The organism is Ruminococcus flavefaciens 007c, assembly GCF_000571935.1.
Taxonomy (GTDB): Bacteria; Bacillota; Clostridia; order Oscillospirales; family Ruminococcaceae; genus Ruminococcus; species Ruminococcus flavefaciens_F.
Genome location: NZ_ATAX01000035.1, coordinates 56,924 through 114,594, shown reverse-complemented (window position 1 = coordinate 114,594; position 57,671 = coordinate 56,924). Strand labels below are relative to the sequence as shown.

The window sequence follows — 57,671 nt, the reverse complement described above, 5'->3', positions numbered from 1 at the left end:
GGCATGATGGATCTCACCGAGAATATGTACCGCCACGTTGCTCAGGAAGTATGCGGTACTACCTGCGTTCCCTACGGCGAGCATATGATCGACCTCGGCAAGCCCTTCGAGCGTCTCACTATGATAGACGCTGTAAAGAAGTACTCTGGCGTTGACTTCAATGAGATCAATACTCTCGAAGAAGCACGTAAAATAGCTGATGAAAAGGGTGTGGAGTACGAGGATCGCCACAAGCGCGGCGATATTCTCAACCTCTTCTTCGAAGCCTTCGTTGAAGAGCACCTCATTCAGCCTACCTTCATCATGGATCACCCCATCGAGATCTCACCTCTCACCAAGAAAAAGCCCGACGCTCCCGACTATGTTGAGCGTTTCGAGCTCTTCATCACAGGCCGTGAGATGTGTAACGCTTATTCAGAGCTCAATGATCCTATCGACCAGCGTGAGCGCTTCAAGGCTCAGGAAGAGGCTCTCAGCCAGGGTGACGAGGAAGCTAACCGCACAGACGAGGACTTCCTCAATGCTCTTGAGATCGGTATGCCTCCTACGGGCGGTATCGGCTACGGCATCGACCGTCTGGTAATGCTGCTGACAAACAGCGCTTCTATCAGGGATGTACTGCTCTTTCCGACACTTAAGAGTCTCGATAAATAAGCCTTCCCATTCCGCAAAAGGGAAATAATATAAAAAAAGATCACCTATTAAAACAGCGTGGGTGTCAGTCCTTATTATGCTTGTGGGAGTGATCATCGGAATGAGCGCATTGTTCTTTCTTGACAACACAGCAATGCTTATTCTGCTTGGCGTTCCGGCAGCAGCTGTTTTCGCAGCAGGTCTTATCTATAATTTACTTTTTGTACGCTGCCCACACTGCGGTTATCACCCCGGCAAAATAATGGGGGTAAAGTGTCCTCACTGCGGAAAGAATTTAGAAGAATAAACCACATTCGGGCGGCATTTCAGCCGCCCGTTATCGTAAGGAACATACTATGAAAGAAAAAGATAAGAAAAATGCTCCCGCATCTCCCGAGGAGAACGACAAAATCGATATTAAAAAGAGCATTTTCCAGGTCAACAAGGATCTGAAAAAACAGCGTGAGGCCGAAATGCAGGCTCAGCAGCAGGAAATAGAACGCCGTTACGCCGAAAAGGAAAAGCAGAAGCGCGAGGCCTACGAAAAAAAGCTCCAGGACGAAAGGATCGAACTCATGCGCCTCAAGCAGGGGCTTGTTGACGAGAGCGAGGCTACTATCCACGAGGAAAAGGAAGAGGAAGTAAAGCTCTCCTTAGGTAAAAAGATCTTCAACTTCTTCTACCATAACAAATGGTGGCTTGGACTGGGAGTATTCTTCGTCGGTCTGGGTGTATTCCTTATAACGGATATGCTCTCAAAGCCTCATCCCGATTCGATCATACTTATGCTCTGTGAAAACGGAGACGTGGGCAATTCCACATACCTCAGCGAATTCTTTGAGGAATACGCCGATGACAGCAACGGCAACGGCAAGGTCGAGGTATCGGTGTACTACATTCCCTACGGCGACGACGAGTACCAGAACTACATCAACGGTGTATCAAACAAGCTGACGAACTTCCTCAATAACGCCGATTCAGTCATCGTCATCGGAAATAAAAAGACTACCGATGAACTGCTGATCCCCGATGAATCACTTGTGGATCTAAGCAGGCTCTATCCCGATGATCCCCATGTAAAGGACTGCTGCTACTATCTGAAAAATACTGATTTTGCCGAAAAGATAGGCATTGCTCCCAGTCTTATAAGCGACGATATGTTCCTTGCACTCAGAAAACCGAAAAAGCTCCTCCATTCCAGTGAAAAGGATATGCAGGAGACCTACGACAAGGACTTCCCGTTATTTGACAAAATGATAAAGGATCTGTCCAAAACCAAATAAAATCAAGCCATAGCACCTGTATTTACGGATGCTATGGCTTTTTTATTCCTGTTGAGTTGTTCTGACGCTATTCAAAAATAAGATATCCTATAACGGAATTTGACATGAGAAAGCCCTTAGGCGTGAGCCATACCCTCTCCCCGTCAGTCTCCGCATAGCCGCTCTTTATAAGGGGCGGCAGTTTTTTCATTATCTCCTCCCTGTGCTCGGGAACGTCACCGAGAAGAAGGCCTTCCTTCAGCCTCAGCCGGAGCATTGCATACTCCTCAAATCCGCAGGGACTTTCGTCGGTGACCGTTATCTGCTGTACCTCGCTGTTTATAAAGCCTTCCAGATCGCGCTCCACGGCAAAGCGCCTGCCCTTATAGCAGGAATGTGCCGCAGGTCCTATGCCGAGATAATCACTGCACTTCCAGTATCGGGTATTATGGCGACTCTCATAGCCTTTTTTTGCAAAATTCGACACCTCGTACTGCATAAAGCCTCTTTCTTCAAGGAGACCTGCCATTTCCAGATACAGCTCTGCGGTACTGTCCTCGTCGGGCAGCCTGCTCCGTATCTCCTCGCAGTCAAAGGGCGTACCATTCTCCGTTTTCAGTATATATGCCGATATATGCTGCACAGGCAGAGCCGTCATGCGCTCAATGGAAAAGCGCAGGCTCTCCTTGTCCTGATCGGGCAGAGCTATCATAAGATCACAGGAGATATTGTCAAAGCCTGCTTCTGCCGCTTCAAGTACAGCCTGCTCCGCACGTCCGGCGCTATGTACTCTTCCCAGCACCTTCAGCTCGGCATCAGACATGGACTGTACTCCCACGGACAGGCGGTTTATGCCTATGCCATGCAGCTCGGAAAGCTTCTGTGCAGTCAGGGTGCAGGGATTGGCTTCCATGGTGATCTCAGCGTCAGCACTTACGACAAAGCTACTCCTTATACATTCAAGTATTGCCCTCAGCTGCTCCGCGGTGAGCAGAGAGGGAGTGCCTCCCCCGAAGTATATCGTATCCACATACCTGCTTTTGTCAGAGTAATGGCGTATATTACGCAAAACTGCCGCGATGTATCCCTCCGCAGCAGCTTTTGTCCATGCCACGGAATAGAAATCACAGTATGCGCATTTCTTTCCGCAGAACGGCACGTGTATATATATCCCGAGACTGTTCATTCTTTGACGTCTATACGGATAGAAGGTGCCAGGCTGAAGAAGAAGGCGTTGACTATCCTGGGGACAATGGCCATTGAAAGTATAAGTCCTATACACATAGGCATCTCATGTGTGAACATCCACTCATTGTCAGCACCGTGTATATAGATGTATATTATCAGCGCAAAGGCTGCAAGGCAGTATATAGCCTTGAATATTGTCGCGCCCTTGCCGTTGACGCAGAGCCTACCGCACTCCATGCAGGGCTTTCCCTTTGAATTGAGCTGTCCGGCCATTGCCTTGGACCAGGGATTGAAGCTCTTTTTGCCGCAGTGGGGGCATTTGTATATATTACTCATATTTATTCTTTTCCTTCCTCGGAGCTTAACTCTGTATCTATGGGTTCAAGTTCTTTAACAAGCTTTGCCATGGGGACTTCGCCAGCAAGACGGGGAGTAAGTCCCAGACGTACTGCTTTCTTTTTCTTTCTGCGATGTCTGAAAACACTGAGAAAGTCCTCGGGGTGGAGAACTGCCAGCGTAAGCAGCATTATCAGCAGAGCTGCAAATATCAGCCTGAAGTTGTCATCACCTGCCGCAAGTCCGAATATGAGCAGGACTGCGGCAGTCACGCAGAAGCTTGTACGCGACTTCTCGCGGAGCCTTATTCTTATGGAGCGGAAAAAACGTCCCGCCGCCGAATTTTTCTTCAAGAAGTATTCTGTAATGACTGTTATGATACTGAGAACGAATACCGCCCCCAGCAGTCCGAGAATGATATAGTTTATCATGATATCCTCCTGTTATGGGGAAATGTATCGGAGCTGCTCAGCTGTCAAGCTTCAGGACGCTCATAAACGCCTCCTGTGGCACCTCTACCGTACCCAGCTGACGCATACGCTTCTTTCCTTCCTTCTGCTTTTCAAGCAGCTTCTTCTTTCTGGTTATATCACCGCCGTAACACTTGGCAAGAACGTCCTTGCGCATGGCCTTTACGGTCTCACGTGCAATTATCTTGCCGCCGATAGCAGCCTGTATCGGTACCTCAAACATCTGGCGCGGAATGTTTTCTTTAAGCTTTTCGGCTATCTTGCGTGCTCTTGGATAAGCCTTGTCAGTATGGATGATGAAGCTCAGGGCATCAACTATATCGCCGTTGAGAAGTATATCCAGCTTGACAAGCTTGCTGGGAACATAGCCCATCATCTCGTAATCAAAGGAAGCATAGCCCTTTGTGCGGGATTTCAGTACGTCGAAGAAATCATAGACTATCTCGTTCAGCGGCAGCTCGTAGTGGAGCTCGACACGGGTATCGTCAAGGTACTTCATATCCTTGAATACTCCTCGTCTGTCCTGACAGAGCTCCATGATATTGCCCACGTAGTCCGAGGGCGAAAGGATGCTTGCCTTTACCATAGGCTCCTCTGCCACCTGTATCAGCGCAGGATCGGGATAATTGGTAGGGTTGTCGATGTACTGCACCTCGCCGTTGGTAAGAGTTACCTTGTATATTACCGATGGGGCTGTGGTGATAAGGTCGAGATTGTACTCACGTTCAAGACGCTCCTGTATGATCTCCATATGGAGAAGTCCCAGGAAGCCGCAGCGGAATCCGAAGCCAAGAGCAATGGAGGTCTCGGGCTCGAAGGACAGTGAAGCGTCGTTGAGCTGGAGCTTTTCCAGAGCTTCACGGAGATCACCGTACTTTGCTCCGTCAGCAGGGTATATACCCGAGAATACCATGGGATTTACCTTTCGGTAACCGGGAAGGGGTTCGTCGCAGGGATCGTCGTCGTTGGTGACGGTATCGCCCACCTGCGTATCGCCTATGCTCTTGATGGAAGCGGCAATATAGCCTACCTCTCCTGCTTCAAGACTTCCGTTGTTAACAAGGTTGGAAGCGTCCATAAAACCTGCCTCCACTACGTTGAACACGGCTCCTGTAGCCATAAGGCGGATATTGTCACCTACCTTTACCTTGCCCTCTTTAACACGGACATATATGATAACTCCCTTGTAAGAGTCGTAATAGCTGTCAAAGATAAGCGCCTTCAGGGGCTTTTCCGTATCTCCCTTGGGAGCGGGTATATCCGTTACTATCTTCTCCAGCACCTCTTCGATGTTTATGCCCATTTTAGCGGAGATACGCGGAGCGTCCATGGCCGGTATACCTATGACGTTCTCCACCTCGCTGCATACTCTCTCGGGATCTGCCGAGGGAAGATCTATCTTGTTGACAACGGGGACCACCTCAAGGTCGTGCTCGATGGCAAGATAGGTGTTTGCAAGAGTCTGCGCCTCTATGCCCTGTGAAGCGTCAACAACAAGGACAGCTCCCTCGCAGGCTGCAAGAGAACGTGATACCTCATAGTTGAAGTCAACATGGCCGGGGGTGTCGATGAGGTTGAAGATATAGTCCTCTCCGTCCTTAGCGGTATACTTCAGACGCACTGCACGGGCTTTGATAGTTATTCCGCGCTCACGCTCGATGTCCATATTGTCCAGAAGCTGATCCTCCATGTCACGGATAGCAACTGTCTCGGTCTTTTCAAGGATACGGTCGGCAAGTGTGGATTTGCCGTGATCTATATGCGCTATAATACAGAAATTTCTGATCTTATCGTTAGCCAAAGCTTTACCTCTTTTCAATACATATTTACTCAGTATAATTATATCAGAAACTCCGCGGTTTGTAAAGAGTTTTATTGCCGAATAAAAATCAGCCGTATGCACATATCCTGATACAGGAGTCTGTACATACGGCTGAACCGTTCAGAAGTGTTTATTTTGCATTGGAATCCAGTGAAGCTACCTTCTTGAGAAGGAATTCCTGTATCTTTACTGCGTCATCGGGAGTGATTCCCTTTACAGAAGTATCTACGTCTGCCTGTGCCTTGCCCTTTTCGGTAAGAGGCTTCTCGGCAGTACCGCCTATTCCGTACTTATTGGGATTTGCAAGAGCCTGCATTATGAGAACTGCGTCTGCAAGATCCACCTTTCCGTCACAGTTTGCGTCGCCCCAGACAACATCGCCCGAGCCGCCGTTTATAGTTACTTTATAGGAGATATCCACGCCGTAGCAGTAGGTGAATTTGTAATAATCGCCTACACCGCCTTTGATCCTGACGGTATACTCGCCTGAGGGAAGAGTCTTGAACTTATCCTTGCTGTAGCTCTTTCCGCTGCTGTCTATGACAGATACAATGCCGTCGTTTACATCAGCGTCCGTATATCTTCCGCCGCCTGAGCCTGCCCCCTGCTGCGGAGTTCCGCCGAAGAGAAGACCGCTGAGGTCAAGCTCATCGCCCTGCTCATAAACTGTCTTTGTCGGGTAGGAATCAACGCCCTTGAAGTCATATCCGGGATGGATAGTAGGACCAGGCCCTGTAGTGGTCACAGATGTTGTTATAATTTCCTCGCTGACAGTGGTTGTCGTAGTGTTTGTAGTTGAAGTAGTAGTAACGCTTGTAGTCGTTGTGGTGGTAGTTGTTGCGGAAGATGTGGTAGTAGTCACAGTTCCGGGAGAAGGAGCGCCGCCGTAATACTCAGAGAGCGATATACCGTTGCCTGCGCGTCCCATAGGTATCTTATGGTCAAGGCTGATGAACTTTCCGTTCTTGTCCTGCCAGAGTGCGGGCTTGACGAACTCATACTTCACATCGTCCCACTTGCCGAAGTTATCGTAAACCAGTCCGCCTGTATCCGATGAATTCTCGTTGAAGCACCAGAATGTATGATGGATATGGTTATCTATCATATAATCTCTGATCTCCTTGAGCCAGTGTCTGTTTTCGCCGGTCTTGTCGTGTTCATCATCTACCCAGCCGCCCCATTCGCCGATGAGCAGCGGTGCGATCTTCTCTTCGCCGATGAATGCCCATGTATCTCTCCAGTAATCATCGAGGAGAGTCTCTCTGCTGAAGGTCTTTGAAGGATCTTCAAGATAGAACCAGTCCTGCTTCCAAACCTCAGGACCGTAATCGTGAGGTGAGTATACCAGCTGGCTCTGATACTTGCCGAGATCTATGGGGTAGTCCCTTACGCCGCGGAGATTAGCTCCCCACCATGCGCCGTAGTAAGGACTGTACATAGTCGTATAGTCGATACCGGGAGAATCCCAGTCCTGTCCCTCTTCAAACTTCGGATATACCTCTATACCCTCTACCATGATCAGCAGATTGGGATTTATATCAAGAACTGCCTTTGCTCCGCGCTCTGCGGCATACTTCCAGTTATTGATGTCCTTTGAGCCGTCCCACTTTGCCATGGCGCCCTCGTCGTGCTTGCCGTGAGGCTCGTTCTTGAGGTCGATGGCGATAATGGTATCGTCGTCCTTGTAATAATCAGTCACCCATTCAAGTGCCTCGATCCAGTCCTCGGTGCTGTATTTCGAGTCATACCATGTAGCAACCTGATGACCGTTTGAAGCAGTGGTAGCGCAGTGAATGTCTATCATTATCTTGAGTCCGTTCTCACGGCACCATTCTACTGCCTGATTCCAGATGTCGAAGCTGTACTTTATAGTACCGCCCTCAACTCCCTCAACGGTAAGCTCAGGATTCTCATACTGGTTTACCTTTACCAGTCCGTCGGGCTTTTTGTTCTTCCACTGGAGAAGTATCTCTGTGGACATGGGTACACGAAGCAGATTGAAGCCGTGATCTGCGATAAGATCAAGACAATGGTGCATATTCTGCGACCATACTCCATCGAATACCTGGCTGCCTACATTGTAGCCGAACCAGTTTACTCCCGTGAGCCATACCTCATTGCCGTTCATGTCAACGATCTGTGCCTTATCGTTTACATGGAGCCAGTCATCATGGTACTCGTCGGGAGCTGCCGATGCTGTTTTCTCGGGAAGCCCGGCCGATGTGGGCACAAGCAACACCGCAGCAGCCGAAACAACAGCTGCTACTCTTTTTAAAATCTTATTTGCCATATTAAAACCCCTCTCTTTAGTATTATACAGCAATGTTACGGATTTGTTAACATCACTATTATACATCTTTTCACTCCTGTTGTCAACGCCGTTTGTAGAATTCAGCAAAAAATGGGTGCTTTTTTTGTCATATCCATGAATGGCAAATTCTATTTATCCCTTGCAATATAACGTAAAATATAATATAATTATCGGTAGAGGGACTGCCGCAAGGCAGAATGAGAGAGATGGCCGAAAGGCAATAAAGCTAAAGGAGGATTTTCCATGAAGATCAAACAGACCACAGCGGCTGTAACTGCCGCAGTACTGCTTTCAGCAGCGATCCCACTGTCCAATGTGAACGCGGCTGACTCATTTCCGCAGATGTCATTCACATCATGGCAGGCAGCCTATTCCTATGTACTCAACAGCTTCTACACTAATCCCGACTACAACTTCGACGTTGAGTCACAGGAACCGTCCTGCTTTGAGATCTACGACATAGACCATGACGGCAATCCGGAGCTCTTTATATCACAGAACAATTTCCGTTCCGGCACCTGTACCGTATACTCTTATTACGAAGGAAATCTGTCGGATCCCGTAGAGCTGGGCACCTACGGCATCGCCTTCACCGATCCCAACGCACATTACCTCGTGCATAACGATGTACATATGGGAGTCCGTTCGCTTACCTATTTCAGGCTTGAAAAGGGCAGATTCATACGTGAGGAGTCCTTCACCGACAACACCATGAACAAGGACATAGAGGGCGTCGAGATAGTATACAAGATCAACGGCAAAGAGGTATCCGAGACACAGTACGTCCAGGAAAAGGAAAAGTACGACCACTTTGAGCTCACACCACACGGCAGAGCCATATGTATGAACTCACTCACTACTCTGACAGACGAGATATATTATGAATATATGTTCAACTATTACAGTGTTATCGGCAGAACACACTACAACAGTTCAAACAGCATCACCGTTGCGGATGAGATAAACGATCTCCCCGTAACGACCGTAAGCGATAATGCTTTCCTCAATGATGATGATCTGGAAGCCGTTGTTCTCGGCGCAAATGTAAGCAATATCGGTTACTGCGCATTTGCGGGCACAAAGAATCTGAACTCCTTCAAATTCGGCTGTTCTCCCGATGTGATCGGTCAAAAGGCCTTTGAAGGCTGCATATCTCTTGAAAAATTCGAAGGAATGAACAGTATAGGCAATTATCATATCGTTGACGGCGTTGTTTACCGCAGCGATATGGCAGATCTGGCAGTATATCCCGCAGGCAGAAAGGACAAGGACTTCACCGTCCCCTCCTATATCCAGACTATCGAACCCTATGCCTTTGCGGGAAATCCGTATATCGAGAACATCGTATGCGATGAGTCGGTCAATACCGTCAGCGAAGGAGCCTTCTCAAACTGCGGCAATCTCGCATCGGTGACTATTTACAACGGCGAAGCAAATATCATCAACAAGAACGAACAGTTCACCATATGCAACAGCTATGATTTCAAAACAGGCGAAAGCATATACAACGGCGTCATAAAAGGCTATGACAAGTCCACTGCCCGCAACTGGGCAACTCCCAGAAAGGTCAAATTCGAAGCCCTTGAAGGAGAATATATCAAAAACAAAGGCGATGTCAACAATGACTCCATCGTGGACTCGGTAGACGCTTCTCTCATACTTGCAGAGTACGCTCTCACCTCCACAGGTAAGACCGGCAGCTTCAACGCTTCCCAGAGCAAGTGCGCCGATGTTGACAGGAGCGGTACTGTTGATTCGGTAGACGCTTCAAAGGTCCTCGCTTACTATTCATACACCTCAACTCACTTAGGTGCGCCTTCTATCGAGATTTTCTTCAGTATGGAACAGTAAATATCAGCTTAAAAGCTCCTCTCTCATGTAGATGAGGAGCTTTTTTTCGCGCCTCGATACCTGCACCTGAGTCATACCCAGAACCGCAGCGGTCTTTGACTGAGTAAGCCCCTTGAAATAACGGAGCTCCAGCAGAGCGCGGTCAGCGGGTTCAAGCTCCGACAGTATCTGCCTGAGAGCTATATGGTCGGTTATGCTCTCGTCGGGAGCCTCGGTAGGTATATCGGTCTGTCCCTCATCGTCGTCTCCCGAGGTGAGCGACACAGGCGGCTGACTTACGCACAGCGCCTCGGATACAGCCGATGTGCTCTCTCCCGAAAGCTCCGCGAGCTCGGCTACCGTAGGTGCCCGCATCTCGCGCTGAAGGAATTCCTCTGACAGCCGTGTCAGGCGCAGAGATAGCTCCTTCAGACTGCGGCTGACACGCACAGCTCCGCCGTCACGGAAAAGCCGCTTTATCTCGCCAAGTATCACAGGTACAGCATAGGTGGAAAACTTCACTCCCCTGCCGCAGTCAAAAGCCCTTACCGCTTTGAGAAGACCTATGCAGCCTGCGGAGTACAGGTCGTCATACTCTATCCCCCGTCCGCGGAAGCGGTTGGCGCACAGGTGGACAAGTCCGAGATTTTCCTCAGCCAGAGGCTTTTTTGTTTCAGTCTCCATGAGCAGACAGCCTCTTTCTCATGGTCACGGTCGTCCCCTTCCCGGGAGCGCTCCTGACTCTGAGCTTGTCCATAAAGGACTGCATGACCGAAAAGCCCAGCCCCGACCTTTCCTCCTCGGGAGCCGTTGTGAAAAGGGGCTCCATCGCCCGCTCAACATCGGCTATGCCGCAGCCCTTGTCCCTCACCCTTATGTATATCACCCTGTTGGGCAGAAGCCTCACCGTAAGCTCTATATTCCCTTTTTCATGCCTGTAGCCGTGTACGACCGCATTTGTCACCGCCTCGGATACAGCTGTGCGTATATCGGACAGCTCCTCCACTGTGGGGTCGGCCTGTATCAGGAAGGACGATACCACTGCCCTTGCTGCGCCTTCATTCACCGACAGTGAAGGCATTGTGAATTTGATCTCATTAAGTATTTCCATGATCTTTCTCCTTTAACGTATTTTTACTATGCGCTCTATCCCCGCAAGCTTCAGCACGCGCCTTATATAGGGCTGCGGATTCAGCACCTCAAGATGTCCGCCGCACTCCTTCATCAGCTTGCTCCTGCCCATGATGAGCCCTATCCCCGAGCTGTCCATGAAGGTGATGCCGCCGAAGTCTATGGCAAGCTCACGGGGCTGTGCCGACGCTATGAAACGATCCAGCTCAGACCGCAGCTCCCTTGCATTGTGGTGGTCAATTTCACCGCTGAGCCTTGCAATTGCCGTCCCGTTTTCGTTTTTTATGTCGATCTTCATCGTTCTGCCTCCTTTATGCTGCATATTTCAGCCTTTACGTGCCTTATTATACCACCTGCTGACCGCGGAAAATGTCGGAAAGGAGAAACAGGCTAAATTTAAGAAAAATATTGCAACTGACCCGCAGAAATGTTATAATATAAGGCAGTGCAGAACTGCGCAGTCCGTAAAGCATACAGTACATACGGGGGGAAAAATATGGTATTATACTTTTCTGCCACGGGAAACACACGTTTTCTCGCCACAGAGCTGGCAAAAAAGCTTGATGACGAGTGCCTTGACCTGCTCCGCAGGATAAAGGAAAGCGACTTCTCGGAGATAAGCTCCGAAAAGCCGTTCATAATCTGTGCACCTGTTTATATATGCGAAATGCCGCGTTTTCTCAGCAAATACCTGCAAAAGGTACGGCTCACGGGAAACAGCAGCGTCTATTTCATCGCAAACAGTGCAGGATACAGCGGTATCACAGGCTATCTCGCAAAAAGGATTTTCCGCAGAAAGAAAATGAATTTCATGGGACACACCGAGCTGGTGATGCCCCGTAATTACTACATCGGACACTATCCCGTCCAGAGCGGCGACGAGATCAGGAGACGCATACTCAGCGCCTATAACAAGCTCGATGATATAGCCGCAGATATAAGAAACGGCAGGAAGCTGAAGGCACGTTATGTATTCCTTTTCGAAAAGCTCATAACCCTTCCCTTCAATCCAATATGGGCAAAGTACAAAATGCCCACCAGGGATTTCTTTGCCTCGGATAACTGCATAGGCTGCGGAAAATGCGAAAAGGTATGTCCGTTGAACAATATCTCCATAAAGGATAAAAAGCCGATATGGGGCACCAGCTGTACACACTGCATGGCCTGCATAGGCAACTGCCCCACCGACGCCATAGAATACGGCGACATAACAAAGGTTAAGGGCAAATACAACTTCAACGACCATAAGCACCTTCTCGGCGACAGGAGCCGCGGTGCTTCCCAGAAGGATACCGATATACCAAGAAAGATATACAAAAGGAGAAAAAATGGCTAAACAATTCTGGAAGGGCAGCACCCTTCTCGCTCCCGTACCCGCAGCACTGGTGACCTGCGGTACCATGGAAGCTCCCAACGTCCTCACCGTGGGCTGGACGGGCATAGTATGTACAAGGCCGCCCATGACCTATATCTCGGTGCGTCCCGAGAGGTATTCCCATGATATTATCGCCGGATCCGGCGAATTCGTCATAAACCTCACCACCTCCGCAATGTGCCGCGAGACTGACTTCTGCGGAGTAAAAAGCGGCAGGGATACGGATAAATTCGCGGTATGCGGCTTCCATGCCGCTCCTGCCCACAGTGTGTCCGCGCCTCTGATCGAGGAATGTCCGCTGAGTCTTGAATGCAGGGTGACCGAATCAAAGCTTCTGGGCTCCCATACCATGTTCCTTGCGGAGATAGTCGGCATAGATGCCGATGAGAAGTACATCGACAGCAAGGGGAAGCTCAATCTCCAGCAGTGCGGACTCATGGCCTTTGCTCACGGCGAGTACTTCTCTCTCGGAAGAAAGCTGGGAGACTTCGGCTTCTCCGTAAGAAAAAAGAAGAAGCACCGTCAGCCGCCCCGCAATTCACGATGAGACGTCTTCAATGAACTGTCTCAGCTCCTGCTCTGTTGCAAAGTACAGTCCCTGCGCAAGCAGCTCTCTGTCCTGCTCCGAAAGCAGGGAGGGCTGTACATCCAGCATCAGATAGGGCTTTTCGTCCTCTCCTCTGAATACCGCAATCCTGCCCCCCGTTTCACGGACAACGAACAGGGGGGCACTGTGCTCTACCGCGGCGGCTGCCAGTCTCGTTTCGACCCTGTGCCTGCGGACAGTCTGTCCAAGCGTACACACCGTTATAAAGCCCGAAACCGTCAGCGCTCCGAGGAGGATAAAATATGCCGTTTTTGCTCTCCTTAAAGTCATACCATCACTTCCTTGCCGAAATATCCGTAAATAGCATACCCGCTTTTTTCGATATTATACAAAATGCCGATTTTTTCGGAAAGGTCTTAACATTTTCTGCCCGACGTGATATAATGTATAATGTATATTTATATTTAAAAACATCATATATAGAAATCTTTGAAAGGAGCTGCCGCCGCTCAAGGCGGTCTATTCTGACAAAATGAAGGATAAAGACTTTATGGCTTCACATCAGCACGGATCAGCTGACAATGAAGTCCGCAGAACCCCTGCGCCAAAGAAAAAGAAGAAAAAACACAGCAAAGCATTCATCATCTTCAAAAAACTGATGACAGTCATCGCAACTACACTGCTCTCACTGCTGCTCGTTATCATAATAACGGGTACTATCGTTAGTACGGCGCTGACGGTTTACGTCCTAAACTTTATGGACGATTCCACAAACGTTACGCTCCAGCAGCTGGAATCGGGAAGCGATACCTACTTCTACGGCAATCAGACAAATGAAGCCGGTGAAAAGGAACTTGTACAGATCCACTCTATACAGAACGACTTCCAGCGTATCCCTGTGGATATAGAAAGAATACCCCAGCACGTCCGCAATGCTTTCGTCTATACCGAGGACGAGCGTTTCTACGTGCACGACGGTGTTGACTACAAGCGTACATTCTCAGCTTTCGCCAATATGTTCCTGCACTTCTATGATACCGAGCAGGGTGGTTCTACCATCACCCAGCAGCTGGTAAAGAATCTGTCAGGTGACGATGAGCATACCCCTCAGCGTAAGATCCGTGAGATCTTCTCGGCTATGCAGCTGGAAAAGACCTACTCAAAGGACGAGATCCTGGAGGAATACCTCAACTATATTGGCTTCGGCGGACCTATCAACGGCATACAGCTCGCTTCCATCCGTTACTTCGGTAAAAACGTGGAGCAGCTTACTGTTCCGGAGGCAGCAGTTCTCGCTGCTATCCCCAAGAGCCCTGAGGAATACGGTCCCTTCGTCGAGTACCACAGAGACAATGATCCTAAGGAGCCTGTGGTCATAAACGGACGAGCCAACAACAAGCCACGTCAGGAATACGTTCTCTACAAGCTTTACGAGAACGGTGCCATTACCTTCGACGAGTACCAGCAGTACCTCAAAGCTCCGCTCTTATATACTGATTCGGAGGAATTCAAAAAGCTCCATCCCGAGTACGACGCCAAGAAGCTGGAGGAAAAGGAAAAGGCCTACAGCTGGATCGTGGACGCTACTTACTATGAAGCAGTCGATATATTCATGGAAAAATACGATCTTGACTATTCTCAGGCTATGAACAAGATCCAGAAGGGCGGATATAAGGTATATACCACCTATGATGACAAGATGCAGAAATACATCGAGGATAAGATGCTTGACCTGCACAACTTCTACCCGTATTACGCACCTGAGATCAACGGTTATTCCGCTGATATCGAACCGCTCAATCATCCCGACGGAACCCCCGAGATCTATTATCCTCATGTTGCTTTCGTAGCTCTCAACTATGACGGAGAGGTGCTCTGTGCTGTAGGTAACGTAGGTCCCAAGGAGGACTCTCTCGTTTCCAACTACGCAGTAAGAGACAGACGTCAGGTAGGTTCTACCATAAAGCCTCTTACAGGTTACGGCTACGGTATCGAGACAGGCAAGCTTTGCTGGGGTACAGGCATCAAGGACGCCGGTATCATGACAGGTGAAGACGGAAATCCCTGGCCTCTCAACTACGGAAAACAAGCAGGTTACGGCGGCAATGTAATGGCTTATATGGCTCTTCAGCAGTCATACAATACCTGCTCTGCCCAGCTGGTAGACCAGTACGGACTGGAAGAAGTCTATAAATTCTCCAAGGAAAAACTCGGACTCGATCTTGCTTCGCTTGATAAGCTCTATTCGCCTCTGAGCCTTGGTGCGCTGGATTACGGTGTTACGCTCGAAAACCTTGTAAACGCTTATCTCCCCTACGGAAATAACGGTATATACAACGAAGCTCACATCATCTCCAGAATCGAAGACAGCAACCAGCAGGTAATATATCAGAACAACGGCAATCCGAGACAGGCTGTTTCGGATGAGACAGCATACGTTATGAACCGTCTCCTGAAGAACGTTGTTGACCACGGTACAGGTACTGCTGCAAGACTCAGTAATAAGGAAGTCTGCGGTAAGACAGGTACTACACAGGACTGGTACGATGAGGCCTTCGTAGGTCTTACACCTGATTTCGTCAGCGGTATAACTGTCGGATTCAAGTACAAATACGGCCAGATCCAGGTAACATCAGGTATCTCAGCTCAGGTATGGCAGAATCTAATCGGTGAGTATGCAAATACAATGTATCCCGAAACAGGTCCGTACTTTGAAAAGGTCAAGACCGTTATCGAAAGTCCTATGTGTACATCTACGGGACGTATCGCAGGTCAGTATTGTCCGAGAGGAATAATCGGATACTGGAAATCTCAGGTTACAGATACCTATTCTCCTCCGTACTGTGACGGTGCTCACGGATATACACCTTCAACACAGGCCACCACAAGTGCTTCTGACGCACAGGGCGGCGGCGCAGCAGGCGGCGGTGACGTCGGAGGCGGTGCAGCTGGCGGTGTCGATGTCGGAGGCGGTGCAGCTGGCGGCGGTGACGTCGGAGGCGGTGCAGCTGGCGGCGGTGATATCGGAGGCGGTGCAGCAGGCGGCGGTGACATCGGAGGCGGTGCAGCTGGCGGCGGTGACGTCGGAGGCGGTGCAGCTGGCGGAGATGCCGGCGGCGGAGTCTAATACTTATAACAGGTGATAACTTGAACGATAAAATAAGATTATGCTGTCCATGCCATTTTGGTCTGGAAAGCGTACTGAAATACGAAATACAAAAAATAGGCGGCACTGACCTTAAGGTCAGCGACGGCAAAATAAGCTTCACGGGCGACGATAATATCCTCGCCCGTGCTAATCTCTGCCTCTCAACGGCAGAAAGAGTGCTAATAGAGCTCATAGAGTTCAGGGCGACTACCTTCGAGGAGCTTTTCCAGGGCGTAAAGGCTGTAGAGCTTGAACGCTACATCGGTCCTCAGGACGCCTTCCCCGTAAAGGGCTATTCTCTCAATTCCTCGCTGCACAGCGTTCCCGACTGTCAGTCGATCGTAAAAAAGGCAGCTGTGGAAAGGCTCAAGGACAAATACGGCATAAGCTGGTTCGATGAAAGCGGCCCGACAGTGCAAATAAAGTTCAGCATCCTCAAGGACGTTGTTTCCCTTTATCTCGATACCAGCGGAGTAGGGCTCCACAAACGCGGTTACAGACGCAATTCCAATGCGGCTCCCATAAAGGAAACTCTTGCGGCAGGCATAATCGACCTTGCAAGAGTTCGTTCCGATTCGGTAGTATGTGATCCCTTCTGCGGCAGCGGTACTCTTCTTATAGAAGCTGCTCTCAAGGCTCTGAAGATAGCTCCGGGTATAAACAGACGCTTTGCCGCTGAAAAATGGAGCTGCTTTGACTCAAAAATATGGCAGGAGGAGCGCAGACGCGCCATAGACAACGTAGACAGAAGCGCGGAGTTCCGCGGCATAGGCGCGGATATCGACGACGCAGCCGTTGCGCTTACTCTTGATAACGCCCACAAGGCAGGGATAAAGTCCCGCGTAAAGGTAGAACAGGCCGATATTACGAAATTCGTTCAGCCTGAAAATTCCATAGTTATCTGCAACCCTCCCTACGGTGAGAGACTCCTTGAACTGAGAGAGGCTGAGGACATATACAGAAAAATGGGCAGAGTTCTTGGAAAGGGCGGCAGCCGTCAGAGCTATATCATCTCCCCTCACGAGGAGTTCGAGAAGTTCTTCGGCACGGAAGCCCGCAAGCGCAGAAAGCTCTACAACGGCATGATAAAATGCCAGTTATATATGTATTTCTAAAGATAAAAGCTCCGTAAACCGCGGAGCTTTAATTATAGGTGATGATATGAAATATTCATTGAAAAGAAAGCTCCTGCATCTGTTCTTCCCCACACGCTGTCCCATATGCGGAGCTTACATCGGTGCTATGGAGCGCTTCTGCCATGAATGTGAAGCAAAGCTCCATACCTACAACGGTAGATTTGAGATAGAAGGCGCACTGAGCTTCACAGCTGCCTATGAATACGACAGCGAGATAAGCCCTGCCATATTCCTTATGAAAAACGGCATTGACGGAAACGCCTCCTATGCGCTGGGCTGTGCCCTTGCAGACAGGCTCCGCAGCGAAAATGTTACCGCGGATATAATAGTACCCGTCCCCATGTACCGCAGAGACACAATAAAGCGCGGCTTCAATCAGGCTGCGCTCATAGCAAAGGAGACGGGCAGAGCACTCGGTATCCCCGTGGAGCTGCACGCCTTATCCAAAAAGCGTCCGACTTATACACAGAAGACTCTCGGCAAGGACGAAAGAGCAGTAAACCTGACGGGAGCATTCTCGGCCGACTCAACCGCAGTAAAGGGCAGAAATGTGCTCCTCATAGACGATATATGCACAACAGGCAGCACTCTGCGTGAAATAACCGCCGTGCTGAAAGAAAACGGCGCCGCCTCTGTACGCTGCGCCTGCTGCTGTAAAACAATATCCCGCAAAGAATAAACTTCGCGGGATATTTTCATTTAAGATGCTCCGAAAAGGAGATGACAATATCTGTAAGCACAGCAGTAAAGCCGAATATACTCAGTCCGACACAGGCTGATTTCGGCAGCTTCCCGCTGAGCTTCCCCGACAGCGGATGAAGCATATAAAAATAGCCCACTGCAAGGATACCGAATATAGCACTTGAAATAAGGCTCGACCTGTCAAGTATGGAGAAGTACCAGTTTTCGTAGGTCCAAAACTGCTCATGGAATATGAATTCCAGCAGATATGAGGCTCCCAGCTCGAATAATGTAGTCACAGCCATTGCGAAAAAAAAGATAAAAACGGGATTGCGCTTTTTTCTCAGCATTACCAGAAGTATGAAGGCTCCCACAGAGTATATGGGTATTATCGGCAGGTGAAGCATACCTCTGTTATCAAAATACCTGTACATCACCCATACCGTAACGACCTCGTATATCCAGCCCGCAAAGCCCGCCGCAATAAACTCAAAAACGTACCTGAAGAATATACGCCAGCGATCTTTTTCCATGACTCACACTACCTTTACCTCGGCACCCAGAGGCATAAGCGCCAGCTTTGCAAGCTTGAACATCTGAAGTCCGAATGGTATACCTATTATTGTAGCACACAGAACAACACCGAATGCAGCAAATCCCAGCGCCATTTCAAGACCTCCGAAGATGAGCCATACGATGTTCAGCAGCAGCCTTACAGGTCCACCGCCGTAAACTACCTCCTTGCCGAAGGGACAGAAGGACAGTCCCGCAAACTTGAAGCACTGAACTCCTATCGGGATCCCCACAATGGTGAGGCACCAGAGCAGTCCCACCAGGAGCCAGCTGAGGCCGCAAAAGAACCCACCGAAAATGAGCCATAAAAGATTACCTAAACATCCCATATCATTTACCCCTTTTTTACATATTCACCGCCGCAGTATAAGCAGTGGAAAAAGCTATCTGAAGATTGAAGCCCCCTGTATAGGCATCCACATCTATGACCTCGCCCGCAAAATAGAGCCCGCTGACCAGCTTTGACTCCATAGTTCCGGGATCTATCTCCTTAGCGGAGATACCGCCGCTGGTGATAATTGCCTCGTCAATAGGACGGAAGCCCGAGATCCTTACGGGAAATGCCTTGATAAGCTCCCCGAACTTTCGTCTCTGCTCCTTTGTAATGCCGTTTATCTTCTGCTCCGGAGCTATTCCCGAAAGCCTTACCGCTACAGGTATGAGCTTTGCAGGAAGGAGCTTTCTTATGCCGTTCTGGAAGTCCCTGTTGAGATTTTCCGCGAAATCGCGCTGTATCCTTGCGTCAAGCTGCTCGGGAGACAGGGCGGGCTTCAAATCAATAATTAGCCTGTAACGGTCAGGCGCCATATCCCTTATATGGGAGCTGGCACTGAGCACCAGCGGCCCGGAAACGCCGAAATGAGTAAAGAGCATCTCCCCCATTTCGCTGTATATGCACTTTTTGCCGTCCATAAGGTCAACGGTCACATTTCTCAGGGACAGCCCCATCATCTCCGCGCAGAACTTATCGGGAGAAGTCAGCGGCACCAGGCTCGGTTTCAGCTCGGTGACAGTATGTCCGAGCGCCTCTGCCAGCATATAGCCGTCCCCTGTTGAGCCCGTGGCGGGATATGACTTTCCCCCGCAGGCAATAAGCACAGCCGCGGAAGGATACTGCTCTCCGCCTGCCTTTACACCGCATACTGCGCCGTTTTCGGTGAGTATCTTCGTGACGCGCCTGTTTATGACCTTCACGCCCAGCTTCTTCATTTCCTTCGCAAGAGCATCGGCAATGTCATTTGCGTTATCGCTGACAGGAAAGACTCTGTTGCCGCGCTCGGTCTTGAGAGGAACTCCCAGCTCCTCAAAGAAGCTCATGGTACACTCCGCGTCAAAGCTTGCAAAGGAGCTGTACATAAATCTTGGATTTACGGGGATATTCTTCATATGCTCGTCCGAGGAACTGTTATTCGTGACATTGCATCGTCCCTTGCCCGTTATCCTCAGCTTTCTGCCAAGCTTTTCATTCTTTTCAAAGAGCAGCACGGACTTGCCGAACCTTGCCGCATGAACAGCCGCAAAGCAGCCTGCCGCACCGCCGCCGACTATGATAACATCGGTCATGATCTCTTTTCCTCATTCATCTTCTGCAGATACGACTCCAGGTCGCAGAAGGGATTATTTCCTGAAATATAAGCGTAGTACGCAAGTATAAGGGAAGCGTCCACCGAATCCGCCTTGTTGTCGCGGTTTACGTCGGCAGCTATAAGCTGTCTTGCGTCAATAAAGGTCGTTCCGTGATTTCCCGATAACGAAGCATACTCTGCCAGCACAGCCGAAGCATCAACTGAGTCGATGAGCTTGTCGTTGTTCACATCGCCCAGAGAATAGGGCGGATTGGGTATGACCTCTATCTTTCCGGAGGCAAGACCTTCGGTGAATATGTACTTTGTCATCGCCGTACCCTTGCTGTCGTATTCAAAATCAGTGAAAAGGGGCTGTATTTCGCCATATTTGGAAGCACCTATGTTTATTTCGAATACATCTCCCACATTGGTGTCCTCGGGAACGATAAAATCGAAGTCCCACATAATACCGTCCCTGCCTGCGTTTTCACTGCCTGCGGTATTGAGCACTATGAAATCGCCTGTATCCCCGACATATTGTCCTGTGGTGAGCTTGCTGACAGCCGCTCCGGGCACAGCCTCTCCCAACGTCAGACGCTTGTCATAGTATACATATATCAGCGTATCGCAGTAAAGACCGTCGGCGCCCTCAACGGACAGGGAAATATGCTGGTGTGAGCCGTGAGATAGATCATGATATACCTGAGTGCTGCTCATGCGGAAAACAGGCTTTCCCTGCTCGGCAGGCTTTATGGCAGTAGTGGTGGTAGTCGTCGGTTTTGCAGTTGTGGTAGTAGTAGTGGTAGTTGTGGTCAAAGTAGTTGTGGAAGAAGAAGTGGTCACGGCATCCGACAGCACCTTGAAGGAATAGCCGTTCTTTAAAGCATATTTTTCGGCAGTTGAGCCCTTATAGCCCGATATTGTGCCCTTGAAGCTGCCTTTGGAACCGTCGCTGCTTACACTGTCGGATATAGTAGTGCTGCTTTCGTCAATATTACATTCCTTTCCGAGTATGGTTATCTCGGAGAGCTTGCTGCACTTTGCAAAAGCGTTCTTCTCTATGGTCTTATAGCTGTCGGGAACAGTTACAGAAGTCACGCCTGCTCCCGAAAAAGCTCCCCCTGCAATAACAGTTGCGGGAAGTCCCGATATACGTGCAGGTACAGACACATCTCCCTTTGCTGCGGAAGCGGAAGCAAGCTCCACATGGTCGCTGTACTTATAGAAGGTAAGGTCACCTGCTACGACTGTTGAATGGTAAGCCTGATCTGCCGCTGTTCTGTAAGGAACAGCAGCAGGAAAGGCGGCTCCGATGATAAAAGCGGCAATAGCTGCCGAAAAGAGCTTTTTAAGCTTCATAAATACCTCCATGAAGTATGATAAATATACTTTTTTAAATTATCCCCGATCCACACCCTCGTTGCCGCGGTCAATGCACGGTATATAACGATGAGCCGTATATGTACGTCTGTGCGGTGTCTGAGCGTAACGATAAGAGAGGATTCGGACCTCCATGCGCTCCTGCATGACCATACAAGATGCTTTCCTTTCGGAAAGGCTTTTTTTGCATTCGCCCCGCGGATAACTACGCCGAAAAGCTTAAATAAGCTCCGTCGACCAGTTGAGTGACTGGATCGTATTATCTGTAACGCGAAGCTCCTTTGACATATCGTCGATCTGTTTCTGGAGCTTTCTGACGTCAACTGTGCTAAGTATCTTGATCTCGGACATACGTGCGCGTCTTGCAGTCTGGCTCGCGCTTTCCACAAGATCCTTGTATACTGATATCTTCACCTTGAGAGCGTCCTTCCTGGCAATGAGCTCTGTTATATTCACGCCGTTGCAGACCGTAGCGCAGTTGGTCTGATTTATACGGCGCATGAGTTCTTCAAGCCGCATCACGGAGCCGTCAAGCTCTTTAATGAGTGACTTTGGATCCTCTGCGGTCTCCTCGTTTTCCTGTACCAGAGCGTTATTGATAAGTCTGCTTCTTAGCTGTTCGATATTGCGGTTAAGATCAGCTCTTTCCTGTAAAGCTTCTGCAAGTTTCATATTCTCCTCCTTATGCAGATCATAAACAGGCGGGTAATATCCGCGCTGCACACCTTATTTATGATTATCATTGTAATCGTAAAATATCTCGTCCATGAGCCTGTCATATCCGCTGCGGTCGCCCATTGCCGCCTTCAGAAGCGCTCCCGCATTCCTGAAAGCAAGCTTCAGATACATCCAGTCTCCCATATCGTCAAATTTCCTCGTGGAATTTATCAGATGATTTTTCTTCAGACAGCCGTAGACCTTTCCCTGCTTCTTTCCGTAGGCCTTCAGCAGCTTTGCGGTTGCGATATCCTCTCCCGCCTTTTTCTCGGCAAAGCCTCCTATTGCGTCAAAGGAAGCCTTCTCTGCCCAGAATATACCGCAGTAAAGGCCTGTGAGCTTAAAGCCCCCACGGCACATCATATCATTCAGCCACAGAGGGAATGAATAGCGCTCAAAGCGCAGAGGCGCTCCGCCGCCGATATACCTTCCGCTGTTGAGCATACCAAGTATCTCGCGGATAGTACCCTCGGTCATGCGGTTATCGCAGTCTATGGTCATGATGACCTTTCCGCGGGCTGCGGATATACCAGCATTGCGCACTGTAGCTATGCAGCGGCTCTCGTCTCTGACCACGCGCGCGCCGTTTTCTTCAGCAAGCTCCGCTGTCCTGTCAGTACACCTGTTGCATACAACTATTATCTCAACTCCGCATTTTACACGCGCTGCCGCCTGCTTTACGGACTCTATGCACCGTACGACATATTTTTCCTCGTTATGAGCAGGTATTATCACGGATACTCCGATCCTTTCCCCCATAATATCCCTCCCGTCTGTCCGGCATGATTTACATTAAATTATAGCACTTTTCAGCCCTGCGGTCAATAGAACTGCCCTTATATACTATTATAAAAAGAAAATTTCAGTTTTTCTGCGAAAAATGCTTGACTTTTGTATTTATATGTGTTATAATTTTAGTACCTCGTTGGGGGTTTATTTTTTTGTCCCCGTGCGAGGGAGGCAAACAACCTACCTTCGGTAACGAAGGAAGTACTAATTCAGGAGGTGCCGATATGAGAGTAAAGGTTACTTTAGCTTGCACAGAGTGCAAACAGCGCAACTATGTTTCCAAGAAAAACAAGAAGAACGACCCTGACAGAATTGAAATGATGAAGCATTGCAAATTCTGCAGAAAGCATACTCTTCACAAGGAAACAAAGTAATCGGAAGGGGTATTTTTATGGCTAAGAATACATCTTCAGAAAAGAAGTCCGAGAAGAAACAGGGCAATAAGATTGTCAAGTGGTTCAAGGACCTCAGAATCGAATTCAAGAAAGTGGTTTGGCCTACCAAGAAGACAGTCGTAAACAATACATCTGTTGTACTGGGCGTTATCGTCGCTTCAGCTATTCTTGTAGGATTACTCGATCAGGGATTTCTTGCCCTGCTGCGTCTCGTTTACAACGCAGGCTAATTCATAGGAGATCAGGAGGATTATTATGTCAGAAGCAGCTAAGTGGTATGTTATCCACACATATTCAGGCTATGAGAATAAGGTAGCTCAGAATATTGAAAAGGTTGTAGAAAACCGTAAGCTTCATGAACTTATCCAAGAGGTCAGAGTTCCTACCGAAAAAGCAGAAGAGATCACTGATGGCAAAACCAAAGAAGTAGAACGCAAGACCTACCCCGGTTACGTTCTTGTCAAGATGGTAATGAATGATGATTCATGGTACGTCGTTAGAAATACCAGAGGCTGTACAGGCTTCGTCGGACCTGCTTCAGAGCCCACTCCCCTTTCAGAGGAAGAGGTGCAGAAGCTCTTCGGAGTAGAGGTATCTACCGTATCGGTAGACTTCAAGGTAGGCGATAATGTCCGTATCTCGGGTACTGCTATGGACGGATTTATAGGTGTCGTTCAGAACATCAATCTCGACGATCGTTCAGTAGACCTTCTTGTCTCAATGTTCGGTCGTGAAACCCCCACTACCCTGCCTATAAGCCAGGTCGTAAGAGTGGAGGATTAGTTCAGGTCAAAAGAAACCCGGAGGGTTTCCGTGGGAGAGGTAAAATAATTCTTGCCTCGCCATTTACCACATTTATGGAGGTGCGAATACATGGCACAGAAAGTAGTTGGCTACATTAAGCTTCAGATCGCAGCAGGAAAGGCTACTCCTGCACCGCCTGTTGGTCCGGCACTCGGTCAGCACGGCGTTAATATCATGGCATTCACAAAGGAATTCAACGAGAGAACAAAGAACGACATCGGAATGATCATCCCTGTTGTTATCACTGTATATGCAGACCGTTCATTCTCGTTCATCACAAAGACTCCCCCTGCAGCAGTCCTCATCAAAAAGGCTTGCAACATCAACAGCGGTTCGGGAGTTCCCAATAAGACCAAGGTTGCAAACATCACAAAGGAACAGGTTCAGAAGATAGCTGAGACAAAGATGCCTGACCTCAACGCAGGTTCACTCGAGGCAGCTATGAGCATGATCGCTGGTACAGCTCGTTCAATGGGCGTTGTAGTTGTTGACTAATCAATTTTTTGAATGATGAAGTGGGGATACTTCCCCGTTTTCGGAGTTCTATTGGTGGGAGGAAAATTCCGCTAATCGGGTAAGCTATAAGCTCCCCGGTATTACCACTTAAATAGGAGGAAATATAATGAAACACGGCAAAAAATATGTTGACAGCGCAAAGGCTGTTGATTATGCAAAGCAGTACGAGTCCGCTGAGGCTCTTGACTTAGTTTGCAAGAACGCAAAGGCTAAGTTTGATGAAACTATTGAAGCTCATATCCGTCTCGGTGTTGACTCAAGACACGCTGACCAGCAGGTAAGAGGCGCTGTTGTTCTCCCTAACGGTACAGGTAAGACTGTTCGTGTATGCGTATTCTGCAAGGAAGACAAGTATGAGGCAGCTAAGGCTGCAGGCGCTGAGTATGTTGGCGGTCAGGATCTCGTAGACAAGATCATGAAGGAAAACTGGATGGATTTCGACGTTGTTGTTGCTTCACCTGACATGATGGGTCTCGTAGGCCGTCTCGGTAAGGTTCTCGGACCTCGTGGTCTTATGCCTAACCCGAAGGCAGGTACTGTAACTCCTGACGTTGCAAAGGCTGTTACAGATGCTAAGGCTGGTAAGATCGAGTACCGTCTCGACAAGACCAACATCATCCACTGCCCCATCGGCAAGGCTTCTTTCGGAGCTGCTAAGCTCGAAGAGAACTTCAACACACTTATGGAGGCTGTTGTTAAGGCAAAGCCTGCTGCTGCCAAGGGTACTTACCTCAAGAGCTGCACAGTTACTTCAACAATGGGCCCCGGAGTTCCCGTTGCTACAGCTAAGTACGGTGTTTGATCACTGAATAGTAAACGTAAAGGCTTCACATTAATATGTGAAGCCTTTTTTACTGCGGTTTAAAAAGTGCGCCTGTGCCGTTCTGAGCGATCTTCTTGAACGCCTCCTTCATAACGGCCTGCTGCTCGGGACGCAGCTTGGATATAGCCTTTATGATCGCAGGATAGGAGCTGAGCTTGTTGATCTCCTTCAGAGTCTCCTTATCGGGTGCTCTGAGTATCTCAAAAAGAGAATCTGTAAATATCTCCCTCTCTGTATCGCTGAAATCGGACAAAAGCCCGGATATAGCCTTATTTATAACATCGCCTGACTTTTTCAGCCTGTCGGCCATAATAAAGCGGTTACGGCGCAGCTCCCAGTAATAGGCATAATGCTGCTTGATACCGTTTACCGATGTCTTGACGATCTTGGGATCGCTGCCGCTGCCGAGAAGCATACCTACAATAGACGCTTCGGGAATAAAGCTCCTTATTCTCGGAAGCATTTTTTTATACCCTTCCGACTGAACTATTTCGTCCCTGAATCCCGGGCCGTCATAGGAATAGATATTCGTTATCCTTTTCTGTATCTCCTCTTCACAGAAAAGCGAGCAGTAAATAGCGGAATTTCCGCCCTTTGAGTGTCCGCCGAGACGGATCGCATGATCTCCGCACGCAAAGGCTCTGTTGATATAGGATACAGCTCTCTGCTGACCTGCGGTCTGCTGCATATAGCTGAGGTTGAAGTCCTCTTTCCAGCCCACAACAGTACCGTCGGTGCCTCTGAAAGCAATAAACCCGCTTCCGTCACCGAGGATAAAGGTTATGGCCGAAAACTGGAGATCCTCTGCGTCCTTAACATGGCTGACGTAGCCCTTTAAAATAGTACCTCGGAATCGCCTTGACTCTGCAAGCCTTCTGAAGAGCAGATTATCCTGCTCAAAGGTAATTATCCTCTGTTTTGTATCAATTGAGTCCGGGGAATATTTTCTGAAGGCATCAGGGATACTGATCTCCTCGTCAAAGCTCTCCGAAACCACACCTTCAAGGGGAATGTAGCAGAATTGTGAAAGGACAAGACCGTCGACCTCGTTAAAGGGATCGGCAGAAAAAGGCACATCACCGCGCCAATCGAGATAATCAAGAATATTAGCCAGAATATTCCCTCCTGTCAGTTAAAAACAAAGCGGCGCAAAGGCGCCGCTTCATATTTTTGTAATTCAGTGATTACTTAGTAGGATCGAGAGAAGCAACCTTCTTGAGGAGGTACTCCTGGATCTTAACAGCGTCATCACCTGTGAGGCCCTTTGTAGATGTATCAACATCTGCATTTGCCTGGCCCTGCTTTGTAAGAGGCTTAGCAGCTGTGCCGCCGATGCCGTACTTGTTGGGGTTAGCAAGTGACTGCATGATGAGGATAGCGTCTGCAAGGTCAACAGTTCCGTCACAGTTAGCATCGCCCCAGAGTGTAACAGTAACGTCGCCGCCACCCTGTGTAGTTGTTGTTGTTATAGGAGCTGTTGTAGTTGTAGTTGTGGTTGTTGTCTGAACATCGTCCTTCTTCGGGAATAAAGGAGCCTCATCATCAAAGAATGCCATAGCCCAAGCAAAAGGAGCATTCCAGTTGATGGTAACCTCGTTAACAGACCAAGCTTCGATAGAGTCAACGAAGCACTTCTGTGAAGCAGTCTTACCTCTCTCGTAGCCGAGACCGCCAACATAAGGATCCTGGAGGCCTGCGCCGCAACCACCGGACATAACTCCTGAAGGAGCCATCGGGAAGCTGTGGTCAAGCTCGTAAGACCAGTATCTGTGGTGAGGATTATTTGAATGATATGTACCGTAACCGGTAACGAATGAGAATCCGAGACCGTTACGTCCGAAGATGTAGTCGAGAGCTGAAACAGCACCGTTGAAGTACTTAGCATCATGTGAGATATCGTAAGCATAAGCCATAACGATAGCGTTATTGATAACGAATGAGTTTGAACCCCACTCATAACCCTCGATTACTTCACCGGGGCAGTTGATTTCATCAGTAAATGTAGTTCCCTTGTAAGGAATACCCATACCGTTTGTAGCGCCGTCCTCGAAAGCAACGTATGTATCAGCACACTTCTTGATATTAGCCTCAACTGTAGCCTTATCCTCAGCAGATACCTTATCGCTGAGTAAGAGTGTTACAGTACCGAGACCAGCTGTACAGCCCCAGTTGAATGAGCTGAATGAACCGTTGTTCTCACCGCCGCCGAGGCTGGTAGTGATGTCGAATGCCTTATCGTGGCCGTCACCCTCGTGGATGTTCTTGTAATCCTTGAGGAAGTTGTAGTACTCTTCGTCACCTGTTGTTGAGAAGAGCTCACAAGCTGCCCAGTAAGCATCGTCGTCTACGTATGTATCGCCGTAGCCGCCGCCGCCGATAGCCTGATCGAGAGGAGCGAACTGAGGATCCTTCTCCCAAGCATCCTTACCAAGGTCAACGCCGTACCAGCTTGACTTCTTAGCCATCATAGCCTTCCATGAAGTCTCAGCCTTCTCAAGGCACTTAGCTGAGAAGGAATCATCGATACCCTTCCAGAGACGTGAAGCCTGTGCAGCACAAGCGATCATATTGAGTGTAGCTGCATACGTAGGAGGCTTAACTATACGAGTTGTATTCCAACCGTCGGAACCGTCAGCAAGCTTCTCGCCTGCGTAGTCCCAAGGCTTTGTAGCAAGACCTGTCCACTTGTGGTCGTGCATCTTGTGGTATACAAGATTCTCGCACTTTGAACCCCAATGCTTATCCTTAGATGTAACGATCATGTTGAACATCCACTCGAGCTCAACTCTTGCTTCATCAAGGACATCAGGAGAACCTGTGCCGTCAAACTTGATATTACCAACGCTGTAGTTCTGAGGAATAGACATTGTCTTTCCGTCAGCCCACTTTGCATCTGTACCCTGAACCTTGGATCTCTCATACATATTCTGGAGAGTCCATACAGAGATACCGCCGTTAACAACGTACTTACCGTGGTCACCGGCATCGTACCAACCGCCTACGCAGTCAACAGTAACGGATGTATCACCGTCGAATTCCTGACCGTAAGACTTCTGCCACTTAGGCTGAACATACGCATTATCGTTAGGATAGTGACCGCCCTGGTGAGCAAGCTTCTTAGCGTCGTCCTTCTCATTGTGAGAAGTGATGTAAGCGCTCTCGATGTCCATACCTGAACGGTTCTGATAGAAGTAGTTCATAGCGTCCTTAACGATGCCTTCGTAAACGTCGTCACCGATCTTGAACTCATGGCTGATGTACTTCTTGTATGTTTCCTTTGTCTTAGGATTGAGGAATGTATTTGAAGTATCGTCAACTTCGATTGTGTATGTACCGGGCTCCTTAACCTCTGAGAAGTCGAGGATCTGGCAGTAGTCGCCGGCATCCTTATCCATGCCGATAACCTTACCTGTGCCGGTGTAAACAGCTGTACCGTTCTTCTTTACTGTGAACGAAACAGCAGACTTGCTATCGCTTGTAGCATAAGTAGCAAGCTTACGAGCGTTTGTGAAGTAACCAACCTGGTTGATTCTTACGTCACTACGAGGAGTAACAACGCCGAGCTCATTGGAAGGATCCCAAAGACAAGGTGTGCTCTTCTCATCCTTGTAAGTATCTCCACAGTCTGAACACTCAAGCTTCATGTTATCGAACTTAAGGGTTGTTCCCTCAGGGAAACAATCCTGTGTCTGGTATGGGCCTGCGCCACCGTAATGGAATGCCCACTCAGCAACCTCGAGAGTTTCCTTTGCTGTGAACTCTGAATCGAACTCATTCTTACCCTTTGAGATCTTTACGTTGTCCCAGCCCTTATCCCACTGCTCTGCGTTATCCTGCCAAGCACCGTCGCCTGAACCGCTGAGTCTGTGGATGTGTGTGTGAAGCTCACCAGCGCTGGAAGCGTCAACTTCCCAGTGAATTGTATAGTGATGTCCCTTTTCGATATGGAGACTTCTGTGTCTGAACTGACAGTCCCATCTTGAGTCACCGCCGCGCTTCTCTCCGCCGGGGTTAACGATAGTACAGTTATATGTACCGCCCTTCATGTCGAACTTCTGCTCTGCGGGGTTTGTTACGCAGATATGCCAAGGAAGACCAACTCCGTCATCGAAGTCGTTCTGACCAAGACAGTTGCCTGCTGATGCGCTCATCGGAACGAGAGCTGCCACGCTTGAAGCAACCATTGATGCTGCCATAAGGCTGCTTGTAACTGCTTTTGCAATTTTCTTGTGCATTTGAATACCCTCCCTGAAAATTTGAATATAAGTTTATAACGCAATGCCAGTGCAAACATCGCGGTTATATCGTGTTAATCAGCGATAAATCGAGTGTTCGAACAGAACCTGCACTAATCCCGACTCATCAATCATATTATATTATATCGAAAAAAAAAAGTAAATAGTTTTCTGGAAATTCGTTCATTTTCCTAATGGCGATAAAACAATATTGTGCAGATTGACAAAAAGCTAAAAAAAATAAGAGGAAACGAATTTCCTCTTATTTCTAAAATATGAATTAATTAATTTGTTTTAGGAAGTGAAGGGATAAGCTTTAAAAGATATTCCTGAATGGTAACTGCGTCGTCGCCTGTGAGTCCCTTTGTAGACTGATCAACGTCGCCGTTGAGCTGACCCTGTCTTGTGATATGCTTCTCATAAGTACCGTCGATACCGTACTTATTGGGGTTAGCCAGAGCCTGCATTATAAGAACAGCGTCTGCAAGATCGACCTTGCCGTCCATGTTAGTGTCTCCCCAGTTGATCTCAGGCAGCTGCGCAGGAGTTGAGCTTGTTGTTGAAGTTGTGCTTGTTGAAGTTGTTGTTGTGGTGGTTGTACTTGTTGTTGTGACTGTGCTTGTTGTGGTTGTATTACTCACAGGAGCCTTGCCGGGAACTGAATATGGCTCGGGCTCTGTGCCGTCGGGCTCAGTACCCCATACCAGCTTGCCGTCAACATACATTGTTATCTGCTTATTGAGAGAATTATCCTTCTTGAGGTCTGCATCCTTGGAGATACCGCCCTTGTAAGACCAGTCGTTCGTAGGATCCCATGCACCCTTTGTGGACTGTCCGTCGATAGCATCGGGAACTGATACTCTGAACTGTACCTCATCTCTGTGCTCGCTCTGGCCGGTAGGCTGTATAGCTCTGCCGTCCTCGAACTTGATGAGAGCATAGTAGGTATTTCCTGTAGGATCTCCCTCATACTTGTAAGGACCTGAAACTTCTGCATAGCCCTGCTCCCCCTTGCTGTACTGCTGTGACTTGCCCTCGACCTTTATATCGTCGGCAGAAAGTCCCTTTGCAATGGCCTCGGATATATCAAAGTAATAACGATACTCAATATCCTTTGCAACTCTTGCAGGCCATGCTGTGTGGTTCATAGCCCATGCTTTGATCTCTGTATAGCTGTCGCCGCTGCCGTTGAGAACAGCTGCTATCTCCCACTCAGCCCATGTCGGAGTTTCTGTGGGCGGGAATGAAGGATCGGTAGTTCCGCTGTAATCGTCAACGAGGGCGCAGAGAGCTGCTGTATAGCCTGCGTTGTAGTCGATAGCTACCTCTGAGTACTCATATTTTGATACCTGATTTATGTACTTACCTGTCTGGTCGGGACCGCCTACGAGAGCGCCGTAGAGAGTATGAGCATACTCTGTCTGCCAGCCCTCTGCACCGCCTGTAGCCTGTCCGAGCTCGTTCCAGTGGTCATCGTGGATACCCGAAGCTGTTCTGTGGTGGAAAGCAGTAGGCTGCTTGTCGCCCATACCGAGAACATAGCTCATCTTCAGGCCGTTATCGCCGAAGATATAGTCCATCTGTCCCTTAGCCCATTCATTGTACTTCTTGGTCAGTGAAGCGTCATCCTTGAAGATAGTATCGCAGGCAAGCTGAGCCAGCCATGCAGTAGCACTTACGTGACGTGCAGGGCCCCAGCTGAAGAGCCAAGCCATACCGTCGGGAGTATAAGCGATCTTCTTTCCGCCGTAACCGTCTATCCAGTAATCAAGGTGGTGCGAAACGTGATCGATCCACTCCGTGTCGCCTGTCTCCTGAGCATAGAGGAGAGCAGCTGCCTGTGAAGTATCATCCCAGCATAAGCCCCAGGTGTACTTGCGGGTGGTGGACTGCTCTTCCAGCGGGAAATTGGGGATATAATCGCTCTTTACCTTGGCCATGTAGCTCTCATCGCCTGTAGCTCTGTAAAGCCAGATAGCTGCATACATACAGTCATCTACCCATGAGGAAGGCTTGTACATATCGGCCATAGCGCCGTTCTGGTTCTTTCTTATCTTATCAGCTGTCTTGAAGTAGGTCTTTGCCTGGTCAAGATAAGCCTTTGCCTTGTCGGGCTGGGTATCCTTGAACATAAGATAGCCCTCTGCCAGTGCAGCTGCACTGAGAGCCATTGTAGTGGAATCTGCTATCTCGTCATAAGGACGGTTCCAGTCGCCGTTGTTGAGATGATGCTTGCGGAGGTATACCTCTGCGCTGCACCAGATGTTATGGTCGGTAGAGCCGCCCTTGAAGTCGCCGATAGTACCGATTATCTTATCGCCTCTGTCGCACTGCATGAGGTAATCGAGTCCCCACTGTACGTTGTTGCGGTAAATCTCGCCCAGTCCCTGCTTTTCAACTGCATCCTGGTACTCAAGGTAGCCCCATGCAAGAATTGAAGCGGAATATGCGTTTGTAAGAGTAAACTTGAAGTGGTCGCCTGCGTCGAACCAGCCGCCCTTGCAGACATCTGTCTCTTCACCCTTCTCGTTCACCATAGAATCGGCTCTCCATGTTACATAGTTCCAGTCAGGAAGCTTGCCTGCCTGCTGTACCTCATAGAAGAACATTGACTTCTGAAGAGCCTCTGCGTAATTATACTTTGAAGCTGCATCAGCTGTTGTGATACCGCCCTCTGTGCCTGCGGGCATATATGCCAGTATACCTGCTGACATAGCCAGTGCAGAAACTGCTGCCGTTAACTTTTTGATTATCATTTTTTAATACCCCTCTCGTATTAATTTTTTTGAGATACAGCAATATGCCGTACCTATACATCTTAACTATACAATAAAACCCAGGGTTTGTCAAGATGAAAACAACATTTTTCACAAAAGCCCACGAAAAAGTACACCCATTGCTGCGGTATTGACTTTTAGTCAGCATAAGTATATAATAATAATGTATACGCTCACGAAAGCTGCGCAGAATAGCTTTCGGAGGTGTATATATGTCAGACGAAAAGGAAAAAGACTGTTCCCCCGCCGAAGAGATGCTGTACGAAGCCGAGCTCGCCCGTGATAACGGTCAGTCGGTGCCGAAGAACTCACGGCATCTGATACACTGTCTGTCGGTCATAGGACAGATAGAAGGGCATTATGTCCTGGCAGAGCAGAACAAGACCACCAAATATGAACATATAATCCCCGCTCTGGTAGCCATCGAGCAGGACAGGAGCGTTGAGGGACTGCTCATAATACTGAATACCGCAGGCGGAGACGTGGAAGCAGGGCTTGCTCTGGCAGAGATCATCGCGGGCATGAAAACTCCCACGGTATCTCTTGTAGTAGGCGGCGGCCATTCCATAGGAGTGCCCCTTGCCGTCAGCGCAAAGCGGTCATTCATCGTTCCTACGGCTTCAATGACTATCCATCCCGTCCGCATGAACGGCACAGTTCTCGGAGTGCCCCAGACTCTCTCCTATTTCGACAAGATGCAGGACAGGATAGTAAGCTTCATCACACGGAACAGCCGTATCCGTGAAGATGAGCTCCGCAGACTTATGATGAACACAGAGGAGCTTGTCCTGGATGTGGGCAGTGTTATAGAAGGCAGCAAGGCGGTAGAACTCGGACTTATCGACAGCCTCGGAAGTCTGGGCGACGCAATGGACTGTCTTTACCATATGATAGAAAATACAGAAAAAAGATATGCGGACTGACCGCAGCTGTGCCTTTACATACGGCACAGTACATAAGGAACAAAATGGAGGCAGAAATGGCAGAAGCAAAGAAAAAGAGCGCGGCTCAGAAGAATAAGAAAACCGAACCGCCGCGCAGGGAACCTATAAAAAGCAATACAAAGACAGCTCCTCAGAACGAGAGCAACCAGCTGTGGTCAATACTGCTCTTCGCTCTGGGCATACTCACAGCCCTGATGGTGCTGGTAAAGGGCAGCAAGGGCTGGCTGGCACTGCATAATCTCATACTGGGAGTGTTCGGCATAGCGGCATTCCTCATACCGGTCATACTCATATATACAGCCATAAAGCTTGGCACAGAGCAGAGCAGGAAGGACATCAGCGGCAGAACGGTATGGTGTATCGCCATGATATTCCTTGCCAGCGCCGCCTATCAGATATTTGCCGTGGGACGTATCCCCGGAGGTACCTTCGGCGGCCACTTCAAGATACTCTACGAGGAGGGAGCAAAGCTGAAAAGCGGCGGAGTTTCCAGCCTTATCATAGCAGGGCCCCTGCTGAAGTTCTTCGGCAAGCTGGGAGCAAGGCTCATATCACTGGTACTGTTCTTCGTGTTCGGTATGCTCCTTTCGGGACGGGGGCTTGTGGACTTCCTGAAGTTGCTGGCAACTCCCTTCGTATTCATAGGGAAATGCGTCAACGGTCTCCAGAATATGCTCATAGGCGGAGAATTCGTGGACGCCTTTGAGGACGACGATCTTGACGACGACAGGGAAAGAAAGGACTTCGACGCCGACCTTGAAGCTATAAGCATGACAAATCCGAAAAAATCTTCGCGGAAGCCCTCGGAAAAGGCCGAACAGCAGAAAAAAGCCGTGGAGGCTCTTCCCGACGGGTATTTTCTTGATATACCGCTGCCTACGGATCACCTTATAGTCCATGACAGCAGCGAGCCCACTCCCGAGGAAAAGGCCATTGATATAGCTATAGAGCCTGCACCCGCACCTGTAAAGGAGCCCGTCAGCCCCATAACCGAAGAGGTCATCGCAGACGAGAAAGAAGCTCCTGCCGACGAGGGACTTGAACAGCTCATAAGCAAGGCTGCCGACGGAAAGCCCGATACTCCCGAGGAGGAACTCCCCGAGGAAGAAGAGGAAGAGACCATTGAGGAAAAGCCCGTATACATACTTCCTCCCATTGATCTGCTCACCCGCCCCGAGATACGCTCCAACCGTGCCGAGGCCGTAGAGGAAATGCGCGAGAAGGCAGAGGTCATCAAGAACACCCTCAAGAGCTTCGGCGTTGAGGTAAAAATAAAGGACATATTCCGCGGACCTTCCATCACACGTTATGAGATACAGCCGGGCCCCGGAATAAAGGTCTCGAAGATAAAGGGTCTGGAGGACGACATCGCCCTCAGCCTTGCTGCACAGGGCGTCCGTATAGAAGCTCCTGTCCCCGGTAAGGCAGCCGTGGGCATAGAGATACCGAACTCCACCAAGGATACGGTAACTCTGCGCGAGATAATTTCCTCTCCCGAATTCAGGGAATCAAAGAGCAAGCTGACCTTTGCAGTGGGCAAGGACATCACGGGAAATATCATACTGGGAGATATTGCAAAAATGCCTCATGTCATCATCGCAGGTACAACGGGCTCGGGTAAGTCTGTCTGCACCCGTTCCATAATCATGAGCATACTCTACAATGCAACTCCCGACGAGGTAAAGCTCATACTCATTGATCCCAAGATAGTAGAATTCAAGATATTTGAGAATATACCGCATCTTCTCATACCCATAGTGACCGACTGCAAACGTGCGGCAGGCGCACTTTGCTGGGCAGTAAATGAGATGATGCGCCGATACAACCTCTTCGCGGAGGCAGGCGCTAACGATCTCCGCTCCTACAACGAGCTGGCCGAGGTAGACGGCGACCTCGTCCCCATGCCGCAGATAGTTGTATTCATCGACGAGCTGGCTGATATGATGCTGGTGGCTGGAAAGGACGTGGAGGACTACATCTGCCGTCTTGCCCAGATGGGACGAGCCGCAGGAATGCACCTTGTTGTAGCTACACAGCGTCCTACCACCGATGTCATCACGGGACTCATCAAGGCCAATATCCCCAGCCGTATAGCTCTCTCGGTAAAATCACAGATAGACTCCCGCACCATTATAGATATGGCAGGTGCAGACAAGCTCCTCGGAAACGGCGATATGCTGTATATGCCAATAGGTGCAGGAAAGCCCGTCCGTGTACAGGGCTGCTTCTCCTCAAACGATGACATAGGCGAGACTGTACGCTATATAAGGGCACAGACCGAGGCTCACTTTGATCCCAGGATCACTGAAGCAGTTGAGCTTATGGCGACTCAGTCTCAGAACAGCTCCGGCAGCACCGACAGCAGTCCATCCGCAGGCGGCGGCAGTGATGAAGACATCGTAGAGGCCGCTATCAAGGTAGCTGTAGAGGCAGGTCAGCTGTCAACATCCATGCTCCAGAGAAAGCTGAAGCTCGGCTATGCAAGAGCGGCAAGAATAATGGACGAGCTTGAGGAGCGCGGAGTTATCGGCGCAAGCGAAGGCGCTAAGCCAAGAAAGGTACTCATGTCAAAAATGCAGTATGACGAGTGGCGCCTCCGCAGAATGGACGAATAAATTATAATTCACGTTTGTAGGGGCGGATATTATCCGCCCGTGATACAAAAATTATATTTGCGGTGTGATGTATGCATCGTCCCTGCAATATAACTGAATAACTGCGGGCGGCGTAACGCCGCCCCTACAAGCTGATGACTAACGGCTCAAATCAAAATATTGTTCCGCAAAATTATGATTTACAGGAGGTGATACCATGTATGAAGGCTTTCTGCCTACTACAAAAAAGGAAATGGACGATCTGGGCATAGAACAGTTCGACTACATATACATCACAGGCGATGCCTACGTTGACCACCCCAGCTTCGGTGCTGCCATCGTGACCAGACTCATCGAAAGCATGGGCTTCAGTATCGGTATCATTTCCCAGCCCGACTGGCATACGGACAGGGACTTCCGACGCTTCGGCGCTCCGAAGTATGCCTTCCTTGTCACCGCAGGCAATATCGACTCAATGGTGGCTCATTATACCGCCGCCAAGAGAAAGCGCTCTGACGATGCCTATACCGCAGGGGGCGCAGCGGGAAAGCGCCCCGACCGTGCAGTCATCGTTTACTGCCAGAAGCTCCGCGAATACTTTGGGAACGTGCCCGTGATCATCGGCGGCCTTGAGGCTTCCCTGCGGCGTTTCGCACACTACGACTACTGGGACGACGCCGTGCGTCCCTCCGTACTCGTTGACAGCGGCGCAGACCTGCTCATGTACGGCATGGGCGAGCACCAGATACAAGAGCTCTGCACCCGTCTGGCAAAGGGCGAAAATATACATGAGATCCACGATATACGCGGTACCTGCTACCTTACGGAGCCTGTGAACACGCCTCTGGGCGCTGCACAGTGCCCCTCCTTCGAGCAGGTGCGGGACAGCAAGCCCGAGTATGCAAAGGCAGTAAAGATACAGTACGACTGGCAGGACGAGGTATACGGCAAGACCATAATCCAGCGTCACGGCAGAATGATGCTGGTGCAGCTGCCTCCCGCCTACAGCCTCACCACAGAGGAGCTGGACCATATCTACTCTCTGCCCTATACGAGGGCTATCCACCCGTCCTATGAGGCTCTCGGAGGAGTCCCCGGCATAGAGGAGGTACGCTTTTCCATAACTCACAACCGCGGCTGCTTCGGCTACTGCAATTTCTGCTCCATAGCCCTTCATCAGGGCAGACGAATAACTGTCCGCAGCGTGGAGTCCGTACTTGCCGAGGCTGAACGCATCACGAAAATGCCCGATTTTAAGGGATATATACACGATGTCGGCGGACCTACCGCTGATTTCAGACGTCCCTCCTGTGACAAGCAGCTCTCCAAGGGACTTTGCATGGGCAAGAAATGCCTTGCTCCCAAGCCATGCCCCGCACTGAAGGTGGATCATACCGAGTATCTGTCCATGCTGCGTAAGATACGCAAGGTCAAGGGCGTGAAGAAGGTATTTATCCGCTCGGGCATACGCTACGACTACCTTATTGAGGACAAGGACGACGAGTTCATGAAGGAACTCATCATGCACCATGTAAGCGGCCAGCTGAAGGTGGCTCCCGAGCACTGCTCGGCGGTAGTCCTCGACAAAATGGGCAAACCTCATATCGAAGCCTACAAGCGCTTCCAGAAGCGCTTCTACGAAATAACCAAGGGCATGGGCAAGGAACAGTATCTCGTTCCATACCTTATGTCATCACACCCCGGAAGCACGCTGAATGAAGCCATAGACCTTGCTCTCTTCCTTAAAGAGAACAAGATACGCCCCGAGCAGGTGCAGGACTTCTACCCCACCCCGGGCACTATATCAACTGCAATGTTCTATACAGAGCTGGATCCATACACCATGGAGAAGGTCTACGTTCCCAAAACTCCAAAGGAAAAGGCAATGCAGCGTGCTCTGCTCCAGTACTTCCTGCCAAAGAACAAGGAGATAGTCCTTGAAGCTCTCAGAGCCGCAGGACGGCGGGATCTCATCGGCACATCCCCGAAGTGCCTTGTAGCGGACGATAACCGCGGACAGGGCAATAATCCCCGAAAAGGCGGTGACAGGCCGTGGCAAAATACTTCAAAGACACGGAAAGCTTCATCAGGGCCGCAGGCGAAAAATACGGGCTCAACGAAAGGCAGAAGCAGCTCCTTCGGGAACTCGCAGAAAAGCGGGACAAGGAACGGGCAGAACGGAAAAAGAAAGCACTGAAGACCTGCGGACTGCTGCTCGCTGCGGTACTGTTAGTCGTCGGCTGGCATTTTCTGCGCAGGCCGCGGCATACCTTCCCCAATGAGGATAAGCTGGTAATGCACTTCATCGACGTACAGCAGGGCGACTGCACTTTTATAGCTGCCAACGGTGCTACCATGCTCGTTGACTGCGGCGAGGACGCCCTCTCGGACGAGGTGGTCACCTATCTGCGCAGACTGGGCGTGGGAAGGCTGGACTACATTATTGCTACACACCCTCATTCCGACCATATGGGTGGTATGTACAATATCATAGATACCTTCGATGTGGGAGAGGTGCTGATACCTCATATCCCCGACGAGCAGATCCCGGATACTCTGTACTATGAACGCTTCCTCGACAGCTGCAGTAAAGCTCATGTGAAGCTCTCGGAAACCGACGCGGGAAGAACTCTTACCCTCGGTGAAGCCGAGGTAAAATTCATAGCTCCCGACGGAGGTCTCCACGAGGACTTAAACAATTATTCCCTGGGCTTTATTCTGACCTACGGCAAGAAAAGCTTCCTGCTCACAGGTGATGCCGAGGCCGAATCCGAAGCGGCTATGCTGTACAGCGGGCTTCTCGGAAAGGTCAGCCTTTACAAGGCCGGTCACCACGGAAGCGCTTATTCCTCCACAGACGCCCTGCTGGAGGTCATACGCCCCGACGCGGCTGTTATCTCCTGCGGCTCGGAAAATCCCTACGGACACCCTGCACAGAGTACCCTTGAAAGACTGGGCAGATATACCGATAATATTTTCCGCACCGATACCTGCGGTACCATAATTGCGGAATCCGACGGAAAAAAGCTCTCGGTCAGCGTGGAAAGAGGCGGAAAATGATGATAATAGACAGATTTGAGGGCAATACCGCCGTTATCGAGACCGAAAACGGCATCATTTCCCTGCCAAGAACGGAGCTCCCTGCGGAAGTCCGCGAAGGAGACATACTTATCCGTGAAAACGGCTCCTATATTATTAATAAGGAAGCAACTGTGAAGCGCCGCAGAAAAATGAGCAGAAAACTCAGAGAACTGCTGGACGGAAACAGCTCCCCTCATAAGTAGTTAAAAAAGGGCACTTTTTCAATGGAAAACCATTGAATCCCATACATATTTTTTTATTTTAATCATTACAGCATATTATCAGGCTATGCCTGTCAGCAAAGGAGTTCTTATAATGAAAACTATCAACATCGCTATCGACGGACCTGCAGGTGCAGGAAAAAGTACCATTGCAAAGATGGTCTCAAAGGAAATGGGCTATATCTACGTTGATACAGGTGCGCTGTACCGTACAATAGCTCTCTTTATCACAGAAAACAACATCGCCGACAAGGACATTGAGTCTTCTCTGGAAAAGGCTGATGTGTCTCTTAAATTCATCGACGGCGCTCAGAGAGTATTTCTGGGCAGCAGGGACGTTTCCGATCTTATCAGGACTCCCGAGATCTCCATGGCAGCCTCCCGCACCTCCGCTATCCCCGAGGTAAGAGCTTACCTCTTTGAGACTCAGCAGAAAATAGCCCGTGAAAACAACGTAATCATGGACGGCAGAGACATCGGTACAGTAGTGCTTCCCAATGCAGATGTCAAGATATTCCTTACGGCTTCTGCCGAGGAGCGTGCAAACCGCCGCTACAAGGAGCTGCTTGAAAAGCCTGACTGTCCCACATATCAGGAGATACTCGACGATATCATCAAGCGCGACTATCAGGATATGCATCGCAAGACAGCTCCCCTTAAACAGGCTGAGGACGCTGTCCTTGTGGATACCACAAAGCTGAACTTAGAGGAGTCCGCAGCTGCTATAGTAAAGGTCATCAAGGACAAGATAGGCTGATAAAAACCTGTACAGAGGTGAGACAATATGTATTACATAATCAAGTTTCTTGTAAGACTGTACTTCCGCATAATGTACAAGCTCCGCTATGAGGGCAGAGATAATATCCCCAAGGATACCACAGTCATATACGCCTGCAACCACCGGTCCAATGCGGATCCTCCCCTCCTTGGCACCGGCGGCCGCGGAAAATTCGCATTTATGGCAAAGGAGGAGCTCTTCAGGAACAAGTTCTTTGCATGGCTCATACGCTCCCTGGGAGCCTTCCCCGTTGCACGCGGAAAGGGCGATACGGGAGTTATCGACACCGCCGTTGACAGGCTCAATAACGGCAGGAGCCTTATGATCTTCCCCGAGGGCACACGCTCAAAGGACGGAAAAGTCGCAAAGAAAGGACATACAGGTGCAGCTCTCATTGCTGCCCGTTCAGGAAAGCCGATTATCCCCGTAGGCATATGCTACGGCGAAAAGCTGAAATTCCGCACTCCCCTCACCGTAAAATTCGGAGCTCCCATCGATCCTGCCGAGTACTGCGAGATATGCGACGCTCCCAATCCCCGTCAGCTGGTAAAGCTCAAAAATCGCTATATGGCTGATATAAGGTTCCTGGTGGAGGGCGCTCCCGAAGAAGCTCAGGAGGATAAAAAGGAGGAAGCAGACAATGAGTAAGGTCACCGTCGCCAAGTCGGCAGGCTTCTGCTTCGGCGTGGACAGAGCCGTAAAAATGGTCTACGGCGAACTGGAAAAGAATACAAAGGTCGCTACCCTCGGCCCGATCATACACAATCAGGACGTTGTCAACGATATGAAGGCCAAGGGCGCAAGGATAATAGACACCGTTGACGAGCTGCGCCCCGATGAGACAGTAGTTATACGCTCCCACGGCGTCGGCAGGGAGATCTATCAGCAGATCGAAGCCAAGGGCAACAAGATGCTTGACGCCACCTGTCCCTTTGTCTCGCGTATCCATAAAATAGTAGCCGAAAAGACCGCGGAAGGCTATTTTATCCTTATCGCAGGCGACCGCGATCACCCTGAAGTTCAGGGGATAGTTGGTCATTGTGACGAAAATTGCCTCGTTTTTAAGGACAACTTTGAGCTAAAAGCCTTTTTTGAAAAAAATTATAAAAATTTGCAAAAAAAGCTTGCAATTGTGGCGCAAACGACGTATAATATAGTAGTATGGGGTGAGTGTTTAAACGTGATCCCGAAGGACGATCCGGACATCGTTATATATGATACAATATGCAACGCTACCGACGCGCGTCAGTCCGACGCTGCCGAGCTTGCTAAAGACTCGGATATTATGCTTGTGGTCGGAGGCAGACACAGCTCCAACACCGTCAAGCTGTATGAGGTGTGCAGCCGTTTCTGTAAAACGTATCATATTGAAAATTCGGACGAGCTTCGGTCTTTAAAGCTCCCGAATGCCAATAAGATCGGCATTACTGCCGGGGCATCGACCCCCGCCTATATAATCAAGGAGGTACAAACCAAAATGGCAGAAAATGAAATTCTTGCAGCTAATCAGGATGAGGAGATCGATTTTGCTCAGGCTATCGACGAGTCATTCAAAAAAATACATACAGGAGAGAAAGTTAAGGCTACCGTTATCGCCGTGAACAATACAGAAGCAATCGTTGACCTCGGTACAAAGCACACAGGCTATGTTGCTCTTGATGATCTTACAGACGATCCTTCAAAGAAGCCTTCAGACATCGTTAGTGTCGGCGACGAGATCGAGCTCGTTGTTATCAAGGTAAACGATGCAGAGGGTACAGCAGCTCTCTCCAAGAGGAAGGTGGACGAGCAGGCCGGTTACGAAAAGATCGTTAAGGCTCAGCAGGAAGGCACCGTTCTCGAGGGCGTTGTTCAGAGCGTAGTAAACAAGGGCGTTACACTCACAGTTATGGGTGTAAGAGTATTTATCCCCGCTTCTCTCACAGGTCTCCCCAGAGGCGCAGAGCTCGATCAGCTCCTTAAGAAGAAGGTAGAGTTCATCGTTATCGAGGTTTCCGAGGGCGGCAGAAAGAGAGCAGTAGGCTCAATCAAGGCTGTTCAGAACGCTAAGAAGGAAGAAGCTAAGGCAAGATTCTGGGAGACAGCTGAAGTAGGCAAGACCTACACAGGCAAGGTTAAGTCACTCACAAGCTTCGGTGCTTTCGTTGATCTCGGCGGCATCGACGGCATGGTACATATCTCAGAGCTCTCATGGAAGAGAATCAAGCACCCCAGCGAGGTCGTTAATGTTGGTGATACTCTTGAGGTTTACATCAAGGATCTTGATAAGGAAGCTAACAGGATCTCTCTCGGCTTCAAGAAGGCTGAGGACAATCCCTGGGAAATCTTCAAGTCCAACTATCAGGTTGGCGATGTAGTTAAGGCTACTATCGTTTCAATCACAAGCTTCGGCGCTTTCGCACAGATCATCGACGGCGTTGACGGTCTTATCCACATCTCACAGATCGCTGACCAGAAGGTAGAGAATGTCAAGGACGTTCTTTCCGTTGGCGATGAGGTTGATGTTAAGATCATCGACATCGATCCCGAGTCCAAGAGAATCAGCATCTCAATGCGTGCTCTTCTCGAGAATGAGGACGAGGAAGAAGCTGCTGAGGAAGAAGCAGCTCCTGCTGAGGACGCTGAATAATCAGTAAACAACGGGCTGTACCACAAGTACAGCCCGTTTTATTAATCCCTATGCAATAAGCATCCGAATACAAAGTGAATTATTCTAATAACTATTGAGAAAGCCCCTTCCGAAGAAGGGGCTTTTTTCTGTATAAGCACTGAACTGCTGCTCAGTTTATCCTAAAACCGATATAACATGAGTGAGATACAGCTGTATTGTCATTGCATCATTGGGAGTAAGTCCCTTTTCACCGTCTACATCACCGTTGCTCTTGCCCTGCTCGGTAAGACACCTGGAGTCGGTACCGCCAAGGCCGTATTTATTCGGATTTGCAAGAGCCTGCATTATGAGAACTGCATCTGCAAGATCAACTCCGCCGTCCATGTTCGCATCGCCCGCACGTCTTTCCTGCCGAGGCTCTGTGGTAGTGGAAGTTGTCGTAGTAGTGGTGGTCGTTGTAGTTGTGGTCGTGGTCGTAACTACGGGAGTCTCTTTTACGAAGGCAATATAATTCATACAAGCTCCGCTCATTCCGTTTGTACCGAGGGTAAGAGTTCCCCCTGCCTTTATCTCCTTTGTGTAGACATCGAAAGGCCTTACTGCCTCGCTGTCATTGACCTCTACTATCTCGCCGTTCTTATTGAAGCTGTACAGCCATGACGGTACGGAAGTTACTCTTTCGTCCATGCAGACATATACCGTGATGTCCTTTGCAGCTGTTATTACTGCAAGGTCTGAGTCTGTATTCTTGGAGTTGCAGGCTGTGATGATATGCTCTCCTCCCTGTATATCGGAAGGTACGGAAGCGATAACGTGCTCACGGTCGCCGAATGCCTTGTCGCCCACGCTGAAGCTCTCTGCGATAGACCACTGTGCACCGTAGCTTGCGTCCTTGACATCAAGTCGTGCGATAAGGGCGCTCTTCGGGTAGACATCTATTATCTGAGGCCCATCTCCGCCCTGTGATACAGAGCCTGCATTGTATGCCTTATTCTGCATTCTTCCCGCATATGCCATTACCTCTGCCTTTGCAGCGTCTGCGGACTGTACATTGTAGCTGCTGTATATCTTCGATGAATCGGTATCGAAGTTATCGTATCCTTCGCCGCCGCCCTTGAGGTTATTTATATATGCCTTGTCGTTTCTGGAATTCACTATCTGGTATGCAAGTCCGCTTCCCATATTGCAGTTCACGAATCTGTCGCCGAAGGACTTGATAGTTCCCGAATATGGGTCACTTCCCATATTTACAGCGTCAAGAGGAAGATTTGAGTTCTCAAAGTAATTATTCTCGGAGAATATCTTTGAGTTGTGTGAAGCAGCTATTGCATACTGCTTGTTATTGTAGAAATAGTTGTTGTAGCTGTGAACGTGAGCTACTCTTGCACGGGGATTTCTGGACTCTGTATTGTTGAACCAGTTATGGTGGTAGGTTATCCAGTCCTGCTCGTGGCTTGTGCCGCCGCCTACAAGAGAGGTCTTGTGGGCGTCCTTGAATACGTTGTAGGAAACTGTTACATTCTCAGACCACTTGATATCGAGAGAGCCGTCGCCGTCTGCCTTGTCATCGTCAACTATGCCGTTGCCTGCATATGCGTTGTAGCCCTTTTCGATAGTGTTGTTATGTACCCATATATGATAGGACTTTGAGGAGCTTCCGCCCGACATGGATATACCGTCGTCAGGGTACTGTCCCAGCCAGAGGTTCCTTACCTCACAGCTTGTGGAATGCTTCATATCGAAGCCCCACTTATTGAGATTGCATTCATAGCCTATGCCCTCAACGGTAACATTCTTGCCGCCGTTCATATAGAGCATATTCGAGCCGTCGTTCTGCTGACCGTTGTTAGGCTTTGCTCCCGAAGGAACGTCGATAGTTCCGATAAGACGAAAATCAACGTTGCTGGGGCCAGCGTTGAATATATTGTACAGGCCTGTCTTTCCGCCCCATGTTATCGTATCCTTGTTGGAGTTGGTAACATATATCACTGTGATGCCTGATTTCAGCGTACCGTCGTTATTGTAAGCGCCTACTGCCTCTGATGCATTGTGGTGAGCATAGCCGCTGCGGTCAAAGGCCATGGTCTTTACTGTACAGCTTGCAGAGCCGTTTGAGCCCTGAATACTGATATTGTACTCGGTATTGCCCTTGAGTCCGGGTATATCTATCCTCGAACCGCGTATGAGCGCCGAATCAACGGCCTTATAATCGGAAGTGCCTGCCTGAGCGTAGCTTGCCTTGATATTGCTGCCAAGCTTTGAGCTGTCCAACTCCACAAAGGCTTCCTCGTACCAGCCGCCGCAGCTCTTTATAGCTCCGTCAATATTCCCCGAAGGCTGATCTCCGCCGCCGCTGCCTGACTCGCCGCTGAGGAATGAGGGAGTCCAGTTGTTCATATAGCTCTTGATATCGATGTTCGCAGCATCGCCGTCGGATACGATATGTCCCTTTCTCTGCGAAAGATCGACTCTCTGTCCGTTGGAGAGCTTTGTGCCGTTCTCCTTGAAGCCGTCAACGCTCTCGGGCTGTACGCCGCTCATTGATGTCCAGCCTGCTGCTGTTATCATATTTCCGTTCTGGAGGGTGGTATTTACGAAGAGCACCTTTGCGGTCTGTCCCCAGGGTCTGCCAAGATAGCCTGCCGATACGGTAAGATCGGGATTTGCGGTCACCCTGCAGTCCTTGAAGAGATAGCCCGTGTAGGGACTTCCCTGCTCTCTGGCTGCTGTGATGTAGCCGCCTACCGAGCCGCTGCTGTAACCCTTCCAGCGCAGCTCACAACTGTCGAACACTGCATTGCTTCCGCCAAATATGTAGTCGGTCTGTCCTTCGATAAGACAGTTCTTGTAGTACTGGGGAGAACCGCCTGTATAAAGGGTATCCTGACTGGACAGGAACTTGCAGCCCAGGAATTCCGCATAGCCTGTGTCCACGGAAAGAGCAGCTGCACGCTCTGTGGCTGCCTTTGACTTTGCGTCGGTCCAGTTATTTCTTACCTGAGTTATCTTTGTGACCGAGGTATCACCTGTGAGCTCCACACCGTCGTTGAGCTCCTCCTGAGTGATATAGCGGTTGAAGGAATTCTCGAACACGATATTCTTCGCCTTGAAGTTCGTGGCCTTCGGCCAGAGCTGCACAGTAGCGCCCCAGCGGTAATTTGCCACGTTCTTGCCGCTCTTTGCGTTTGCAAGGTTTGCATCGTAATAGCCCTTGGAATTGGCACTGTAATACTTATAGCCTATACCATAGTACCATGTGAGAACTGCGTCTCCCTTGTCGGGCTCGTCGTTCACGAAGGTTATGTAGGGAGTCTGTACTATTACCTGCTGACGGTATGTTCCCGGAGCTATATGTATCGTCACACGGTTCTGCTCCGATGAGGGATTGAGGCTTGCTGCCCTGTCAACAGCCGCCTGCACTGTCGAGAAATTATTGTTTCTGCCCGAATAGCCTACATAAAGGTCCGTGCCGGCTGCATATACCCTATGCACAGGTATCACTGCAAATGACGCCAGAAAGACTATCATGGCCGATGCAAAGGCAAAAAGCTTGACAGCGAGCTTTTTTGTTCCGCTTACCATTATAATTACACTCCTTTTCATTACGCCGCAGCCCGCTGCCTAAGGCGAAGCTGCCTGTTTACTCTGTGTATCTGATGCTTCTTACAGGGAGAAGAAACCTCAGAATATACACCTATACATCATAATTATAGCACGCTTTCTCGCATTTGTAAATAATCACATTGTAATATAGCTTATATTTGTATATTTGCACAATATGCATTTCTCCCCTTTGGATATTTTACAGAACTATCCTCATCATTTAATTTACGGCTTAAAACAAGCTTATACAGGATAACTTCAGGCGGTTATTGACAATATTTAACATAATGGTATAATTATAATGGAATATTATTTCCGAAATATCAGCAGTGGAGGAAGATCATATGAAATTCGACAGCACCGAACAATGGAAAAGCAAGATCAAGCGCGTTCTCATATCTCAGGAGGAGATCAGCGCAGAAATGAAAAAAGCAGGCCAGCTCATCAACTCTATCTATGACGGTTCTCCCATACTCCTGGTCAGCATACTGAAGGGCTCATTTGTATTTATGGCCGATCTGTGCCGCCAGGTGGATGTCCCGTGCGAGATCGCCTTTATGGCCGCAAAAAGCTACTTTGAAGGCACTCAGTCCTCCGGCCATGTGGAGATAACCATGGACCTGAAGCACGATATAAGCGGTTATCACGTGGTCATAATCGAGGATATCATCGACACGGGACGAACTCTCAACGAGATCATAAAGATACTGAAGGTAAGAGAGCCTCTTTCCCTTCATGTAATAACCCTTCTTGATAAGCCCGACCGCCGCGTGGTCGAGCTGAAAGCCGACTACTCACTCTTTACGATCCCCGATTACTTTGTAATCGGCTATGGTCTGGACTACGGCGAATTTTACAGAAATCTGCCGTATATAGCAGAATTTGAGGAATGAGGTGGCTGCCATGTTCGAGAAACTATTCAAGCTCAAGGAACGCAATACCAATGTAAAGACCGAGATTGCAGCAGGAATAACCACCTTTATGACTATGGCCTATATCCTTGCCGTAAACCCCAACGTCCTCTCCACAACGGGTATGGACAGCACAGCCGTTCTCCTTGCCACCTGTCTTGCCTCCTTCATAGGCACCATGTGCATGGCGTTCATGGCCAATCTGCCCTTTGCCCTGTCCGCAGGCATGGGACTCAACGCCTATATGGCCTATACCGTCTGCGGTAACCTCGGCTATCCCTGGCAGGTCGCTCTCCTTGCGGTATTCATTGAAGGTATCATATTTATAGTGCTGTCTCTGACAAGAGTCCGGGAAGCTATATTTGACGCCATCCCACTTTCTCTGAAACGTGCGGTATCAGTCGGTATCGGTCTGTTCATAGCCTTTATCGGTCTCCAGAACGCAGGCCTTGCCGTAGATTCGGCAACACTTGTCACTCTCGTCAACTTCCGCGAAAACTTCCATACAGAAGGAATATGCGCACTTCTTGCTCTCATAGGTCTTATACTTATGGCCATACTCTACATCAAGAAGATCAAGGGCTCTATACTCATCGGCATATTTGCCACATGGATGCTGGGTATAATCTGCGAGCTGACGGGTATATATATCCCCGATCCCGCAGCCGAAGCATATACACTTATCCCTTCCTTCCGTATGACAGACTTCTCAAAGCTGGGAGAGACCTTCGGTCAGTGCTTCAATGTGGACTTTGACGCTGTGGGAATATTCAACTTCATCGTTATCATATTCTCCTTCCTCTTTGTTGACCTCTTTGACACTCTGGGCACTCTTATAGGTGTCAGCACCAAGGCAGGGCTCCTCGACAAGGAAGGCAAGCTCCCCGCCATCAGACCGGCTCTAATGTCAGATGCCGTTGCTACAACAGCAGGCGCTGTTCTCGGTACATCCACCACAACGACCTTCGTTGAATCCTCCGCAGGCGCGGCGGCAGGCGGAAGAACAGGCCTTACGGCTATGACTACGGCTGTGCTCTTCCTTTTCTCCATGCTCCTGGCACCTATATTCATTGCTATACCTGCATTTGCAACAGCTCCTGCGCTTATTCTCGTAGGCTTCCTCATGTTCAGCACGGTATCCGAGATAAAGGTAGACGAGAAAAACTACGCCTCGGCGATACCTGCATATCTCTGTGTAATTGCCATGCCGCTGTTTTACAGCATTTCCGAGGGTATCGCCATCGGTGTCATCTCCTATGTGGTCATAAACCTCATCTGCGGAAAGCGTAAGGAGATCAATCCCATAATGTATATTCTTGCGGTACTTTTCGTGCTCAAATATATATTCCTTTAAATCATAATTTAACCGTTAGCTTGTAGGGGCTGTCTTTGGCGGCCCGCGCCTTGCATTGTAGCCAGCATGGCCAATTTTGTAGTGGGGCGATCATACATCACACCGCAAATATAATTTTTGTATCACGGGCGGATAATATCCGCCACTACAAACGTAAAATATGATTTATAAAATAAAAGGACAGCATGAGCTGTCCTTTTGTTTTTAATGGTTCTTTCCGCCTTTGAATTCCTTCTCTACTATGAGTATCTCCTCTTTTTCAACGAGTTCCCTGCCCTCAAAACTAAGCCTGATAATATAGGGCATAAAGTCGATGATACGCATGAAATCATCAGCTCCGAAGCTATTGTCATAGTAGTGAAGTATGGTGCTGAGCGCCGTTCCGTGAGTTCCCACCATTATATTCTCGTCTCTGTGAGCGTCAAGTATGTCGTTCACCGCTGCTATATTCCTGTCCATTACAGACTGAAGACACTCGCCGTCACTTTCACAGAAGCTGAGATCTGCCCAACGTCTGCGGAACATCTCTGGATTATTGCTGTTTTTTCCGCTCATCCGCTCGTGAAGACGGTGGTCGGTGTCTATATCCAGTCCGTGTGCATCAGCAGTACTCTTTATGGTGTCATAGCTGCGCTTGTAGGGACTTGAAATGGCATAGTCTATGTGTATATCCTTCATGGCGCGTACTACCTCGGCTGTATCTCTCTGCCCCTCCTCCGTAAGAGGCCGGAGCGCTGCGTCAGTGCAGGTATGATCGGGCTGTGCATGGCGGACAAAATAGATGTTGGTCATTTGATCTTCTCCTTTCTTTCGTCAAGAAACTCACCGGCATACCGTTCGCTCATGGCGTTCATTACAGTCTCTCCCTGAAATCCGAATAGCCGAAGCTGCGGAGGGCCTCAAAACTGCCGTCCTTTTTCAGCAGAAGTATGTCCGGCAGAGGCATACCGTTGAAGGTATTGTTCTTCACCATGGAGTATATAGCCATATCTCCGAAAACCAGCCTGTCGCCTACATGGAGCGGCTCGTCGAAGGAGTACTCCCCTATAACGTCGCCTGCCAGACAGGTCTGGGAGCCCAGACGGTAGCTGTACTTCTTCTCCCCCTTTTCTCCCGAACCCATAAGGGGCGGACGGTAGGGCATTTCCAGTACATCGGGCATATGACAGGCCGCGGAGGTATCCAGTATAGCTATGGGCATATCGTTCTCTGTCAGGTCAAGGACCTCCGTCACCAGCCAGCCCGCATTGAGGGCAACAGCCTCTCCGGGTTCGAGAAATACCTCGAGGCCGTACTTATCCTGCATACGGCGTATGCACCTTTCAAGCCGCGGTATATCATAGTCGTCGCGGGTAATATGATGGCCGCCGCCGAAGTTTATCCACTCCATACGCGGAAGAACATCCCCAAATTTCTCCTCTATGGCGTCAAGAGTAGTCTCAAGGTCATCGGAGTTCTGCTCGCAGAGAGTATGGAAGTGAATTCCCGTTACGCCTGCAAGATCGTCTGTGCGGAAATTTCGGCGCGTTATTCCCAGCCTTGACTTCGGAGAGCAGGGATCGTATATCTCATGTCCCTCCTGTGTGGAACATTCGGGATTTATACGCAGACCTATCTTTTTGCCCGCAGCAAGCACACGGTCACGGTACTTGTCCAGCTGGGAAAAGGAATTGAATATGATATGTCCGCAGTATGATATTATCTCGTCTATCTCGCTTTCACGGTAGGCTGCCGAAAAAACGTGGTTTTCCTTTCCCATTTCCTCATAGCCCAGCCTTGCCTCAAAAAGCCCGCTGCAGGCCGTACCTGCCAGGTACTCGCCTATCATGGGGTATAAATGGTAGCAGGAAAAAGCCTTCTGCGCAAGGAGTATCTTTGCTCCCGTGCGCTCTGATACTCCGCGGAGTATCTCCAGATTATGGATAAGCGCCGGCTCATCCGCTATATAGCAGGGAGTCGGCACTTTTCTAACATCAAACATTTACTTTACGCCCTCGAGGAAGTTGTTCATAGTGATCTTTACTCTGGGGAGTCCGTTCTCGTCGGGATCGATCATCTCTACCTTTTCCATCTTTATGGGTGAATTAGGTGCAGAAACAGCTCCGTCGCCGCCCATTGAACGTGGAACCTGAAGGAAGTCGTCAACTACCTCCATACCCTCGGTAACGTTGCCGAATGCAGCGTACTGTCCGTCAAGGAACGAGCAGTCTGCATAGCAGATAAAGAACTGGCTGGAAGCACTGTCGGGATCCATACTGCGGGCCATTGATATAACGCCGCGCTGGTGTGAAAGGGGATTATCAACGCCGTTCTGTGAGAATTCGCCCTTGATCGTCTCGTCGCTGCCGCCCATGCCTGTGCCGAGGGGATCTCCGCCCTGTGCCATGAATCCGTCAACTACACGGTGGAAGGTAAGGCCGTTATAGAAGCCCTGATTTACCAGCTTCTCAAAATTAGCAACTGTAAGAGGTGCGTGCTCGGGGTAAAGCGTTACAACGATGGTATTGCCCGACTGTGAAGCAGCAGGTGTTGTTGTGCCCGGGTTGCTGTTGCCTGATTCCTTGCCGCAGCCTGTAAGTACGAGCATTGTAGTTGCAGCGGCTACTGCCACTATCTTCTTTAAATTCTTGAAAAATTCCATTTTCTTTTCCTCCTGTTTTCTATTCAGAGCCGACAAACGTCAGCCTTCTGACTATTTTAAGCCTTGTAAGTGAAAATCCGATGACAGCTCCGCAAAAATTCAGTATAAAATCATCAATGTCGCAGCTTCCCCGCATGGTGAGGAACTGTAAAAGCTCCACAGCAATTATGACTGTCGCCGCAGTAAGGGCGAAGGTGCAAAACCTGCGCTGCTTTTTCCATATTGCAGGGAAAAAAATCCCCGCTGGAAAGAAAACCGCCAGATTGCCCCAGATATTCACCAGAGAGATATCCCCGTAGACCTTATCATTGCGTCGGTAAAGACCTGCAAACTCCGTAATGGTCCTGAAAGGGATAAAATTTGTATTATAGCGGAAATACTCACTGTATGTGAGGTATTTCCACATACTTATCCTCATGAAAAACAGCAAATAGAGAGCGGCGATGACATAAACTCCGAAAAAGATATATACCGCCGCTCTGCCTATACGGTCTATGCTTTTTCTCATCAGTCAACGAGAGTGGGATCGAAGTCCTCTTCCCATGGGAGTCCCCACTTGTTGAGAGCCTCCATGAAGGGATCGGGATCAAATTCCTCGATATTGTAAACTCCTGCCTTCTTCCATGTGCCTGTCATTATCATCATAGCGCCTATCATTGCGGGAACGCCTGTGGTATAGGAGATAGCCTGTGAGCCCACCTCTCTGTAGCACTCCTGATGGTCGCATATATTGTACAGGTAGTAGTTCTTGTCCTTGCCGTCCTTCTTTCCGCGGAAGATACAGCCGATATTGGTCTTGCCCACTGTTCTCGGACCGAGAGAAGCAGGATCGGGAAGTACAGCCTTCAGGAACTGAAGAGGAACTATCTCCCTGCCCTCGTACATTATAGGCTCGATAGATGTCATACCTACGTTCTCAAGGCACTTGAGATGTGTAAGGTAGCTCTGGCCGAAGGTCATGAAGAAGCGTATACGCTTGATGCCCTTGATATTGAGAGCAAGTGACTCCAGCTCTTCATGATGAAGAAGGTACATATCCTTCTCGCCTACGCCCTTGAAGTTATATACTCTCTTTATCTCCATAGGCTCTGTCTCTACCCACTTGCCGTCCTCGATGTAGCTACCCTTTGCTGAGACCTCGCGGATATTTATCTCGGGGTTGAAGTTTGTAGCGAAGGGATAGCCGTGATCGCCGCCGTTGCAGTCGAGTATATCGATATAGTTTATCTCGTCGAACTCATGCTTCATGGCATAAGCGGAGAATACGCCTGTTACACCGGGATCGAAGCCGCTTCCGAGGAGGGCTGTGATACCGGCCTTCTCGAATCTTTCACGGTAGGCCCACTGCCACTTGTACTCGAACTTAGCAGTATCAAGGGGCTCATAGTTGGCTGTGTCTACATAGTGAGTCTTTGTAGCGAGGCAGGCGTCCATAATAGTCAGATCCTGATAAGGGAGCGCAAGGTTGAGGACTACATCGGGCTTGTAGCTGTTGATGAGAGCCACCAGCTCGTCAACATTATCAGCGTTTACCTGTGCGGTCTCGATAACAGTCTTTGTGGTGGGCTGGAGCTTTTCCTTCAGCGCGTCACATTTTGACTTTGTACGGCTTGCTATCATTATGCCCTCAAATACCTCGCTGTTCTGACAGCACTTGTGGATAGCTACGGAAGCAACTCCTCCGCAGCCGATTATCATACATTTTCCCATTTTTTATTCCTCCGTATTCATATTTTCTTCTTTATTTAAAAAGATTATTTTTATAATCACAAAAGCGAACCCTAAAGGTACCAAAATAAAAGGAGACAGAATTAATGACACAAATGCCACAGAGAAGTTTTCCCTAGGACAATATATCACATCCGGAGAGTCCGGATCGACATATATTTTTACCTTTTCTCCAAGAGGGTAAAAAATTTTATTTTGATGTGGCTCGCTTAATATGCGGTAGTAAGTTCCATTGTATTCATACCCGAGCCTTGCCTCATAATAGCCTTTTTTCATGCTGACATGATCCTCTACCACAGCAGTGGTTTTATAACTGCATCTTGACTTCAGCTGGGATCTGCTTACAAAGCCACGCCACATCAGCACCAGCATACCAAAGCCAAAGCAAAGCAGTAACAAAGCGACTATGGCCCAAACAAAACTATTATTTTTTTGTTTCATCAATACCGACCCTTATCCGTTCTTGTCAGCGAACCAGAAAAACGCCAAAATCAAAGCGCTTGATGCCGTAAAGAGCAGAATGGTTATCACCTTGCTTGCGGTCTCTCTGGGGCAATAGAACTTTTCGGGCTTGTCGGGATCCACAAACAGCTTTACGGGATCACCGACCTTGAATTTGCTTGCGGAAGCGGCAAAATTGCTTTTTCTTCTGTAATCGACGCCCTCATATCTGTAAAGGAATACCGGATAAAAGGAAGGGCCTGTTTCACCGTCATGATTTGGTATCAGCTCGTCTACCACAGCCTCCACTTCTTCCCTGCATTTCAGCTTAGTTATCAGCATACCTATGAGCACGGACAGTCCTATGACAACAAACAGAGCCATTATGCCCGCTGCTACCAGTGCTCCTCTCATAGTTATTCCGCCCCCTTTTACAAAATAAGCTTCATAGGCGTAAATGACGAACTGCTCTTTTCAAAGCCCAGCTTCCTGTAAAGCGGATAGCCGTCCTTCGAGGCTTTCAGCTCTATATAGTCAAGCTCCATGTTCTTTGCATCGGAAATGAGCAGCTCCATAAGGGCTGTGGCTATGCCCTGCCTTCTGCGGCTTGCCTCTGTAAATACATTAAGTACCGTTCCCACTCTGCCGTTCGGGAAGCTCGTGTTCGGCGGAAACTCCGTTACCGTCAGGAAAGCAGAGCCGATCACCCTGCCCTCGTCCTCGGCTATATAAGCGAAGAAGTCATCATTAAGGTGCTTGGCATAGTATCGGGGCAGACCTTCCTTTATATGCTCTGCCTCGGCGTCGGTCATATCAGGAAAGTCCTCGCGGAGATATCTCAGTCGTATATCCACAAGTCCCGAAGCGTTCTGTGCTCTGAATATATTCATAAGCTTCCCTCCTGCGGGTATCAGCCGCGGTAATCATCGTTGGGATCCGAATAACCGTAATCAGACTCTCTCACCCGAACCTCTGATTCCCTGGAATTTTTCAATACCACAACGAGTATTATTGACGTAACGATGAGTATAAACGCGATAGGCACCAGAATTATGGTCAGAAACGCTTTTGAAACGGTTTTTCCGGCTTTTTTTATCATTGTTTGCGGATTGTACGAGGGATCCATCATTCTTCCCGGGAATTTTCCGCTTATCATTATCTCGACCTTATCGCCCTCGTTATACTTCCTGTTGGTGGAGCTGACCGAACCATTCGCACGATAGGTCTTGCCCTCATACTCATATTCGTATACAGGAGTATAGACGGTATTGCCGTCGTCATCGCGGCGTGTTATGTTATCGGCTATAACAGCGGTGATATTCACGTTATACAAGGTATTATCGTTGTTGACAGCATCATTCACCAGTTTTTTCATTGCAAAAAACGGTATTATCATTACAGAGCCCAGAGCTATTACCATCATCATCACAACGACGCAGACTATAATAACTATCTTGCGTGCATTTCTGTTATCGTTCATAGTTTTCCCCCCTGTGAAACAGCATCGGTATCATCTGTGATCGTCATAGGGATCATAGTAATTGTCTTCAGAGATACCTGTGTCGATATAATCCATATCATTTTTGATCTTATTATTCTTTTTCATCTTTGAAACAAGCAGGATCAACGCGCCGAAAATAAACAGCGTCGGTATGATTACCACCATGGCAAGCACCATTGCTAAGAGATGTTCCTGCTTCAGGATATCATCAAGAAAAATGGGATCATAGAAATCCTCTGGAGAATTCGGATTGATCTTTATCTCGACCTGATCTCCCTCGTTGCGGTAGCGCTTTTTCATTTTTCTCTGAAAATCGCTGCGGTATTTAGTGCCGTTGTACTCATATTCATAGGTAAATGTATATTTTATTCTGTCCGGATGCCTCTCATTAGTCTCGGTTTTGATATCGACGACCATGGCATTGACGGGAGTATTATACTCAGCGATCTCCCTATCCGCTTCCCCTCTCATACTTAGCAGGACCTGAGCGGCCATTGAGATAATGGGGCAGCAACATGAGCAGACAAAAAACAGACCGATAACGAGGAGAACAATGGTGGTGGAGCTGTTTTTTTTCTTTGGCTGAGGCTGAAATTCAAAATCGTTGTTATAATCGCTATTCATGATAAAGCAAGGAGCATCTCCCTTATGATCTTGCAGGCAACTGCCGTGGATACGCCGCTCTGGTCGTAAACGGGACTCAGCTCGTTCACATCGCAGCCTACGATGTTGAGTCTGCTGCATACCAGAGTAACAGCCTTCCTCAGTTCATCGAAGGTAACTCCGCCTGCCTCGGGAGTACCTGTACCCGGGAATATGGAAGGATCCAGCACATCAAGGTCAAGGGTAAAGTAAACGTCCCTGCCCCTAAGCTTTTCCACGGTCTCTTCAAGCCCGTCAAAGCTGAACCTGTGCATTTCGGTATGCTCGTCCGCAAAGAAGAACTCCTCGCGGTCGCCGCTGCGTATGCCGAACTGGAAGATATGGTCGTCGCCGACTATCTCATGGCAGCGCCTCAGAACGCAGGCATGAGACATCTTCTGTCCCAGATAGTCGTCTCTGAGGTCTGCGTGAGCGTCAAAATGCACTATGCAAAGATCCTTGTATCTGTCGCTGACAGCCCTGACCGTGCCCAGTGTGACCAGGTGCTCGCCGCCGATCATAAAGGGAAGCTTGCCGTCTTTAAGTATCTGATCCGCACGTGCGGCTATATCGTCTATGGCGGAGTCGGTGCTGCCGAAGGGAAGCTCCAGGTCACCGCTGTCAAAATAGCTGTAATCCGTCATATCCTTATTCTGGTAAGGACTGTATGTCTCGATACCGAAGCTCTCGTTCCTTATGGCCGAGGGTGCGAACCTCGTACCCGGACGGAAGCTTGTGGTACCGTCGAAGCCTGCGCCGAAAAGAACGATCTTTGAGTCCTCGTATTCGCTGTCGCAGGCGATGAATGTCTGTATATTCTTATTCAACATCTCTAAGAAGCTCCTCTACATAGCACGGAAGGGCAAATGCTCCCGTATGAAGTCTCGGATTGTAGTATCTTGTCTTTATGCCAAGCATACTCCATTTAGTGCCGTTGTAGTCGTTTGTGGGGTGATATTTCTTTGAAGCAAATCCGAAGAGCCAGTGTCCCGAAGGATATGTGGGGATATGTGCCTGATAGACCTTGCTTATGGGGAAGCTCTCGACTATACGCTTGTGTGAGCGCTGCATAGCTGCGGCATCCTCGTCATAGAAGGGGCTCTCATGCTGATTTACCATGATGCCGTCGTCACGGAGAGCCTTGAAGCAGCTTCCGTAGAATTCCTTGGTAAAAAGTCCCTCTCCGGGGCCGAAAGGATCGGTGGAGTCCACTATTATAACGTCGTACTGATCGTTGCAGCGACGGATAAACTTGACGCCGTCCTCGTAGAATACATTTACTCTCGGATCGTCAAAGCGGCAGGCGGTAGTGGGAAGGTACTTCTTGCATACCTCTACCACCAGCTCGTCGATCTCAACCAGATCGATGGACTCTACCGATGGATATCTTGTGAGCTCACGGACTACGCCTCCGTCGCCCGCGCCGATAACAAGAATATTCTTTGGTGCAGGGTGTACAGACATGGGAACATGGGTTATCATCTCATGATAGATGAACTCGTCCTTTTCCGTCAGCATCATATAGCCGTCAAGAGTGAGGAAGCGTCCGAACTCCTTTGAATCGAATACGTCTATACGCTGGAATTCGCTGTTTCCGCTGTAAAGCTGATGATCTACCTTTATTGAAAATTTAACATTCGGAGTATGTCTCTCCGTGAACCATAATTCCATACTATACCTCCTTTTCGGTTATAAAAGAGCAGCAGCCTCCATTTTCGGCATAGCTGCCTGCCCTTGTCCGTCATATCGCCCGCAGATCAGGATCTGTCAGAAGGCGGGTTCACACCTGCAAGCTTCATTGAAAGCTTCAGATAGAGAGGAGTTGCAATGAGGATGATGACATAAGCCACTATAAGGCTTATTATGAGCGACTTTACGAACATTGCCGCAAAAGGCGGAAGAACTGCGTGACCGTTGCTCATCTTCATAGCCATTTTGCGTGCAAGCACTATCATTGCCAGTGTTATAACGGGTGTATAAATAAGATCGGATATAAGAGCAGAAATGAGATTTGCGGGAAGGCTGCGCTCATTGAGTCCCATAGCCTTTACTGCGCTGTTCTCTATCTTTCTCATAGGTATCACAAAGCCGATGATAAGGCTGATGACCGTACTGAGTACAAAGCTTGCGAGAAACGGCACGAGCTTGAAGCCGCCCTCTGCGGTAAGGTTTCCCAC

56 protein-coding genes (2 of these 56 running past the window's edge) are annotated in these 57,671 nt (G+C 49.1%); 24 read left to right on the top strand and 32 right to left on the bottom strand.

All coding sequences use genetic code 11. The annotated features are described in order from the left end of the window. From lysS to RF007C_RS14430, 3 genes are all read left to right on the top strand, one after another. Positions 1-654: the end of a lysine--tRNA ligase gene (gene lysS, locus RF007C_RS14440; protein ID WP_037301032.1), read on the top strand. It extends 930 nt beyond the left edge of the window; 654 of the gene's 1,584 nt are visible here — the last part of the coding sequence; its start codon lies beyond the left edge, outside the window; the stop codon is at positions 652-654. A gap of 100 nt (positions 655-754) precedes the next feature. Beyond that, entirely contained in the window at positions 755-940 is a 186-nt protein-coding gene (locus RF007C_RS14435) for a hypothetical protein (RefSeq protein ID WP_037301030.1), read from the top strand. A gap of 49 nt (positions 941-989) precedes the next feature. After that, complete coding sequence (locus RF007C_RS14430) at positions 990-1,916, top strand: cell envelope integrity protein TolA (RefSeq protein WP_037301029.1); 927 nt, start codon at positions 990-992, stop codon at positions 1,914-1,916. Between the two features lie 67 nt (positions 1,917-1,983). On the opposite strand, the gene hemW is transcribed toward RF007C_RS14430, so the two are convergent. The 5 genes from hemW to RF007C_RS14405 form a co-directional block, all read right to left on the bottom strand. Then, positions 1,984-3,081 carry a radical SAM family heme chaperone HemW gene (gene hemW, locus RF007C_RS14425; protein ID WP_037301027.1) on the bottom strand — a complete coding sequence of 366 codons (1,098 nt, stop codon included), beginning with the start codon at positions 3,079-3,081 and terminating at the stop codon, positions 1,984-1,986. Then, positions 3,078-3,419, bottom strand: coding sequence for a hypothetical protein (locus RF007C_RS14420; RefSeq protein ID WP_019680791.1), 342 nt, complete (start codon positions 3,417-3,419; stop codon positions 3,078-3,080). The genes hemW and RF007C_RS14420 overlap by 4 nt, the downstream gene beginning before the upstream one ends. A gap of 2 nt (positions 3,420-3,421) precedes the next feature. Beyond that, positions 3,422-3,850: a hypothetical protein gene (locus tag RF007C_RS14415; protein WP_037301025.1), complete on the bottom strand. Its 429-nt coding sequence runs from the start codon at positions 3,848-3,850 to the stop codon at positions 3,422-3,424. Positions 3,851-3,887: 37 nt separating this feature from the next. Beyond that, the gene (gene lepA / locus RF007C_RS14410) at positions 3,888-5,690 is read right to left on the bottom strand and encodes a translation elongation factor 4 (RefSeq protein WP_019680793.1); all 1,803 of its coding nucleotides are present in this window, start codon (positions 5,688-5,690) and stop codon (positions 3,888-3,890) included. Between the two features lie 151 nt (positions 5,691-5,841). Beyond that, positions 5,842-8,001: a cellulase family glycosylhydrolase gene (locus tag RF007C_RS14405; protein ID WP_037301024.1), complete on the bottom strand. Its 2,160-nt coding sequence runs from the start codon at positions 7,999-8,001 to the stop codon at positions 5,842-5,844. Positions 8,002-8,265: 264 nt separating this feature from the next. On the opposite strand from RF007C_RS14405, the gene RF007C_RS16695 reads away from it, so the two are divergent. Next, a complete protein-coding gene (locus tag RF007C_RS16695) occupies positions 8,266-9,873 on the top strand; it encodes a leucine-rich repeat protein (protein ID WP_051456693.1) in 1,608 nt (535 codons plus the stop codon). Between the two features lie 3 nt (positions 9,874-9,876). Here the strand turns inward: RF007C_RS16695 and RF007C_RS14395 are convergent, their stop codons facing one another. Genes RF007C_RS14395 through RF007C_RS14385 form a run of 3 tightly spaced genes read right to left on the bottom strand, consistent with a single transcriptional unit; the run spans position 9,877 to position 11,281 of the window. Continuing rightward, the gene (locus tag RF007C_RS14395) at positions 9,877-10,536 is read right to left on the bottom strand and encodes a sigma-70 family RNA polymerase sigma factor (protein ID WP_019680796.1); all 660 of its coding nucleotides are present in this window, start codon (positions 10,534-10,536) and stop codon (positions 9,877-9,879) included. Further along, positions 10,526-10,963 (bottom strand): anti-sigma F factor, encoded by a 438-nt coding sequence (gene spoIIAB / locus RF007C_RS14390; protein WP_019680797.1) that lies wholly within the window; start codon positions 10,961-10,963, stop codon positions 10,526-10,528. Before spoIIAB ends, RF007C_RS14395 begins: the two co-directional genes overlap by 11 nt. Before the next feature lie 12 nt (positions 10,964-10,975). Beyond that, positions 10,976-11,281, bottom strand: a complete 306-nt coding sequence (locus RF007C_RS14385) for an STAS domain-containing protein (RefSeq protein WP_037301022.1) — start codon at positions 11,279-11,281, stop codon at positions 10,976-10,978. A gap of 198 nt (positions 11,282-11,479) precedes the next feature. Here RF007C_RS14385 and RF007C_RS14380 point away from each other — a divergent pair, with 198 nt between their 5' ends. After that, on the top strand, positions 11,480-12,319 hold the full coding sequence (locus RF007C_RS14380; RefSeq protein WP_037301020.1) for an EFR1 family ferrodoxin: 840 nt from the start codon (positions 11,480-11,482) through the stop codon (positions 12,317-12,319). Next, a complete protein-coding gene (locus RF007C_RS14375; RefSeq protein ID WP_019680800.1) occupies positions 12,312-12,905 on the top strand; it encodes a flavin reductase family protein in 594 nt (197 codons plus the stop codon). Before RF007C_RS14380 ends, RF007C_RS14375 begins: the two co-directional genes overlap by 8 nt. Here the strand turns inward: RF007C_RS14375 and RF007C_RS14370 are convergent. Further along, entirely contained in the window at positions 12,897-13,235 is a 339-nt protein-coding gene (locus RF007C_RS14370) for a hypothetical protein (protein ID WP_037301018.1), read from the bottom strand. The two genes, RF007C_RS14375 and RF007C_RS14370, sit on opposite strands and share 9 nt — an antisense overlap. 220 nt (positions 13,236-13,455) lie before the next feature. Between RF007C_RS14370 and RF007C_RS14365 the strand changes: the two genes are divergently transcribed. The 3 genes from RF007C_RS14365 to RF007C_RS14355 are packed head-to-tail and all read left to right on the top strand — an operon-like array spanning position 13,456 to position 17,868. Then, entirely contained in the window at positions 13,456-16,032 is a 2,577-nt protein-coding gene (locus tag RF007C_RS14365) for a transglycosylase domain-containing protein (protein ID WP_161634897.1), read from the top strand. 20 nt (positions 16,033-16,052) lie between these two features. After that, positions 16,053-17,168 (top strand): THUMP domain-containing class I SAM-dependent RNA methyltransferase, encoded by a 1,116-nt coding sequence (locus RF007C_RS14360; RefSeq protein ID WP_242836311.1) that lies wholly within the window; start codon positions 16,053-16,055, stop codon positions 17,166-17,168. Between the two features lie 46 nt (positions 17,169-17,214). After that, positions 17,215-17,868, top strand: a complete 654-nt coding sequence (locus tag RF007C_RS14355; RefSeq protein ID WP_037301014.1) for a ComF family protein — start codon at positions 17,215-17,217, stop codon at positions 17,866-17,868. 16 nt (positions 17,869-17,884) lie between these two features. On the opposite strand, the gene RF007C_RS14350 is transcribed toward RF007C_RS14355, so the two are convergent. The 6 genes from RF007C_RS14350 to RF007C_RS14325 form a co-directional block, all read right to left on the bottom strand. Next, positions 17,885-18,403: a putative ABC transporter permease gene (locus RF007C_RS14350; protein WP_019680804.1), complete on the bottom strand. Its 519-nt coding sequence runs from the start codon at positions 18,401-18,403 to the stop codon at positions 17,885-17,887. A gap of 3 nt (positions 18,404-18,406) precedes the next feature. Next, a complete protein-coding gene (locus tag RF007C_RS14345; RefSeq protein ID WP_037301012.1) occupies positions 18,407-18,772 on the bottom strand; it encodes a YccF domain-containing protein in 366 nt (121 codons plus the stop codon). Between the two features lie 16 nt (positions 18,773-18,788). Continuing rightward, positions 18,789-20,006: an NAD(P)/FAD-dependent oxidoreductase gene (locus RF007C_RS14340; RefSeq protein WP_037301010.1), complete on the bottom strand. Its 1,218-nt coding sequence runs from the start codon at positions 20,004-20,006 to the stop codon at positions 18,789-18,791. Then, a complete protein-coding gene (locus tag RF007C_RS14335) occupies positions 20,003-21,367 on the bottom strand; it encodes a dockerin type I domain-containing protein (RefSeq protein WP_037301009.1) in 1,365 nt (454 codons plus the stop codon). The genes RF007C_RS14340 and RF007C_RS14335 overlap by 4 nt, the downstream gene beginning before the upstream one ends. 240 nt (positions 21,368-21,607) lie before the next feature. Continuing rightward, the gene (locus tag RF007C_RS14330; protein ID WP_037301006.1) at positions 21,608-22,060 is read right to left on the bottom strand and encodes a DIP1984 family protein; all 453 of its coding nucleotides are present in this window, start codon (positions 22,058-22,060) and stop codon (positions 21,608-21,610) included. 54 nt (positions 22,061-22,114) lie between these two features. Next, positions 22,115-22,864: a glycosyltransferase gene (locus tag RF007C_RS14325; RefSeq protein ID WP_019680808.1), complete on the bottom strand. Its 750-nt coding sequence runs from the start codon at positions 22,862-22,864 to the stop codon at positions 22,115-22,117. A 254-nt stretch (positions 22,865-23,118) separates the two neighbouring features. Between RF007C_RS14325 and rpmG the strand changes: the two genes are divergently transcribed. The 5 genes from rpmG to rplA all read left to right on the top strand — a co-directional run bounded on the left by rpmG (position 23,119) and on the right by rplA (position 25,411). Further along, on the top strand, positions 23,119-23,268 hold the full coding sequence (gene rpmG / locus RF007C_RS14320) for a 50S ribosomal protein L33 (protein ID WP_009984160.1): 150 nt from the start codon (positions 23,119-23,121) through the stop codon (positions 23,266-23,268). A gap of 17 nt (positions 23,269-23,285) precedes the next feature. Beyond that, a complete protein-coding gene (gene secE, locus RF007C_RS14315) occupies positions 23,286-23,519 on the top strand; it encodes a preprotein translocase subunit SecE (RefSeq protein WP_019680809.1) in 234 nt (77 codons plus the stop codon). A gap of 25 nt (positions 23,520-23,544) precedes the next feature. Then, positions 23,545-24,072 (top strand): transcription termination/antitermination protein NusG, encoded by a 528-nt coding sequence (nusG, locus tag RF007C_RS14310; protein ID WP_019680810.1) that lies wholly within the window; start codon positions 23,545-23,547, stop codon positions 24,070-24,072. A gap of 90 nt (positions 24,073-24,162) precedes the next feature. After that, positions 24,163-24,588: a 50S ribosomal protein L11 gene (rplK, locus tag RF007C_RS14305; RefSeq protein WP_019680811.1), complete on the top strand. Its 426-nt coding sequence runs from the start codon at positions 24,163-24,165 to the stop codon at positions 24,586-24,588. A gap of 127 nt (positions 24,589-24,715) precedes the next feature. Then, a complete protein-coding gene (gene rplA / locus RF007C_RS14300; protein ID WP_019680812.1) occupies positions 24,716-25,411 on the top strand; it encodes a 50S ribosomal protein L1 in 696 nt (231 codons plus the stop codon). 49 nt (positions 25,412-25,460) lie between these two features. Here the strand turns inward: rplA and RF007C_RS14295 are convergent, their stop codons facing one another. The 3 genes from RF007C_RS14295 to RF007C_RS14285 form a co-directional block, all read right to left on the bottom strand. Further along, complete coding sequence (locus RF007C_RS14295) at positions 25,461-26,507, bottom strand: Mbeg1-like protein (protein WP_051456692.1); 1,047 nt, start codon at positions 26,505-26,507, stop codon at positions 25,461-25,463. Positions 26,508-26,616: 109 nt separating this feature from the next. Further along, complete coding sequence (locus RF007C_RS14290; protein WP_037301004.1) at positions 26,617-29,667, bottom strand: glycoside hydrolase family 9 protein; 3,051 nt, start codon at positions 29,665-29,667, stop codon at positions 26,617-26,619. Between the two features lie 284 nt (positions 29,668-29,951). Then, complete coding sequence (locus RF007C_RS14285; protein ID WP_037301002.1) at positions 29,952-32,423, bottom strand: glycoside hydrolase family 9 protein; 2,472 nt, start codon at positions 32,421-32,423, stop codon at positions 29,952-29,954. 233 nt (positions 32,424-32,656) lie between these two features. Here RF007C_RS14285 and RF007C_RS14280 point away from each other — a divergent pair, with 233 nt between their 5' ends. The 8 genes from RF007C_RS14280 (at position 32,657) to RF007C_RS14245 (ending at position 42,691) form a co-directional block, all read left to right on the top strand. Further along, positions 32,657-33,367, top strand: a complete 711-nt coding sequence (locus RF007C_RS14280) for a ClpP family protease (RefSeq protein ID WP_051456691.1) — start codon at positions 32,657-32,659, stop codon at positions 33,365-33,367. A gap of 56 nt (positions 33,368-33,423) precedes the next feature. Next, on the top strand, positions 33,424-36,003 hold the full coding sequence (locus RF007C_RS14275; protein WP_051456690.1) for an FtsK/SpoIIIE family DNA translocase: 2,580 nt from the start codon (positions 33,424-33,426) through the stop codon (positions 36,001-36,003). Between the two features lie 196 nt (positions 36,004-36,199). Further along, entirely contained in the window at positions 36,200-38,179 is a 1,980-nt protein-coding gene (locus RF007C_RS14270) for a YgiQ family radical SAM protein (RefSeq protein WP_037300998.1), read from the top strand. A gap of 98 nt (positions 38,180-38,277) precedes the next feature. Further along, positions 38,278-39,042 (top strand): ComEC/Rec2 family competence protein, encoded by a 765-nt coding sequence (locus tag RF007C_RS18115; protein ID WP_051456689.1) that lies wholly within the window; start codon positions 38,278-38,280, stop codon positions 39,040-39,042. After that, positions 39,039-39,266 carry a DUF3006 domain-containing protein gene (locus RF007C_RS14260; RefSeq protein ID WP_037300996.1) on the top strand — a complete coding sequence of 76 codons (228 nt, stop codon included), beginning with the start codon at positions 39,039-39,041 and terminating at the stop codon, positions 39,264-39,266. The genes RF007C_RS18115 and RF007C_RS14260 overlap by 4 nt, the downstream gene beginning before the upstream one ends. A gap of 112 nt (positions 39,267-39,378) precedes the next feature. Further along, positions 39,379-40,041, top strand: a complete 663-nt coding sequence (gene cmk, locus RF007C_RS14255; protein ID WP_037300994.1) for a (d)CMP kinase — start codon at positions 39,379-39,381, stop codon at positions 40,039-40,041. Positions 40,042-40,068: 27 nt separating this feature from the next. Further along, positions 40,069-40,710, top strand: a complete 642-nt coding sequence (locus tag RF007C_RS14250; RefSeq protein ID WP_019680824.1) for a lysophospholipid acyltransferase family protein — start codon at positions 40,069-40,071, stop codon at positions 40,708-40,710. Next, complete coding sequence (locus tag RF007C_RS14245) at positions 40,703-42,691, top strand: bifunctional 4-hydroxy-3-methylbut-2-enyl diphosphate reductase/30S ribosomal protein S1 (protein WP_037300990.1); 1,989 nt, start codon at positions 40,703-40,705, stop codon at positions 42,689-42,691. The genes RF007C_RS14250 and RF007C_RS14245 overlap by 8 nt, the downstream gene beginning before the upstream one ends. 156 nt (positions 42,692-42,847) lie before the next feature. Here the strand turns inward: RF007C_RS14245 and RF007C_RS14240 are convergent, their stop codons facing one another. Continuing rightward, entirely contained in the window at positions 42,848-46,255 is a 3,408-nt protein-coding gene (locus RF007C_RS14240; protein ID WP_037300987.1) for a pectinesterase family protein, read from the bottom strand. Between the two features lie 365 nt (positions 46,256-46,620). Here RF007C_RS14240 and hpt point away from each other — a divergent pair, with 365 nt between their 5' ends. Then, positions 46,621-47,169, top strand: coding sequence for a hypoxanthine phosphoribosyltransferase (gene hpt / locus RF007C_RS14235; RefSeq protein WP_037300984.1), 549 nt, complete (start codon positions 46,621-46,623; stop codon positions 47,167-47,169). A 10-nt stretch (positions 47,170-47,179) separates the two neighbouring features. After that, entirely contained in the window at positions 47,180-48,541 is a 1,362-nt protein-coding gene (locus tag RF007C_RS14230) for an NCS2 family permease (protein WP_037300981.1), read from the top strand. Between the two features lie 204 nt (positions 48,542-48,745). On the opposite strand, the gene RF007C_RS14225 is transcribed toward RF007C_RS14230, so the two are convergent. The 13 genes from RF007C_RS14225 to RF007C_RS14165 form a co-directional block, all read right to left on the bottom strand. Next, positions 48,746-49,333, bottom strand: a complete 588-nt coding sequence (locus RF007C_RS14225) for a histidine phosphatase family protein (RefSeq protein ID WP_037300978.1) — start codon at positions 49,331-49,333, stop codon at positions 48,746-48,748. 61 nt (positions 49,334-49,394) lie between these two features. Beyond that, positions 49,395-50,522, bottom strand: a complete 1,128-nt coding sequence (nspC, locus tag RF007C_RS14220; RefSeq protein WP_037300975.1) for a carboxynorspermidine decarboxylase — start codon at positions 50,520-50,522, stop codon at positions 49,395-49,397. Next, positions 50,523-51,182 carry a peptidylprolyl isomerase gene (locus tag RF007C_RS14215; RefSeq protein WP_037300972.1) on the bottom strand — a complete coding sequence of 220 codons (660 nt, stop codon included), beginning with the start codon at positions 51,180-51,182 and terminating at the stop codon, positions 50,523-50,525. A 19-nt stretch (positions 51,183-51,201) separates the two neighbouring features. Beyond that, positions 51,202-51,690 carry a VanZ family protein gene (locus RF007C_RS14210; RefSeq protein WP_051456688.1) on the bottom strand — a complete coding sequence of 163 codons (489 nt, stop codon included), beginning with the start codon at positions 51,688-51,690 and terminating at the stop codon, positions 51,202-51,204. Next, entirely contained in the window at positions 51,690-52,892 is a 1,203-nt protein-coding gene (locus RF007C_RS14205) for a saccharopine dehydrogenase family protein (RefSeq protein ID WP_019680833.1), read from the bottom strand. The genes RF007C_RS14210 and RF007C_RS14205 overlap by 1 nt, the downstream gene beginning before the upstream one ends. Positions 52,893-52,895: 3 nt before the next feature. Next, entirely contained in the window at positions 52,896-53,351 is a 456-nt protein-coding gene (locus RF007C_RS14200) for a DUF3592 domain-containing protein (RefSeq protein ID WP_037300969.1), read from the bottom strand. A gap of 12 nt (positions 53,352-53,363) precedes the next feature. Further along, positions 53,364-53,765 (bottom strand): DUF3592 domain-containing protein, encoded by a 402-nt coding sequence (locus RF007C_RS14195; protein WP_019680835.1) that lies wholly within the window; start codon positions 53,763-53,765, stop codon positions 53,364-53,366. A 17-nt stretch (positions 53,766-53,782) separates the two neighbouring features. Then, positions 53,783-54,241, bottom strand: coding sequence for a GNAT family N-acetyltransferase (locus RF007C_RS14190; protein ID WP_019680836.1), 459 nt, complete (start codon positions 54,239-54,241; stop codon positions 53,783-53,785). Between the two features lie 20 nt (positions 54,242-54,261). Further along, positions 54,262-54,831, bottom strand: coding sequence for a DUF3592 domain-containing protein (locus RF007C_RS14185; RefSeq protein WP_019680837.1), 570 nt, complete (start codon positions 54,829-54,831; stop codon positions 54,262-54,264). A 30-nt stretch (positions 54,832-54,861) separates the two neighbouring features. After that, positions 54,862-55,476, bottom strand: a complete 615-nt coding sequence (locus RF007C_RS14180) for a DUF3592 domain-containing protein (RefSeq protein WP_037300967.1) — start codon at positions 55,474-55,476, stop codon at positions 54,862-54,864. Beyond that, complete coding sequence (gene speB, locus RF007C_RS14175) at positions 55,473-56,324, bottom strand: agmatinase (RefSeq protein WP_019680839.1); 852 nt, start codon at positions 56,322-56,324, stop codon at positions 55,473-55,475. The genes RF007C_RS14180 and speB overlap by 4 nt, the downstream gene beginning before the upstream one ends. Beyond that, positions 56,314-57,165: a polyamine aminopropyltransferase gene (gene speE / locus RF007C_RS14170; protein WP_037300964.1), complete on the bottom strand. Its 852-nt coding sequence runs from the start codon at positions 57,163-57,165 to the stop codon at positions 56,314-56,316. Before speE ends, speB begins: the two co-directional genes overlap by 11 nt. A gap of 86 nt (positions 57,166-57,251) precedes the next feature. Then, positions 57,252-57,671, bottom strand: the 3' portion of a protein-coding gene (locus RF007C_RS14165; protein ID WP_026053047.1) for a hypothetical protein. The gene runs 72 nt beyond the window's last position; the window shows 420 of its 492 coding nt (coding positions 73-492); its start codon lies beyond the right edge, outside the window; it ends in the stop codon at positions 57,252-57,254.

Excerpts from the sequence above, each read along its gene's own strand:
- RF007C_RS14435 (WP_037301030.1), top strand. The coding sequence starts at position 755 with ATGAGCGCATTGTTCTTTCTTGACAACACAGCAATGCTTATTCTGCTT.
- RF007C_RS14430 (WP_037301029.1), top strand. The coding sequence starts at position 990 with ATGAAAGAAAAAGATAAGAAAAATGCTCCCGCATCTCCCGAGGAGAAC.
- hemW (WP_037301027.1), bottom strand. The coding sequence starts at position 3,081 with ATGAACAGTCTCGGGATATATATACACGTGCCGTTCTGCGGAAAGAAA.
- RF007C_RS14420 (WP_019680791.1), bottom strand. The coding sequence starts at position 3,419 with ATGAGTAATATATACAAATGCCCCCACTGCGGCAAAAAGAGCTTCAAT.
- RF007C_RS14415 (WP_037301025.1), bottom strand. The coding sequence starts at position 3,850 with ATGATAAACTATATCATTCTCGGACTGCTGGGGGCGGTATTCGTTCTC.
- RF007C_RS14405 (WP_037301024.1), bottom strand. The coding sequence starts at position 8,001 with ATGGCAAATAAGATTTTAAAAAGAGTAGCAGCTGTTGTTTCGGCTGCT.
- RF007C_RS16695 (WP_051456693.1), top strand. The coding sequence starts at position 8,266 with ATGAAGATCAAACAGACCACAGCGGCTGTAACTGCCGCAGTACTGCTT.
- RF007C_RS14395 (WP_019680796.1), bottom strand. The coding sequence starts at position 10,536 with ATGGAGACTGAAACAAAAAAGCCTCTGGCTGAGGAAAATCTCGGACTT.
- spoIIAB (WP_019680797.1), bottom strand. The coding sequence starts at position 10,963 with ATGGAAATACTTAATGAGATCAAATTCACAATGCCTTCACTGTCGGTG.
- RF007C_RS14385 (WP_037301022.1), bottom strand. The coding sequence starts at position 11,281 with ATGAAGATCGACATAAAAAACGAAAACGGGACGGCAATTGCAAGGCTC.
- RF007C_RS14380 (WP_037301020.1), top strand. The coding sequence starts at position 11,480 with ATGGTATTATACTTTTCTGCCACGGGAAACACACGTTTTCTCGCCACA.
- RF007C_RS14375 (WP_019680800.1), top strand. The coding sequence starts at position 12,312 with ATGGCTAAACAATTCTGGAAGGGCAGCACCCTTCTCGCTCCCGTACCC.
- RF007C_RS14370 (WP_037301018.1), bottom strand. The coding sequence starts at position 13,235 with ATGACTTTAAGGAGAGCAAAAACGGCATATTTTATCCTCCTCGGAGCG.
- RF007C_RS14365 (WP_161634897.1), top strand. The coding sequence starts at position 13,456 with ATGGCTTCACATCAGCACGGATCAGCTGACAATGAAGTCCGCAGAACC.
- RF007C_RS14355 (WP_037301014.1), top strand. The coding sequence starts at position 17,215 with ATGAAATATTCATTGAAAAGAAAGCTCCTGCATCTGTTCTTCCCCACA.
- RF007C_RS14350 (WP_019680804.1), bottom strand. The coding sequence starts at position 18,403 with ATGGAAAAAGATCGCTGGCGTATATTCTTCAGGTACGTTTTTGAGTTT.
- RF007C_RS14345 (WP_037301012.1), bottom strand. The coding sequence starts at position 18,772 with ATGGGATGTTTAGGTAATCTTTTATGGCTCATTTTCGGTGGGTTCTTT.
- RF007C_RS14340 (WP_037301010.1), bottom strand. The coding sequence starts at position 20,006 with ATGACCGATGTTATCATAGTCGGCGGCGGTGCGGCAGGCTGCTTTGCG.
- RF007C_RS14335 (WP_037301009.1), bottom strand. The coding sequence starts at position 21,367 with ATGAAGCTTAAAAAGCTCTTTTCGGCAGCTATTGCCGCTTTTATCATC.
- RF007C_RS14330 (WP_037301006.1), bottom strand. The coding sequence starts at position 22,060 with ATGAAACTTGCAGAAGCTTTACAGGAAAGAGCTGATCTTAACCGCAAT.
- RF007C_RS14325 (WP_019680808.1), bottom strand. The coding sequence starts at position 22,864 with ATGGGGGAAAGGATCGGAGTATCCGTGATAATACCTGCTCATAACGAG.
- rpmG (WP_009984160.1), top strand. The coding sequence starts at position 23,119 with ATGAGAGTAAAGGTTACTTTAGCTTGCACAGAGTGCAAACAGCGCAAC.
- secE (WP_019680809.1), top strand. The coding sequence starts at position 23,286 with ATGGCTAAGAATACATCTTCAGAAAAGAAGTCCGAGAAGAAACAGGGC.
- nusG (WP_019680810.1), top strand. The coding sequence starts at position 23,545 with ATGTCAGAAGCAGCTAAGTGGTATGTTATCCACACATATTCAGGCTAT.
- rplK (WP_019680811.1), top strand. The coding sequence starts at position 24,163 with ATGGCACAGAAAGTAGTTGGCTACATTAAGCTTCAGATCGCAGCAGGA.
- rplA (WP_019680812.1), top strand. The coding sequence starts at position 24,716 with ATGAAACACGGCAAAAAATATGTTGACAGCGCAAAGGCTGTTGATTAT.
- RF007C_RS14290 (WP_037301004.1), bottom strand. The coding sequence starts at position 29,667 with ATGCACAAGAAAATTGCAAAAGCAGTTACAAGCAGCCTTATGGCAGCA.
- RF007C_RS14285 (WP_037301002.1), bottom strand. The coding sequence starts at position 32,423 with ATGATAATCAAAAAGTTAACGGCAGCAGTTTCTGCACTGGCTATGTCA.
- RF007C_RS14280 (WP_051456691.1), top strand. The coding sequence starts at position 32,657 with ATGTCAGACGAAAAGGAAAAAGACTGTTCCCCCGCCGAAGAGATGCTG.
- RF007C_RS14275 (WP_051456690.1), top strand. The coding sequence starts at position 33,424 with ATGGCAGAAGCAAAGAAAAAGAGCGCGGCTCAGAAGAATAAGAAAACC.
- RF007C_RS14270 (WP_037300998.1), top strand. The coding sequence starts at position 36,200 with ATGTATGAAGGCTTTCTGCCTACTACAAAAAAGGAAATGGACGATCTG.
- RF007C_RS18115 (WP_051456689.1), top strand. The coding sequence starts at position 38,278 with ATGCACTTCATCGACGTACAGCAGGGCGACTGCACTTTTATAGCTGCC.
- RF007C_RS14260 (WP_037300996.1), top strand. The coding sequence starts at position 39,039 with ATGATGATAATAGACAGATTTGAGGGCAATACCGCCGTTATCGAGACC.
- cmk (WP_037300994.1), top strand. The coding sequence starts at position 39,379 with ATGAAAACTATCAACATCGCTATCGACGGACCTGCAGGTGCAGGAAAA.
- RF007C_RS14250 (WP_019680824.1), top strand. The coding sequence starts at position 40,069 with ATGTATTACATAATCAAGTTTCTTGTAAGACTGTACTTCCGCATAATG.
- RF007C_RS14245 (WP_037300990.1), top strand. The coding sequence starts at position 40,703 with ATGAGTAAGGTCACCGTCGCCAAGTCGGCAGGCTTCTGCTTCGGCGTG.
- RF007C_RS14240 (WP_037300987.1), bottom strand. The coding sequence starts at position 46,255 with ATGGTAAGCGGAACAAAAAAGCTCGCTGTCAAGCTTTTTGCCTTTGCA.
- hpt (WP_037300984.1), top strand. The coding sequence starts at position 46,621 with ATGAAATTCGACAGCACCGAACAATGGAAAAGCAAGATCAAGCGCGTT.
- RF007C_RS14230 (WP_037300981.1), top strand. The coding sequence starts at position 47,180 with ATGTTCGAGAAACTATTCAAGCTCAAGGAACGCAATACCAATGTAAAG.
- RF007C_RS14225 (WP_037300978.1), bottom strand. The coding sequence starts at position 49,333 with ATGACCAACATCTATTTTGTCCGCCATGCACAGCCCGATCATACCTGC.
- nspC (WP_037300975.1), bottom strand. The coding sequence starts at position 50,522 with ATGTTTGATGTTAGAAAAGTGCCGACTCCCTGCTATATAGCGGATGAG.
- RF007C_RS14215 (WP_037300972.1), bottom strand. The coding sequence starts at position 51,182 with ATGGAATTTTTCAAGAATTTAAAGAAGATAGTGGCAGTAGCCGCTGCA.
- RF007C_RS14210 (WP_051456688.1), bottom strand. The coding sequence starts at position 51,690 with ATGAGAAAAAGCATAGACCGTATAGGCAGAGCGGCGGTATATATCTTT.
- RF007C_RS14205 (WP_019680833.1), bottom strand. The coding sequence starts at position 52,892 with ATGGGAAAATGTATGATAATCGGCTGCGGAGGAGTTGCTTCCGTAGCT.
- RF007C_RS14200 (WP_037300969.1), bottom strand. The coding sequence starts at position 53,351 with ATGAAACAAAAAAATAATAGTTTTGTTTGGGCCATAGTCGCTTTGTTA.
- RF007C_RS14195 (WP_019680835.1), bottom strand. The coding sequence starts at position 53,765 with ATGAGAGGAGCACTGGTAGCAGCGGGCATAATGGCTCTGTTTGTTGTC.
- RF007C_RS14190 (WP_019680836.1), bottom strand. The coding sequence starts at position 54,241 with ATGAATATATTCAGAGCACAGAACGCTTCGGGACTTGTGGATATACGA.
- RF007C_RS14185 (WP_019680837.1), bottom strand. The coding sequence starts at position 54,831 with ATGAACGATAACAGAAATGCACGCAAGATAGTTATTATAGTCTGCGTC.
- RF007C_RS14180 (WP_037300967.1), bottom strand. The coding sequence starts at position 55,476 with ATGAATAGCGATTATAACAACGATTTTGAATTTCAGCCTCAGCCAAAG.
- speB (WP_019680839.1), bottom strand. The coding sequence starts at position 56,324 with ATGTTGAATAAGAATATACAGACATTCATCGCCTGCGACAGCGAATAC.
- speE (WP_037300964.1), bottom strand. The coding sequence starts at position 57,165 with ATGGAATTATGGTTCACGGAGAGACATACTCCGAATGTTAAATTTTCA.